Source organism: Clostridium sp. UBA3061 (genome assembly GCF_002367465.1).
In the GTDB taxonomy this organism is placed as follows: Bacteria; Bacillota; Clostridia; order Clostridiales; family Clostridiaceae; genus Clostridium_J; species Clostridium_J sulfidigenes.
Map to the genome: position 1 here is coordinate 1 of NZ_DFCF01000006.1, position 57,671 is coordinate 57,671.

57 protein-coding genes (1 of these 57 running past the window's edge) are annotated in these 57,671 nt (G+C 29.6%); 9 read left to right on the top strand and 48 right to left on the bottom strand.

The features are described 5' to 3' along the window. Positions 1-74 precede the first annotated feature (74 nt). The 15 genes from B2P65_RS04530 to B2P65_RS04600 form a co-directional block, all read right to left on the bottom strand. Positions 75-230 carry a zinc-ribbon domain-containing protein gene (locus B2P65_RS04530; protein ID WP_035132598.1) on the bottom strand — a complete coding sequence of 52 codons (156 nt, stop codon included), beginning with the start codon at positions 228-230 and terminating at the stop codon, positions 75-77. Positions 231-534: 304 nt separating this feature from the next. Next, positions 535-690 carry a zinc-ribbon domain-containing protein gene (locus tag B2P65_RS04535; protein ID WP_035132599.1) on the bottom strand — a complete coding sequence of 52 codons (156 nt, stop codon included), beginning with the start codon at positions 688-690 and terminating at the stop codon, positions 535-537. A gap of 158 nt (positions 691-848) precedes the next feature. Beyond that, the gene (locus tag B2P65_RS04540; RefSeq protein WP_346879683.1) at positions 849-2,291 is read right to left on the bottom strand and encodes a DEAD/DEAH box helicase; all 1,443 of its coding nucleotides are present in this window, start codon (positions 2,289-2,291) and stop codon (positions 849-851) included. A gap of 197 nt (positions 2,292-2,488) precedes the next feature. Next, positions 2,489-2,644, bottom strand: a complete 156-nt coding sequence (locus tag B2P65_RS04545) for a zinc-ribbon domain-containing protein (protein ID WP_035132601.1) — start codon at positions 2,642-2,644, stop codon at positions 2,489-2,491. A 177-nt stretch (positions 2,645-2,821) separates the two neighbouring features. Further along, positions 2,822-5,437, bottom strand: coding sequence for an ATP-dependent chaperone ClpB (clpB, locus tag B2P65_RS04550; RefSeq protein WP_346878370.1), 2,616 nt, complete (start codon positions 5,435-5,437; stop codon positions 2,822-2,824). Between the two features lie 60 nt (positions 5,438-5,497). Beyond that, on the bottom strand, positions 5,498-5,935 hold the full coding sequence (locus tag B2P65_RS04555; protein WP_346848916.1) for a MarR family winged helix-turn-helix transcriptional regulator: 438 nt from the start codon (positions 5,933-5,935) through the stop codon (positions 5,498-5,500). Between the two features lie 306 nt (positions 5,936-6,241). Further along, entirely contained in the window at positions 6,242-8,218 is a 1,977-nt protein-coding gene (locus tag B2P65_RS04560; RefSeq protein ID WP_346848915.1) for a YgiQ family radical SAM protein, read from the bottom strand. 181 nt (positions 8,219-8,399) lie between these two features. Further along, on the bottom strand, positions 8,400-9,434 hold the full coding sequence (gene gap, locus B2P65_RS04565) for a type I glyceraldehyde-3-phosphate dehydrogenase (protein WP_150843439.1): 1,035 nt from the start codon (positions 9,432-9,434) through the stop codon (positions 8,400-8,402). Between the two features lie 304 nt (positions 9,435-9,738). Beyond that, entirely contained in the window at positions 9,739-10,047 is a 309-nt protein-coding gene (gene trxA / locus B2P65_RS04570; RefSeq protein ID WP_346879684.1) for a thioredoxin, read from the bottom strand. Between the two features lie 174 nt (positions 10,048-10,221). Beyond that, entirely contained in the window at positions 10,222-10,674 is a 453-nt protein-coding gene (locus tag B2P65_RS04575) for a DUF4870 domain-containing protein (protein WP_346848913.1), read from the bottom strand. Positions 10,675-10,866: 192 nt separating this feature from the next. Then, positions 10,867-11,250 (bottom strand): aspartate 1-decarboxylase, encoded by a 384-nt coding sequence (panD, locus tag B2P65_RS04580; protein ID WP_346848912.1) that lies wholly within the window; start codon positions 11,248-11,250, stop codon positions 10,867-10,869. A gap of 15 nt (positions 11,251-11,265) precedes the next feature. Further along, positions 11,266-12,111 (bottom strand): pantoate--beta-alanine ligase, encoded by an 846-nt coding sequence (gene panC / locus B2P65_RS04585; RefSeq protein ID WP_346877863.1) that lies wholly within the window; start codon positions 12,109-12,111, stop codon positions 11,266-11,268. 56 nt (positions 12,112-12,167) lie between these two features. Further along, positions 12,168-12,995, bottom strand: a complete 828-nt coding sequence (panB, locus tag B2P65_RS04590; RefSeq protein WP_346879685.1) for a 3-methyl-2-oxobutanoate hydroxymethyltransferase — start codon at positions 12,993-12,995, stop codon at positions 12,168-12,170. Between the two features lies 1 nt (position 12,996). Then, the gene (locus tag B2P65_RS04595; protein WP_346848996.1) at positions 12,997-13,845 is read right to left on the bottom strand and encodes a Rossmann-like and DUF2520 domain-containing protein; all 849 of its coding nucleotides are present in this window, start codon (positions 13,843-13,845) and stop codon (positions 12,997-12,999) included. A 301-nt stretch (positions 13,846-14,146) separates the two neighbouring features. After that, positions 14,147-15,388, bottom strand: coding sequence for a glycoside hydrolase family 3 protein (locus B2P65_RS04600; protein ID WP_346878368.1), 1,242 nt, complete (start codon positions 15,386-15,388; stop codon positions 14,147-14,149). Positions 15,389-15,481: 93 nt separating this feature from the next. Here B2P65_RS04600 and B2P65_RS04605 point away from each other — a divergent pair, with 93 nt between their 5' ends. From B2P65_RS04605 to B2P65_RS04625, 5 genes are all read left to right on the top strand, one after another. Next, a complete protein-coding gene (locus B2P65_RS04605; RefSeq protein WP_167402876.1) occupies positions 15,482-15,637 on the top strand; it encodes a hypothetical protein in 156 nt (51 codons plus the stop codon). A 136-nt stretch (positions 15,638-15,773) separates the two neighbouring features. Further along, positions 15,774-16,478, top strand: a complete 705-nt coding sequence (locus B2P65_RS04610) for a glycerophosphodiester phosphodiesterase (RefSeq protein ID WP_346848908.1) — start codon at positions 15,774-15,776, stop codon at positions 16,476-16,478. Between the two features lie 183 nt (positions 16,479-16,661). Beyond that, positions 16,662-17,195: an ECF transporter S component gene (locus B2P65_RS04615; protein WP_346877867.1), complete on the top strand. Its 534-nt coding sequence runs from the start codon at positions 16,662-16,664 to the stop codon at positions 17,193-17,195. Between the two features lie 18 nt (positions 17,196-17,213). Then, positions 17,214-17,648, top strand: a complete 435-nt coding sequence (locus tag B2P65_RS04620) for a DUF1893 domain-containing protein (RefSeq protein WP_051824025.1) — start codon at positions 17,214-17,216, stop codon at positions 17,646-17,648. Continuing rightward, entirely contained in the window at positions 17,645-18,757 is a 1,113-nt protein-coding gene (locus B2P65_RS04625; protein WP_346848906.1) for an aldo/keto reductase, read from the top strand. The genes B2P65_RS04620 and B2P65_RS04625 overlap by 4 nt, the downstream gene beginning before the upstream one ends. Before the next feature lie 137 nt (positions 18,758-18,894). Here the strand turns inward: B2P65_RS04625 and B2P65_RS04630 are convergent, their stop codons facing one another. From B2P65_RS04630 to B2P65_RS04675, 10 genes are all read right to left on the bottom strand, one after another. Next, complete coding sequence (locus B2P65_RS04630) at positions 18,895-19,797, bottom strand: GGDEF domain-containing protein (RefSeq protein WP_346848905.1); 903 nt, start codon at positions 19,795-19,797, stop codon at positions 18,895-18,897. A 148-nt stretch (positions 19,798-19,945) separates the two neighbouring features. Further along, positions 19,946-21,331: a DNA recombination protein RmuC gene (locus B2P65_RS04635; protein ID WP_346878367.1), complete on the bottom strand. Its 1,386-nt coding sequence runs from the start codon at positions 21,329-21,331 to the stop codon at positions 19,946-19,948. Between the two features lie 217 nt (positions 21,332-21,548). Continuing rightward, positions 21,549-22,832: a HAMP domain-containing sensor histidine kinase gene (locus B2P65_RS04640; protein WP_346848904.1), complete on the bottom strand. Its 1,284-nt coding sequence runs from the start codon at positions 22,830-22,832 to the stop codon at positions 21,549-21,551. 9 nt (positions 22,833-22,841) lie between these two features. Next, the gene (locus B2P65_RS04645; protein ID WP_150842884.1) at positions 22,842-23,540 is read right to left on the bottom strand and encodes a response regulator; all 699 of its coding nucleotides are present in this window, start codon (positions 23,538-23,540) and stop codon (positions 22,842-22,844) included. Between the two features lie 236 nt (positions 23,541-23,776). Then, positions 23,777-26,302, bottom strand: a complete 2,526-nt coding sequence (locus tag B2P65_RS04650) for an ABC transporter permease (RefSeq protein ID WP_346878366.1) — start codon at positions 26,300-26,302, stop codon at positions 23,777-23,779. A gap of 12 nt (positions 26,303-26,314) precedes the next feature. After that, complete coding sequence (locus tag B2P65_RS04655; RefSeq protein WP_346877870.1) at positions 26,315-26,995, bottom strand: ABC transporter ATP-binding protein; 681 nt, start codon at positions 26,993-26,995, stop codon at positions 26,315-26,317. Between the two features lie 254 nt (positions 26,996-27,249). Then, positions 27,250-28,344: a hypothetical protein gene (locus B2P65_RS04660; protein ID WP_346879686.1), complete on the bottom strand. Its 1,095-nt coding sequence runs from the start codon at positions 28,342-28,344 to the stop codon at positions 27,250-27,252. Then, positions 28,337-29,203 (bottom strand): DUF1700 domain-containing protein, encoded by an 867-nt coding sequence (locus B2P65_RS04665; RefSeq protein ID WP_346848900.1) that lies wholly within the window; start codon positions 29,201-29,203, stop codon positions 28,337-28,339. Before B2P65_RS04665 ends, B2P65_RS04660 begins: the two co-directional genes overlap by 8 nt. Then, a complete protein-coding gene (locus B2P65_RS04670; protein ID WP_035132636.1) occupies positions 29,196-29,531 on the bottom strand; it encodes a PadR family transcriptional regulator in 336 nt (111 codons plus the stop codon). Before B2P65_RS04670 ends, B2P65_RS04665 begins: the two co-directional genes overlap by 8 nt. A 361-nt stretch (positions 29,532-29,892) precedes the next feature. Continuing rightward, entirely contained in the window at positions 29,893-30,507 is a 615-nt protein-coding gene (locus B2P65_RS04675; protein ID WP_035132638.1) for a superoxide dismutase, read from the bottom strand. 192 nt (positions 30,508-30,699) lie between these two features. Here B2P65_RS04675 and B2P65_RS04680 point away from each other — a divergent pair, with 192 nt between their 5' ends. Continuing rightward, positions 30,700-31,233 (top strand): DUF6512 family protein, encoded by a 534-nt coding sequence (locus B2P65_RS04680; protein ID WP_346877871.1) that lies wholly within the window; start codon positions 30,700-30,702, stop codon positions 31,231-31,233. 83 nt (positions 31,234-31,316) lie between these two features. Here B2P65_RS04680 and B2P65_RS04685 read toward each other — a convergent pair whose 3' ends face one another. Beyond that, positions 31,317-32,696: a sensor histidine kinase gene (locus B2P65_RS04685; RefSeq protein ID WP_346848995.1), complete on the bottom strand. Its 1,380-nt coding sequence runs from the start codon at positions 32,694-32,696 to the stop codon at positions 31,317-31,319. Between the two features lie 4 nt (positions 32,697-32,700). Next, complete coding sequence (locus B2P65_RS04690) at positions 32,701-33,387, bottom strand: response regulator (RefSeq protein ID WP_035131911.1); 687 nt, start codon at positions 33,385-33,387, stop codon at positions 32,701-32,703. Positions 33,388-33,541: 154 nt separating this feature from the next. Here B2P65_RS04690 and B2P65_RS04695 point away from each other — a divergent pair, with 154 nt between their 5' ends. Beyond that, positions 33,542-34,972, top strand: coding sequence for a sulfite exporter TauE/SafE family protein (locus B2P65_RS04695; protein ID WP_346848898.1), 1,431 nt, complete (start codon positions 33,542-33,544; stop codon positions 34,970-34,972). A gap of 136 nt (positions 34,973-35,108) precedes the next feature. Here B2P65_RS04695 and B2P65_RS04700 read toward each other — a convergent pair whose 3' ends face one another. From B2P65_RS04700 to B2P65_RS04740, 9 genes are all read right to left on the bottom strand, one after another. Further along, on the bottom strand, positions 35,109-35,426 hold the full coding sequence (locus B2P65_RS04700) for a cupin domain-containing protein (RefSeq protein ID WP_051823985.1): 318 nt from the start codon (positions 35,424-35,426) through the stop codon (positions 35,109-35,111). A gap of 95 nt (positions 35,427-35,521) precedes the next feature. Beyond that, complete coding sequence (locus tag B2P65_RS04705; RefSeq protein WP_035131910.1) at positions 35,522-35,701, bottom strand: DUF1858 domain-containing protein; 180 nt, start codon at positions 35,699-35,701, stop codon at positions 35,522-35,524. A 193-nt stretch (positions 35,702-35,894) separates the two neighbouring features. Next, positions 35,895-37,598 carry a hydroxylamine reductase gene (hcp, locus tag B2P65_RS04710; RefSeq protein ID WP_346879687.1) on the bottom strand — a complete coding sequence of 568 codons (1,704 nt, stop codon included), beginning with the start codon at positions 37,596-37,598 and terminating at the stop codon, positions 35,895-35,897. Between the two features lie 208 nt (positions 37,599-37,806). After that, entirely contained in the window at positions 37,807-38,355 is a 549-nt protein-coding gene (locus tag B2P65_RS04715) for a hemerythrin domain-containing protein (RefSeq protein WP_346848896.1), read from the bottom strand. A gap of 11 nt (positions 38,356-38,366) precedes the next feature. Then, positions 38,367-39,005 carry a hypothetical protein gene (locus B2P65_RS04720; RefSeq protein ID WP_346848895.1) on the bottom strand — a complete coding sequence of 213 codons (639 nt, stop codon included), beginning with the start codon at positions 39,003-39,005 and terminating at the stop codon, positions 38,367-38,369. 299 nt (positions 39,006-39,304) lie between these two features. Then, entirely contained in the window at positions 39,305-42,196 is a 2,892-nt protein-coding gene (locus tag B2P65_RS04725; RefSeq protein ID WP_346879688.1) for an EAL domain-containing protein, read from the bottom strand. 239 nt (positions 42,197-42,435) lie between these two features. Further along, the gene (locus B2P65_RS04730) at positions 42,436-42,627 is read right to left on the bottom strand and encodes a YwbE family protein (protein WP_346848893.1); all 192 of its coding nucleotides are present in this window, start codon (positions 42,625-42,627) and stop codon (positions 42,436-42,438) included. Between the two features lie 12 nt (positions 42,628-42,639). Further along, complete coding sequence (locus B2P65_RS04735) at positions 42,640-44,835, bottom strand: DNA topoisomerase III (RefSeq protein WP_346879689.1); 2,196 nt, start codon at positions 44,833-44,835, stop codon at positions 42,640-42,642. Positions 44,836-45,129: 294 nt separating this feature from the next. Continuing rightward, on the bottom strand, positions 45,130-46,611 hold the full coding sequence (locus tag B2P65_RS04740) for an aldehyde dehydrogenase family protein (RefSeq protein ID WP_346879690.1): 1,482 nt from the start codon (positions 46,609-46,611) through the stop codon (positions 45,130-45,132). Positions 46,612-47,016: 405 nt separating this feature from the next. Here B2P65_RS04740 and B2P65_RS04745 point away from each other — a divergent pair, with 405 nt between their 5' ends. Further along, on the top strand, positions 47,017-47,352 hold the full coding sequence (locus B2P65_RS04745) for a winged helix-turn-helix transcriptional regulator (RefSeq protein ID WP_150842901.1): 336 nt from the start codon (positions 47,017-47,019) through the stop codon (positions 47,350-47,352). A gap of 249 nt (positions 47,353-47,601) precedes the next feature. On the opposite strand, the gene B2P65_RS04750 is transcribed toward B2P65_RS04745, so the two are convergent. From B2P65_RS04750 to B2P65_RS04790, 9 genes are all read right to left on the bottom strand, one after another. Further along, the gene (locus B2P65_RS04750) at positions 47,602-48,144 is read right to left on the bottom strand and encodes a GNAT family protein (protein WP_346848890.1); all 543 of its coding nucleotides are present in this window, start codon (positions 48,142-48,144) and stop codon (positions 47,602-47,604) included. A 32-nt stretch (positions 48,145-48,176) separates the two neighbouring features. Next, positions 48,177-48,704, bottom strand: coding sequence for a GrpB family protein (locus tag B2P65_RS04755; RefSeq protein ID WP_346877877.1), 528 nt, complete (start codon positions 48,702-48,704; stop codon positions 48,177-48,179). A gap of 48 nt (positions 48,705-48,752) precedes the next feature. Next, a complete protein-coding gene (locus B2P65_RS04760; protein ID WP_346879691.1) occupies positions 48,753-49,514 on the bottom strand; it encodes a Nif3-like dinuclear metal center hexameric protein in 762 nt (253 codons plus the stop codon). A 179-nt stretch (positions 49,515-49,693) separates the two neighbouring features. Then, positions 49,694-50,341, bottom strand: a complete 648-nt coding sequence (locus B2P65_RS04765) for a hypothetical protein (protein ID WP_346848888.1) — start codon at positions 50,339-50,341, stop codon at positions 49,694-49,696. Between the two features lie 62 nt (positions 50,342-50,403). Next, positions 50,404-51,093, bottom strand: coding sequence for an HAD-IA family hydrolase (locus B2P65_RS04770; RefSeq protein WP_346879692.1), 690 nt, complete (start codon positions 51,091-51,093; stop codon positions 50,404-50,406). A gap of 52 nt (positions 51,094-51,145) precedes the next feature. Beyond that, positions 51,146-51,562, bottom strand: coding sequence for a hypothetical protein (locus B2P65_RS04775; RefSeq protein WP_346879693.1), 417 nt, complete (start codon positions 51,560-51,562; stop codon positions 51,146-51,148). After that, complete coding sequence (locus B2P65_RS04780; protein ID WP_346879694.1) at positions 51,529-51,972, bottom strand: hypothetical protein; 444 nt, start codon at positions 51,970-51,972, stop codon at positions 51,529-51,531. The genes B2P65_RS04775 and B2P65_RS04780 overlap by 34 nt, the downstream gene beginning before the upstream one ends. Positions 51,973-52,043: 71 nt before the next feature. Next, positions 52,044-52,217: a hypothetical protein gene (locus B2P65_RS04785; RefSeq protein ID WP_346877883.1), complete on the bottom strand. Its 174-nt coding sequence runs from the start codon at positions 52,215-52,217 to the stop codon at positions 52,044-52,046. 22 nt (positions 52,218-52,239) lie between these two features. After that, the gene (locus tag B2P65_RS04790; protein WP_346877884.1) at positions 52,240-53,139 is read right to left on the bottom strand and encodes an alpha/beta hydrolase; all 900 of its coding nucleotides are present in this window, start codon (positions 53,137-53,139) and stop codon (positions 52,240-52,242) included. Positions 53,140-53,366: 227 nt separating this feature from the next. Between B2P65_RS04790 and B2P65_RS04795 the strand changes: the two genes are divergently transcribed. After that, a complete protein-coding gene (locus tag B2P65_RS04795; RefSeq protein ID WP_346877885.1) occupies positions 53,367-53,993 on the top strand; it encodes a flavodoxin family protein in 627 nt (208 codons plus the stop codon). A 91-nt stretch (positions 53,994-54,084) separates the two neighbouring features. On the opposite strand, the gene galE is transcribed toward B2P65_RS04795, so the two are convergent. The 3 genes from galE to B2P65_RS04810 form a co-directional block, all read right to left on the bottom strand. After that, positions 54,085-55,098 carry a UDP-glucose 4-epimerase GalE gene (gene galE / locus B2P65_RS04800; RefSeq protein ID WP_346848881.1) on the bottom strand — a complete coding sequence of 338 codons (1,014 nt, stop codon included), beginning with the start codon at positions 55,096-55,098 and terminating at the stop codon, positions 54,085-54,087. 140 nt (positions 55,099-55,238) lie between these two features. After that, complete coding sequence (locus B2P65_RS04805) at positions 55,239-56,366, bottom strand: ArsR/SmtB family transcription factor (protein ID WP_346879695.1); 1,128 nt, start codon at positions 56,364-56,366, stop codon at positions 55,239-55,241. A 69-nt stretch (positions 56,367-56,435) separates the two neighbouring features. Next, positions 56,436-57,671, bottom strand: the 3' portion of a protein-coding gene (locus tag B2P65_RS04810; RefSeq protein WP_346848879.1) for an MFS transporter. It continues 21 nt past the right edge of the window; the window shows 1,236 of its 1,257 coding nt (coding positions 22-1,257); the start codon falls outside the window, past its right edge; its stop codon occupies positions 56,436-56,438.

Consider the following 57,671-nt stretch of genomic DNA (forward strand, 5'->3'; position numbering starts at 1 on the left):
TTGCCTTAGAATAGTCCTTTAACTAAAAAAAGAACTACAAGACCTTAGTCTGTAGTTCTATAGAAAATAGATTATTATCTTCTATTTCTTTCTGCTTTTCTTGCTCTTCTGCAATCTGGGCATCTTACTGGCTCATTTTCGAATCCTTTTTCAGCGTAGAAAGCTTGCTCTCCCTCTGTAAATATAAATTCTTTACCACAGTCTTTGCATAATATTGTTTTATCTGCCATTTTAATTCCTCCATTTTTAAAGATTTACATTCAATTAACCAATTCCCTAAAAACGGAGAAAGTTATAATAGATGTGAATCTTTTTATTTTATGGTTTCAGTTTATCACTTTGCTAGTTAAATTTCAAGTATTTTTTGAATACTTATATCCATTTTTATACCAATTATAGGATTATTTTATTTTTAAATAACTCATATACTATATATAAAATCAATCCTTATATTTTAATAAATTATTATAATTTTATATAAAAATAAAGCTATAAGATTAATTCTTATAGCTTCTATTGAAATATTAAATATTACTATCTTCTATTTCTTTCTGATTTTCTTGCTCTTCTGCAATCAGCACATCTTACTGGGTCATTTTCGAATCCTTTTTCAGCGTAGAAAGCTTGCTCTCCTTCTGTGAATATGAATTCATTTCCGCAATCTTTACATGTTAATGTTCTATCTGCCATTTTTCATTCCTCCATTTTTAAAGATTTACTTTTAACTAACTGATTCTCTAAAACTGGAGAAAAGTGTTATTAATCTTAAATCTTTATAATATATTTTTGTATTTACTACTCTTTTAGTATATCATGGCGATAATAATAATTCAATATATATTTTAATTTTATTTCCTAGATTTTTGCACTTTAACTTTTTTACCTTTAATAATTATCTCTCCATATTTTTTTAAGAAGTTCTCACCTTTATTATTCAGTATATCTACATAAGAAATATTATCTTGTATATCTATTATACCAATATCGTCTCCATTCAAATCTGGAAGATTACTAAGAGCTCCCACTATATCTATATTCCTTATTTTCTTTTTTTTACCAGCTCCAATGTATACTTTTAAGATATCTTTATGAATTACTTTCTTTTTATTTCTCTGTCCTACTTTAAGTTCTTTCTGACTCTCCTTAAATACACTCTTACCTTCTTTAATCTCTAAATCACTTGGGAAATTCCCCTTTTTAATACTATACCCTAAGTATTCTTCTATAGAAGTCAAATACTTCTTTTCATATTCAGAAACTAAAGTTATAGCTGTTCCTTCCCGTCCTGCTCTTCCCGTTCTACCTATTCTATGAACATAACTTTCCCTTTCCATTGGAACTTCATAATTAAATACATGAGTTATATTATCTACATGAATCCCTCTTGCTGCAATATCCGTAGCAACCAGTACTTTAAATTCCTCATTCTTGAACCTTTCCATAGTTTCAATCCTTATTTTTTGTTCCATATCTCCATGTAGTTGTTCTACTGAAATTCCCTCTGACTTTAATTCTTCATACACTTTTTTAACTTTATCTTTGGTATTACAAAATATTATAGCTGCATCCGGTGTGCATGCATATAAGTTCTTCCATAAGGCTTTAAACTTATCTTTATGTTCAACATTTAAATATGATTCTTTTATTTTATCGCGATTAAATATCTTGGATTCTATTTCTAAAAATCTAGGGTTTATCATATAATTAGTGCATAGCTCCTCGATACTTTCTGGTATTGTTGCAGAAAATAGAGCTGTTGTCCTTTTTTTCGGTAGTCTATCTAGTATATCACTTATCTGATCTATAAAACCCATATTTAGCATTTTATCTGCTTCATCAATGATTACATATGTTAAATCCTTAAAGTTTAAGTTTCCTCTATTCATATGGTCACTTATCCTCCCAGGTGTTCCTATTACTATATGTACCCTCTGCTTAAGTTCTCTAACCTGCTCATTAAAAGGCTGCTTTCCAAAAACAGCAGCACATCTAACTTTTTTTATTCTCCCTATATTGGATATATCATCTTTAACCTGTAATGCAAGTTCTCTTGTGGGAACTAGAACTAATGCTGTTATTTTTCCCTCTTCTACCCTAACTTCATTACAAATAGGAACTCCAAAGCTCGCTGTTTTCCCACTTCCAGTTTGTGATTTTACTATAATATCTTCTCCATCCAAAAGACTTGGAATTGTTTTATCTTGAACTTCAGAAGGATTTTCAAACCCTAGATTGTTTAGAGCCTGTAATATGTTTTCACTTAAATTATATTTTTTAAATCCACTTTCCATAACTATCTCCTTGTATCTAATTAATATCTAATCATTATTCCTATTTTACATCATATTAGATTTATATATATATTTCTACTTATTTTTAAAATTTTATACATTAATACTTTTTATATAAATAGTTAATTCTATATAGCTCAAAAATAAAAGCTATAAGAATCACTTCTTATAGCTTTCATTGAAATATTAAATATTAATTATCTTCTATTTCTTTCTGCTTTTCTTGCTCTTCTGCAATCAGCACATCTAGTTGGCTCATTTTCGAATCCTTTTTCAGCGTAGAAAGCTTGCTCTCCCTCTGTGAATACGAATTCGTTTCCGCAATCTCTGCATGTTAATGTTCTATCTGCCATTTACAATTCCTCCATTTTAAAGATCCACCTATTATTAACAAATCCTCGAATTGAAGAAAATTATTATATATGTTAAATCTTTATTTCAATTTTATTTGTGTTTAACCACTTACTCAGTATAACATACACTTTACGTATAATGCAAGTAATTATATAAATATTTTATTTTATCTTTATTTATACAGTAGTAATCCCTTTATTACTTATTTCAAATACTATTTGTTCACCCTTACCATCTACTAAAATATTACATCCATCGTAAACTTCCCCAGCTATAATTTTTTTTGCAATCATGGTTTCTAAAACATTTCCAATATATCTTTTTAGTGGTCTTGCCCCATAAACTGGATCATAGCCTTCTGTTGCTAAAATCTCCTTAGCTACGTCAGTAATTTCTAAACCTATATTTTTATCATATAATCTTCTTCTAACATGGTCAATAAATATATCTATAATTTTCTTTATACCTTCAATATTTAGTGGTTTAAACATTATAATGTCATCTACACGGTTTAAAAATTCTGGCTTGAACCTACTCTTCATTTCACTCATTACTAAAGCTTTAGTTTTTTCAGTAATCACACCACTATCCTCTAGTAGATGACTACTACCTATATTAGAAGTCATAATTATTATAGTATTTTTAAAGTCTATAGTTTTGCCCTTATTATCAGTGAGTCTTCCATCATCTAATATTTGTAGAAATACGTTAAATACATCTTCATGAGCCTTTTCTATCTCATCAAATAAAACTACTGAATATGGATTTCTTCTTACCGCTTCAGTTAATTGTCCCCCTTCTTCATAACCTACATATCCTGGAGGCGCTCCTATAAGTCTTGATACTGAATATTTTTCCATGTACTCTGACATATCAATTCTTATAATATTTTCTTCACTATCAAATAAATTTCTCGCTAAAGTTTTAGCCAGTTCTGTTTTACCTACCCCTGTAGGCCCTAGGAAAATGAATGAACCAATAGGCTTATTTTCATCTTTCATCCCTGCTCTAGCCCTAATTACGGCATTAGCAACAGCTGTTACTGCTTCATCTTGACCTATTACCCTATTGCTAAGTTCCTCCTCTAATCTTAATAGTTTTTCTCTTTCCCCTTCTACTAATCGTGTTACTGGAATTCCAGTCCACTTAGATACAATTTGAGAAATTTCTTCTTCTGTAACCTCTTCTTTGAGAAGGGCTGTTTCATAATTATTGTGCATGCTTTCTTCTTTTTCCTTTATTTCTTCTTCAAGACGTGGTATAACCCCATATTTTAGTTCTGCAGCACTATTTAAATCATATTCTCTCTCATACCTTTCAACCTTACCTCTAGCTTCATCCAATTGCTCTTTCAAAGTTCTAACTTCAAGAATCTTGCTTTTTTCTTGTTCATATTTAGCAGTCATTTCATCATTTTTTTCTTTTAATTCTGCTAACTCCTTTTGAAGTTGTTCAAGTCTCTTTTGAGATGCTTCATCACTTTCTTTAATCAGAGCTTCTCTTTCAGTTTCTAATGTAAATAGCTTTCTTCTAACCATATCAAGTTCTGTAGGAAGAGAATCTATTTCACTTCTTATCATAGCCCCAGCTTCATCAATTAAATCTATGGCTTTGTCTGGTAAAAACCTATCTTGAATATACCTATTAGATAATTTGGCTGCTGTTACTATAGCTGAATCATGAATTCTAACTCCATGGTGTATTTCAAATCTTTCCTTAAGTCCTCTTAATATTGAAATTGTATCTTGTACTGTAGGCTCTTCTGCAATAACTGGTTGAAATCTTCTCTCTAATGCTTTATCTTTTTCTATATATTGTCTATATTCATCAAAAGTAGTAGCTCCAATACAATGTAATTCTCCTCTTGCTAGCATAGGCTTTATAAGATTTCCTGCATCCATAGCTCCATCAGCTTTTCCAGCACCTACAATAGTATGAATTTCATCTATAAATAATATTATCTTCCCATCAGAACTCTTAACTTCCTTTAGTACAGCTTTAAGTCTTTCTTCAAATTCACCTCTATACTTAGCTCCTGCAATTAAAGCTCCCATATCTAAAGAAAAAATCATCCTGTCTTTTAATCCTTCTGGTACATCTCCACGTACAATTCTTTCTGCCAAACCTTCAACTATGGCAGTCTTACCTACTCCAGGCTCACCAATAAGCACTGGATTGTTTTTAGTTCTTCTTGATAAAATTCTAATTACACGTCTTATCTCTTCATCTCTTCCTATTACAGGATCTAATTTATGTTCCTTAGCAAGGTCAATTAAATTCGTTCCATACTTAGCAAGAGCATCATAAGTTCCCTCTGGATCATTAGTATCTACCCTTTGATTTCCCCTAACCTGAGATAACACTTCCATAAATTTTTCTTTATCTATGCCATATTCCTTAAGTATTTTCCCTGATATACCTTTTGCATCAACCTCCATGATAGCCATCATTATGTGTTCTACACTTATATAGGAATCATGAAATTTCTCTGATATATCTTGAGCCTTAACTAAAACTTCATTGATTCTTCTAGTGGCAGTAACTCCAGATGAACGAGCTCCTTCTCCTAATACTTTAGGCATTTTCTCTAGCTCTAAATTTACTTTTCTTTTAATTCCTTCAACATCCACACCCATTTTTTCAAGGACATTAGGTATTAATCCATCTCTTTGATTTAGAAGTGCAGAGAATAAATGAATAATATCTACTTGTTGATGATTATTTCTTACTGCTTCCTCATAGGCATCATTTAAACTTTGTTGAACTCTTATTGTTAATTTTTCTGTCTCCATAACATCACCTGCTACTCCAATTTTATATCTAATTAAGTAGCATTTCTCCCTTCATAAAACTTAAATATTATTAACTATCTTTCTAAATAGCTTTAAAAATTCTTCTCTTTCACCATTTGTGTCTAAGGCATTTAAAACATATCCATACAATTTTCTTTCAAAAGCTATATGTTCATTCTTCACTTCCTTGCCTTCATCTGTAAGTTGTAATCCATAGGATCTTCTGTCTCTCTTACTAATAGTTCTATTCACATAATTAAGTCTTTCTAGCCTATCTATAGCACTGGTTAAAGTACTTTTAGGTATGTCTAACATATTACAAATTTCCTTTAAAATTATATCATCCCTATCATAGACAATTCTTATAATACTAATTTCCATAGTATTAAGTCTTTCTATCCTAGGAAATTCCTCCATAGTCCTATGTTGATTTGAAAAAGACAAAAACATTTTCCATAAATTCGAAAATTCTTCAATTAACTTGTCATTATCCTCCATTACACCTACTCCTTTAAAATCTTCTTATATCCTACAATCATCATAATTCAATTATTAAATCAATAGATTACAACCTATATTATTGTTTGCTAAACGTAAAATTTAATTAGTACGAATTTCGTACTATATCTTTAAATAAATAGTACTACCATCGTACTATTTTGTCAATAATGAAATTTTTTTAATCAAAAATAAAAGTAATAATGAAAATCTACTATCATTATTACTTTTATTTTATATTTACAATAAATTTTGATTTAATTATTTCTTATTTCTTATTTCTTATTTCTTATTTCTTTTCCCTAACTACTGACGAGTTTTCTTCATAGATTTTCTCTTATTAGTAGAAGTGTTTTTACCCTTTTTTCTTTCTAAAGAAGTTCTTCCATGACTACCTCTAGGTAAAACTGTTTTACTATTACTATGTTCTTTACCAACCTTTTTATGCCTACTGTAATTTCCACCATGGTTAAGATTTTTTCCTTGTGTTTTAGGCCTTATTAAACACTTCGGTCCATTTCCTATTAAATCTTCTCTTCCAGCTTCCACTAAAGCTTCATATACTATATCATACTTTTTAGGGTTTCTATATTGAAGAAGAGCTCTTTGCATTGCTTTTTCCCTCTTGCTCTTAGGTACATATATCTCTTTCATAGTTAATGGATCTACCCCTGTATAAAACATAGCTGTAGATAAAGTTCCAGGTGTTGGATAAAAATCCTGAACTTGCTCTGGCTGATAATTAATATCTCTTAGATATTCTGCTAACTCTATAGCTGATGCTAATGTACTCCCTGGATGACTAGACATTAAGTAAGGTATAATATATTGTTTCTTTCCAACTTGCTCAGTAAGATTATAAAACTTATCTACAAATCTATCATAGGTCTTCCCAGATGGTTTTCCCATATACTTTAAAACATCAGCACAAACATGCTCTGGAGCTACCTTTAATTGTCCACTTACATGATGTTCTACAAGTTCTTTAAAGAAGGTATCATTTTTATCTGCCATTATATAATCATAACGTAACCCTGAGCGTACAAATGCCTTCTTCACCTTAGGAGTAGCTCTTACCTTTCTTAGTAGTTCTAAATACTCAGTATGATCTGCATCTATATTTTTACATGGTTTTGGATATAAACATTGCTTATGCTTACATGCACCATGCTTAAGCTGAGTTTTGCATGCAGGGCGTCTAAAGTTTGCAGTAGGACCTCCCACATCATGAATATATCCTTTAAAATCAGGTAAATTTGTTATTTCTACAACTTCTTGTAAAATAGAATCTTCGCTTCTACTCTGAACTATTCTTCCTTGATGGAAAGTTATAGCACAAAAAGAACAATTTCCAAAGCAACCTCTAGAACTAACTATACTAAATTTAACCTCTTCTATAGCAGCTATTCCACCTGCTTCTTCATAACAAGGATGATAATTTTTTGTGTAAGATAATCCATAAACATGGTCTAACTCTTCCCTAGTTAGTGGCATCTCTGGTCTATTTTGTACCACATATCTATTGGCATGCTTTTGTACTAGAGCCTTTCCTCTTACTGGATCTTGTTCTTCATATTGAACCTTAAATGCTTTGGCATACTCCATCTTATCTATAGATACAGCTTTATAGGACGGTATCTCAATATACCCGCTTACATATTCTAAGTCATCTATCATATAGCATGTTCCAGGCACATGTCTTATATACTGAACTTCTAATCCATCATTTAAACAATTTGCCACTTCTACTATTTGCTTTTCACTCATTCCATATATAAGTAAATCAGCTCCACTATCTACTAACATTGATTTTCTTACCTTATCACTCCAGTAATCATAATGGGCAAATCTCCTAAGACTAGCCTCTACTCCACCAATTATAACCGGAATATTCTTATATGCTTCTCTAATTTTATTACAGTATACAATAGTAGCTCGATCTGGTCTTAAACCTATTTTCCCACCTGGAGAATAAAGATCCTTTTCTCTAACTCTTTTAGCTACAGTGTAATGATTTACCATGGAATCCATGTTACCACCATTAACTAAAAATCCTAATCTAGGTCTTCCTAATTTCATAAAATCTTCAGTGTTATGCCAATCAGGTTGAGGAATTATTCCTACTTTAAATCCTGCATCTTCAAGAACTCTAGAAATTATAGCAGTACCAAAGCTATGATGGTCTATGTATGCATCTCCTGTTACTATTATAAAATCTAACTGTTCCCATTGTCTTTCTAACATATCATCTTTACAAATTGGTAAAAATCTATTTTCTAACATTTAATCACCTACTCAAATATAGTTCAAATTTATAATTCAACTCAAGGTCTAATTATACTATAAAAAGAATCAAGAGACTATTTCTTTTACAAAATAATCTCTTGACTCTAAATTAAATATATTGGTATTTTATAATAGTTGGCTAAATTAATTTATATTGTTACTTAAAACCCTTAACACCTTAAGCTATTTTAGTAACTTTTTCTTCCTTTAACATCTGTGCAACGTAGTTAGCTAAATCAACAACTCTTGCTGAATATCCCCACTCATTATCATACCAAGATGCTACTTTAATCATGTTTCCATTTACCATAGTTGATAATCCATCTACTATAGAAGATCTACTATCTCCTTTAAAGTCTACAGATACTAATGGTAATTCACATAAACCTAATATTCCCTTAAGTTCATTTTCAGATGCTTCTTTAATTACTCTATTTATTTCTTCTACGGTAGTTTCTTTTTCAACTTCGCATACTAAATCTGTTATAGATACAGCAGCTGTTGGAACTCTTAATGCAAATCCATCTAATCTACCCTTTAATTGAGGTAATACCTTTGCAACCGCTTTTGCAGCTCCAGTTGTAGTTGGCACTATAGATTCCCCTGCCGCTCTTGCTCTTCTTAAATCTTTATGACTCTTATCAAGGATTTGTTGGTCATTTGTATAAGAGTGAACTGTAGTTATAAATCCTTTTTTAATCCCAAATTTATCATCTATTACTTTAGCTACAGGTGCTAGACAATTAGTAGTACATGATGCATTTGATATGATTGTATGTTGTGATAAATCTAAATCAGAATCATTTACACCCATTACTACTGTTATATCTTCATCTTTACCTGGTGCTGTTAATATAACTTTTTTAGCTCCTGCTTTTACATGATCCATAAGTTCTTCTTTTGTTTTAAATTTTCCAGTAGACTCTATAACTAAATCAACCTCTAAGTCCTTCCAAGGAATTTCTTTTGGTGATCCACATCTTGTTATCTTTATTTCTTTATTATTAATTATTATTGAATCCTCTGTTGTCTTAACGTCTCCTTTGAAGGTACCAAAGCATGAATCATAAACAAATAAATGTGCAAGTGTTTTTATATCTGCTCTAGCATTTATAGCTACAATATTAAAATCCGTCTCAGGACTTTCACATGCTATCCTTAAAAAAGTTCTTCCGATTCTTCCGAATCCATTTATTCCAACGTTTATCATAATTGAACCCCCGCAATTCATTGTTATACTCTTTATATCAATATAGTATATCACATTAGAATATGTGTCAAATATAGTATATCATATTTTTTCTTAATTTCCCGTTGAAATATAGTATTTACTTTCATTTTCTTTTATTTACTACCATTTTCATATTTATATTTATGTAAAAAATATTTAATTTACTAGGTTGATTATTAAATTTCATTAAAAACTAATCATTTAAATCTGATATATATGCTACACTTTTACTTTTATAATATAAATAAAAATCCCACCAAGTTGGTGAGATTTTTATTTGTTATTTTTAAATATGAGTTTGAAGTTTAGCTTTAATGTCTTCTGGAGACATATAGCCTACCATTCTATCTACAGGAATTCCATCTTTAAGTACTACCATAGTGGGTACACTCATAACAGAGAATTTTTTAGCAAGAGATCTACTTTCATCAATATCTGACTTTAAAAATTTAACTTTACCATCAAAATCTCCTTGAATATCTTCTAACACTGGAGTTAATCTTTGGCATGGTCCACACCAAGTAGCAAAGAAATCCACTAAAACTAAACCTTTGCCTGCTTCATTTTCAAAATTATTTTCATCTATAACTTTCATAATAATCATCCTCCTATTCTTTTAAAGGTTAATACCTTTATTTTACTATAAATACATAAATTAAAAAAGCCTTCTTTTCATCATTATCCCATTTTATTTCGTACATCTAAGTATAATCCTTAAAAATCCTTTTAATATCATCATCAATCTACGAATTTCAAAGATTATACCATATCAATATTTTTTATATGCTATTTTTCTAGCCATTAACCCTATAATAGGAATTTCATATTCTTTATATTCATAACACTTCACCATTGAAATAATTTCAAATATAGTTATAACTATAGCAACTATACCTGTTATTATTGCTGATAGTAATATAGTACCTAGGGCCCCATATGCTAGAGGTCTAAAAAACATTAATCCTATACTACCACCTATAATCATAAATATAATAGAACTAAATATAATACCTACAATATTTATTAAAAAAGCTTGCATAGCATGAAACTTCACAAAACTGCTATCCTTTTCTAAAATATAAATTACAATAGGAGCAAGCCATGCTATAATCTTTATTCCTGGAATAAAAATTACTACTATTGCTGCACCGTAAGCAATCAGAGCCATAACATTAGCATCTATATTTCCTATAGAAGACTTATGTGGTTCATAAATATTCATATAATACCATCTCCTTTTATATCCATATAATTATATTATTCCTTAATATAGTTATAATTACAATATATTTAATTACTTATTTTTAATTTTTAAAATTTATAAAAAAAGGAATGGAAAAAGCTCATAAATAGTTAATTTCGATTTATGAACTTTCTACATTCCTAATAAATATGAAATTATATATGTTTATACTTACTTAAGCTCACCATGTTTTTCATAATGTGCAATTTCTTTTATTTTATTGCTATGATCTACAAAAACCACTGTTGGTTTATGTTCTTTGGCTTCTTCTCCATTCATTTCACAATAACTCATAATTATAACCTTATCTCCTACTTGAACACATCTAGCTGCTGCTCCATTAAGGCATATAAGACCACTACCTCTTTTTCCTGCTATAGTATAAGTTTCAAATCTACTTCCATTGTTAATATCTACAATTTGAACCTTTTCATATTCTAGAATTCCTGCTGCATCAAGTAAATCTTCATCTACTGTAATACTCCCTACATAATCAAGCTCAGCTTGGACTACAGTAGCTCTGTGTATTTTTCCCTTTAACATCGTTATTGTCATTGTTTTTCCTCCTAATTATATGTGATAAGTAAAGTTATCAATTAATCTTGCTTTTTTAAAGTACACTGCCAATGCTACTAGGACATCCTCCTTAATCTCTTTTACCATCTCTAAACTTTCACTGCTTACCACTTCTATATAATCTATTTTGGCTAAATCTTCTTTCTCTATATTTTCCCTAATTAGCTTTTTAATATTATCTGGATTTCTTTCTCCATCCTCTAATAGTTTTTTAGCCATAGAAAGAGATTTATTAAGCACTAATGCAGCCTTTCTTTCTTCTGGAGATAAATATATATTTCTTGAACTCTTCGCAAGTCCATCAGTTTCTCTAATAATTGGACATCCTACTACTTCAATATCAAAATTCAGATCTCTTACCATTCTTTTTATAACCGCTAATTGCTGAGCATCCTTTTCTCCAAAATATGCTCTATGGGCAGGTATAATATTAAATAACTTAGAAACTACAGTGCAAACTCCTCTAAAGTGCGTTGGTCTGCTACTTCCACAAAGTCCAGTGGTCAAACCACCTACCTCTACAAAAGTTGAAGCATCTTTATAATACATATCTTCACTTTCTGGATGAAATATTAAACTTGCTCCAGCATTTTCACAAAGTTTTGAATCCCTTTCTAAATCTCTAGGATATTTATCTAAATCTTCATTAGGCCCAAATTGAGTTGGGTTTACAAAAACACTAACTACTACTCTATCATTTTCTGATACAGCCTTTTTAATCAAACTTTCATGACCTTCATGTAAATAACCCATAGTTGGAACTAATCCTACTTTTAAACCTTGAGCCTTCCACCCTTTAACTACTTCTCTTACTTTTATTACATCATTTAATATTTCCATAATTTTACCTTCTTTTTAGTTTAATTTTATTAATTTACTCAGCACTGAGTTTACTTTTAATATAGTTTAGATATAACTTCTTCACTTATTTTAAATCCATGCTCTAGTGCTGGAAAAATTCCCTTACTTACATCTTCAATATAGGCTTTAAAAGCTTCTGTCATTGTAGCTCCTAAATCCGCATATTTCTTAACAAACTTAGGTGTAAAATCATTAAACATTCCTAACATATCTTGATATACAAGAATTTGCCCATCGCAACTAGCTCCTGCTCCAATACCTATTGTTGGAATTGATATTTCTTTGCTAATTATCTCTGATAACTTAGCTGGAACACACTCTAAGACCACTGAAAATGCGCCAGCTTTTTCTACCGCTTTTGCTGCTTCAATAAGTTCTTTAGCCGCTTCTTCACTTTTTCCCTGCACCTTAAATCCCCCTAAGGAATTTACTGATTGAGGGGTTAATCCTATATGTGCCATTACAGGAATAGACGCTTTAGTTATAGCTTCAATTCTATCGCACATATCTACTCCACCTTCTATTTTTACGCATTGAGCACGTCCCTCTTTCATAAGGCGTCCCGCATTAAAAACAGCGTCATAAACAGAAGTTTGATAAGACATAAATGGCATATCTGCAACTACTAAAGCATTTTCTGTTCCTCTTGCTACGGCCCTTGTATGATGAATCATATCCTCCATAGTTACTGAAATTGTATCCTCATAACCAAGACACACCATCCCTACTGAATCTCCAACTAAAATACCATTAATCCCTGAACTATCAATAATCTTAGCCATGGAATAGTCATAGGCAGTAAGCATAGTTATTTTTTCACCCTTTGCCTTTGCTTCTCTAAATGTTATAGTCGTATTTTTCATTTTATTTTTCCTCTCCTAGAAATTGTTCAATCTCACTATAATCTCTATTTTTATTTTTTTTCTTTGCCACCTTTAACAAATTATTATTTAACATCCTATATAAAACTTTATCTTCCTCACTTAAACAAGCTATATGAGCCTTCATAGTAGATAAATCACCTCTTTCCAATGGTCCTGTAAGGCTTTTTACCATTCCTGAAGATTTTATATTCTCTATATTATTGTTTATAAGAGGATATAAGGCTTCAATGGCTAAATCTTCACTAAAACCACACTGTTTAAGATAATTTACACCATTATTAATAAGCCCTAGAACCAAGTTACTGCTAATAACCGATGCTAAGTGATATAAACTCTTACTTTCTTTTTCAATAATTTTTACCGAATTACCCAGAGAACGAAAAATTTCAGCTAATTTATCAATATATTTTTCATGTCCTTCAATAGTTATAAAGGCTTTTTTAAAATTTTTATAGGAATTATATTTGTCTGATATGGCAAACATAGGATGTATAGAATATGGGTAAGCACCAAACCTGCTTATATCTGAAAAGATTTCCGAAGATAACAAACCACTACAGTGGCATATTAATTTATTTTTTATAGACAACTCTTTAAGCTCATTCCAAACCCCATGAATTTCTCCATCTGGGGTAGTAATAAAAATCACATCACTTTCTTTCATTAACTCCTTTAAGTTTATGAAAGATTTTGTGCCAGTAAATTCTGCGGCTTCCTTAGCTGAGCTATGATTCCTACTATAATATCCAATAAGTAAGATACCATTCTCTTTAAAGTATTTCCCTAGCGAAAAACCAACCTTCCCGGCTCCAATGAATCCAAATTTTATAACAATCACTCCTCACTTTATCTGTTTTCTAAGTTAATATTAAAACAATACATAAATATTAACTGAAATTTAAAACTAAAAATCATGTGAAGTAATTTGTTATCTAAGTCTCATTCTAAAAGATATGAGCTGTCCGTAAAACTTTTCCTTTATAGCTGCTTTCCCTAGAGAATAATAGCTATATACAAATTAGAATATTATTTTTCAATCTATATATTCTAATTTAAAGATATAATCAAATTATAGGTGCAGTTATTCCTATACTGCCCATAATTACTTATATCACAATTATATAAGTAATTCAATGTCTAGAAATTGTATTTTTTAGTTTTAAAATTCTATAAACACTCTCATTAATTCTTTTTTCAGTAATGATACCATTTCTAACAGCTTCTACTACTCCATCTATGGCACTATTTTGATCATGTATACCTGATGATACTATTATTATGTCATTCCCTGCTTCTATAGCTTTAACCGCTGATTCATTAGTTGGATACTTGCCTTTAACTCCCTCCATAATCATATCATCTGTGACAACTACTCCATTAAATCCTAACTCTTCCCTTAAAAGCTTTGTGACAATATTTTCAGATATACTTGCTACGTAATCCTTATCTAATTGAGGTAAGTATAAATGACCTACCATTATCATTTCAACACCATTATCTATTGCATATTTAAATGGAATTAACTCTAATTTTTTTAATTCATCAAGGGATTTATTTATAACTGGCACCCCCACATGAGAGTCAACATCTGTATCCCCATGTCCTGGGAAATGCTTTCCTACTCCTAAAACACCTGCACTCTTCAAACCTTTATATACTTCCGTTCCCATTTTCTTAACAATTTCAGGATCATCTGAAAATGCTCTATTACCTATAACTGGATTATTAGGATTAGAATTCACATCTAGCACAGGTGCGAAGTCAAGATTAAAACCTAAAGACTTTATAGTTTCACCTATAGCTTTTCCATGTTCAAAAGCATAATTTAAATCTCCAGTAGCTCCTACATCCCATGCAGATTCAAAACGTCCCATTTCCTTAGGAATTCTACTTACAACTCCACCTTCTTCATCCACTGACATAAAAAGTTTAACCTTGTTTTCATTATTTAACCCATTCAAACTTTCTATTAACTTTTTTGTTCCACTTACAGTGTTAATATTTTTACTAAATAATATTATACCTCCTACTTTTTTATTTTTTATTAAACTAATAATATTATCATCCACTTCATAACCATCAAATCCAACAATAAACAGCTGACCTACTTTTTCCTCTAATGACATAGCATCTATTTCATCTTGTATTGGGTCAACTTGAGGCTCCTCTTCACCGAATTCTTCCACCATATTATTATTTTTCAAATCCTTATTAGACTTATCTTCTATATCTATTTTATTATTATACTTTGATTCTTTACTTATAAAGCTACATCCATAGAATAAAATATTTGATGTGCAAATAACTACGACGATCATTATAACCTTTGTTAATTTACTAATTGTCTTGAAAATATTTCTATTACTTTTCATTTATTTTACACTCCTTTAATTTCCTATAATAAAATACACAAAATAAACCACACTAAAATTATATTCAAATTTATTTTTTTAGGAGGAATTCTTATGACAAAGGATAGTCAACCAGATAACAAACAAGCTAGAATGGAAAAATGTAATTATCAAACACCAATTACTAGTGAGACAGGAAAAAATCATAATAGAACTGCTAAAAAGCATTCTATTAAGAGAGAAGGATTTCAAAGCCCTCATATAAATTAAAATTATAACCGATCCTTAAGTAATGGGGAAATTCCCCATTACTTTTTTAATATATTTTAATATATTATTCTTTTATCACATATTAACACCTTTGTTCAACTGTAGTAATATATTTATATACGGAGGTGTATAAATTATGATTTATTTTGCTCATAGAGGTGCTAGCAAAAATTATCCTGAGAATACTTTGCTTGCCTTTCATAAGGCTATTATTGCAGGTGCAAAAGCAATTGAACTAGATGTTCATAAAACAAAGGATAATAAGCTAGTAGTTATTCATGATGAAGATGTTGCAAGAACCTTTCAGGGTAAAGGACTTATAAAAGACTTAACCCTCGAAGAAATTAGTTCCTTAAAATCTAAAAATATTGATTATGAAAATAGCAAGTTATGTAAGATTCCAACTTTATACCAGGTCTTAGAGTTACTTAAACCTAGTAAAGTCCTTATAAATATAGAACTTAAAACTGATGTTATTCACTATAATAATATAGAAAAAGATGTGATTGATTTAATAAAAAACTATGGTATTGAAAACCATGTATTACTTTCTAGTTTTAATCACACTTCCCTTGAAATATGTAAGTCTATAGATAAAAATATAAAATTAGGTGTGCTAATTGATAGAAAAATTGATAATATAATTGCCTATGCTAAAAATCTAGGTGCTTATTCTTTAAATCCTAATGTTTATTTAGTAAATGAGCCTTTAATCAAATTGGCTCATAATAATAACTTAAAAGTATTCACCTACACCGTAAATAAACCATTTATAGCCAATCACCTTGATAAAATTGGATGTGATGGTATCTTTACCGATAACATAGAGAAATTTATTTAAGTATGATTTTAAGTTCAGTAGATAAAAGGAGTTAAGTTACTTGCTTTAACACCTTTTATTATACTTTATATCAAATTACTAATTTAATATTCATAATTTTAAAAATAATTATAGAAGTACATTTACTTATAATGGTATAATTACTTAGAGTCCAAAAATAATTATTGAAAAGGTGTGATAAAATTGAAAACAAAACAAATAGTTTACAGTGGACTTTTAATTGCTTGCAGCATTTTACTTCCCCAATTGTTTCATTTAGTGGGAGGTCCCGGTATTGGAACAACACTTCTTCCTATGCATATTCCAGTTTTAATTGCTGGATTTATCCTTGGTCCTATTACCGGATTAATAATTGGAATTTTAAGTCCTATTTGTAGCTTTTTATATACTGGAGGAATAATGCCTGCAATACCTATGTTATATCTTATGATAGTTGAACTAGGTACTTATGGATTATTTACAGGTCTTATATTTAAGAAATTTAAATTCAACATATATGTATCACTTATTGTATCTATGATTGCAGGTAGAATAACTAGAGGTTTAGTTTTTGTCGTTGCTACAAAGTTTTTGGGAATTTTTCTTCCTCCTGCTATGGGTATATCTATAGCAATAACTCAAGGTATTCCCGGAATAATACTTCAAATGCTAATTATCCCACCAATTCTCTATTGGTTATGTAAGCTACCATATACTAAAAACTTAATGACTCAATAAATTTGGAGGCGTATTAAAATGAAAACCCGTATAAAAGCTTTACTTGAAGAATATAAATATAGCTGTATCCTTATGAGCAAAGAAAAAACTGTGATGACTTCCTTTGATAAAGGTGTAAGCCCTATATATAAATATATCAAAGAAAATGGAGTGTCTCCTATACCATTAATAATGGGTGATAAAATTGTTGGAAAGGCAGTTGCTCTGATGGCTATTTATGGTGGTGTGGAATATATCTACACACAAATAATTAGTCAAGGCGCTATAGATATTTTAAATTCCCATAATATTAAATTTGACTACGAAGAAATAGTTCCTTATATAAATAATCGTAAAAAAGATGGGCAATGTCCTATGGAAGCATCTTTGTCTGGCACAATAAATCCTGAAGAAGGATTTAATATAATTGATACATTTATTAAAAATAGAGAATTAAAGGAGTGTCCAAAATGATTTATAAACCCTATGGTAAAACTGGTAAAATGGTTTCTGCCCTCGGCTTTGGTGGAATGAGATTTAAAGATGATTGTTCCATTGAAGAAGGAGCTGAAATAGTTAGGTATGCAAATAGCCTTGGTATAAATTACTTTGATACTGCACCTAACTATTGCAATGATAGAAGTGAAGATATCTTTGGAGAAGCTTTTAAAAATATGTCTGGTGAATTCTATGTATCTACTAAAAGCAGTCTTGGTAGTGAACCAGATGCAGATTCAGTAAGACGTAGAATAGAAAACTCACTCAAAAGACTTGGTATAGACAAAATTAACTTTCATCACATGTGGTGTATTATGGACCTTAATCACTATAAAAAAGTTATGGCCAAAGGTGGTCCTTATTGGGGAGCTCTTAAAGCTAAGGAGGAAGGCTTAATAGACCACCTAGTATTTTCTACCCATGCTTCTGGTGAAGAAATTAGAATTATGGTAGAAGAAGGTTATTTTGAAGGAGTAACCTTAGGGTACAACATTTTAAACTTTCCGTATCGACAAGAAGGTATTTTAGCTGCTCATCAGCATGGTCTAGGAGTAGCAACCATGAACCCTTTAGGTGGTGGATTAATTCCTGAAAATCAAGAATATTTTTCATTTGTAAAACAAAATCAAAATGAAAGTGTTGTACAAGCAGCGCTGCGTTTTAATGCTTCTCATGAATGTATTTCAGTAACTCTATCTGGTATGGGTAGTAAGGAAGAAGTTAAGCATAATGTAGATGCTGTTAAAAACCTTACTATTCTCAAAAACTCTCAAATAGAAACTTTAAAATCTTCTCTTAGGCAAGATATGAATCAACTATGTACAACTTGTCAATATTGCAAACATTGTCCTAAAGGTATTAATATTCCTAAATATATGGATTTATATAATTATTACGTATTAAAAGGTATTAATGGTATAAAAGAAATGTATGAATTACTCTCTAAATATGGCGATATTGACTTTGATAAAGATATGGCTCCCAGCGATTGCATTGGGTGTAAAAAATGTGAAACTCTGTGTACACAAAAGTTAAATATAGTAGACAGACTAGATTGGATTAATCGCAATGTGATTAGAAACTAGTTATTTATAATATGTTAGTTGAGTAGTTTAGCTTTAAATTAAAAATATATGGATTTATTAAAATTTCATTTAATAAATCCATATATTTTCTTTGTTATGTACTTTAAAATAATAATCATAAACTTTTTATAATTTTATTAATCTCTTAACCTATTTTTATTAACAACGGTAGTATTCCTCCCCTTTTCCTTAGCCTCATAAAGGTTTATATCTGCTCTATATATTATATCTTCGGTATTCATATCTAAATCTCTAAAGCCATATACTCCGAAACTACAGGTTATACTAAACTTATTTCCTTTATGTTCAAGGGTCGTTTCCTCTAAATTCTTCCTAATTCTTTCTGCAATAATTTCTGCTTTATCTTCATCTGTATCATTTAAAACAATTAAAAATTCTTCTCCACCATAACGTCCAATCCAATCACTTCCATTGCTTCTAATATATTTTGAAGCAATTCTCGTAAAATCTTTTAATACATTATCTCCAACTATATGACCATAGGTATCATTAATTTCCTTAAAATAATCTATATCTGCCATTATAACAGACATAGATTTTTGTTCCCTTATAGATTTCTCAACATCAACTTCTAATCGCTCTCTTATGTACCTTCTATTATATACACCTGTAAGATCATCTATTAGGGTAGTTTCTTGTATATTTTTCAAAAACTTCTCAATAGATTCTGCATATTCCCTCTCTCTATCTATAATAGCTCCTCCTTTTGATATATCCTTCACTAACTCAACTATATAGGTTTCCTTGCCAATATTTATAGGAGAAGCCATAACTAGAAAAATCCTGTTTTTGTTATACTCTATTTTTACTACTGTTTCATTGCTTTCATATGCTTGTTTAGAAATACAATTTTCACATATACCATTCCTATTCCATAACTCATAGCAATGTGTATCAGTATTTATAGTATTGTTATCTGTTGATAAAATTTTATTATTATTGGGATTAATTATTCTTATCATATCATATATATTTTTAAAGATTGAAAGTCGCTCTTTCACATCATCCATTATATCCATACTTCAAAAACCTCCTTGTTTAAAATATGGCTTCATTTGTTATGTATTTTTTATTTTTCAGCTGTAATAAAGTACATCTCTACATGTAATTCTAAAATATCTTTTATATATATTTTGAAAAAATGATCTAGAATATACTTCTATTTAACTATTCATCTATAGAAAGTACATCTATATATTTCTCTGATACATCATTTGTCAAACTTTCTACACTCATAAGTTTTTTATTAATCTGCTTAGTCCTTGTACCTACAAGCTTATCTAAATCTGTACTTGCTTGATTTAACTTTTTCTGTGTAGCTTTAAGCACCTCTTCAAATTTTCCAAACTCTGTTTTAACTGCTCCAAGTACATTCCAAACTTCACTAGATCTTTTTTCAATTGCAAGAGTTCTAAATCCCATCTGTAAACTATTTAAAAGTGCTGCTAAAGTTGTTGGGCCTGTTATATTTATCTTATATTCTCTTTGAAGAATTTCAACTAAATTAGTTCTTTTAACTACCTCTGCATAAAGACCTTCTATTGGTAAAAACATAATTGCGAAATCAGTGGTGTAAGGTGGGTCTATATATTTATCTCTAATATCCTTAGCTGATTTCTTTATAGCTGTTTCTAACTTTTTATAACCTTCTTCTATTAAACTTTGGTCTCCAGTATCATAGGAATCCACCAAATTGTGGTATACATCCAAAGGAAACTTTGAATCTACAGGAAGGTATACTACATCAGAGGTTTTATCCTTACCTGGAAGTCTTATTGCAAATTCCACATTATCTCTAGATCCCTTCTTAGTTACTACATTTATATCGTACTGTTCTTTAGTAAGAATTTGATCTAAAATTCTTCCCAATTGAATTTCTCCTAAGATTCCTCTAGTCTTAACATTGGAAAGAACTTTTTTTAAATCTCCTACTCCCATAGCTAAGGTTTGCATCTCACCTAGTCCTTTATGCACAACTTCCAATCTTTCACTTACCAACTTAAAGGATTCTCCTAATCTCTTCTCCAATGTACTTTGTAACTTTTCATCCACAGTTTCCCTCATTTTTTCTAACTTATCCTCAGTAGACTTAAGCAACTCACCTTGTTTTTGGGATAAATCATTAAATTTTTCTTTTTGAAGATTATTAAACTCATTAACACTTTTAGAAAATTGATTTTCAAAAGATTTAAGTGATTTTTCTATAGTATTAGAATATGTATCTAGTTGATTCTTTTGAAAATTTGCTATTTCACTCATTCTACCTAAAATAGCATCACTTAACCTTTGTATTTGAAGGTTCAACTCAATTCTAGCTTCTTTTTCACCTTTACGAGATTCTTCCCTATTTCTAGAGATTTCATCTCTAAAGGCTTTTTCTAATTTATCAACACTTTTATCTATATCTCCTACCCTTTGTTCTATATGTAAGATTGAATTCTCAATATCGGCTGCACTGCCCTTTTGCATTCTGCTTCTAGAATCCTTTAATTTTAGAGTAAAATATATATTTATAATTAACAATATAATTACAATAACCAATAAAACTTCCATTATCTCATCCCCAATCTTAAAATTTATATAAGAATATTACTCTCAAATACCGTTTAAAGGCTAAATAGAAAATTTTATCTATTTAGCCTTATATTTAAGGTAAAATAAGAAACATGAAAATATGTTCCCTTGGTCATTATATCATTTTTCAGTATAAAATTACAAATAGATTAAATTATTAAACTCTTCAATGTTTTTACTATCTATTTAATTTATATTAGATACTTTTCATAAGTACAATTTTAAACTCAGTACCTATGTCCACTTTACTTTTAACTTCTATATATCCTCCTTGGGCTTCAATAATTGATTTACTAAGAGATAATCCAATTCCAACAGACTCAGATTTTCCCCCTTTATAAAATCTCTTAAAAATATTAGGAAGATCCTTTTCACTAATTCCCACTCCATTATCCCTTATTACAATTTTTGTATTTATGGGATTTTCTTCAAGTTCTATATGGATTTCACCATTATAACTATGTTCTACACCATTCTTAACTATATTAATCAACGCTTCTCCTAACCATTTCTCATCATAATTAAACATAAACTTATTTTTATTTTTTTTATTAATCTCTTCTATATTACTTATTACCGTTTCTTCATACATATTACTTTCAAATACTATATTAACTTTATTTTCTGCTGCCATCATTGCAACATTGTCTATAACTTCATAAATAGTATTAACTAAGCTATTTTCCTTCATGTTAAATTCAATTGCTCTTGCATCTACCTTGGCTAGCTTCAATATACTTTTTATAAGCCAATCCATACGATTTAATTGTGTCTTGCTATTATGTAAGAATTTTTCCCTATTATCTTCACTAATTTTCTTATTACTTAAAATATCATTATAAATAATAAGGGCAGATAGTGGTGTTTTTAATTGATGAGATATGTCTGATAATATATTTACTAGAAACTCCTTTTCTTTTTTTAAATCTACCATCTGACTTTGTAAAACTTGTCTCATATTTTTAAATCCATAGGAAAGTTTTGCAAAATCTCCTTCCTTCTCTTCATAAAGATTTACATCATAGTTTTCCTCTAATATTTCCTTTGAGGCTCTTGTCAAATTTCTTACTCGACTATATATACCTCTATACTGAATATAATTTAATAATATTAATAAACCTCCAAATGTACTACCTATAATTATAAATATAAATTTACTATTTTTAAAAGCTTCATTTATTCCATCTATATACATTATATTTATATTGTCTTTATAACCATAATTATCTATAATTTTTTCTCCTAATTTTATCCCTTCCTTTGTTGGCACTTTAAAGGTTGCCTCTACTAAATCCGCTTCAAGATTAGGAAATTTTTCTACCATTGTAGATAACATTGCGGCCTTGCCATCTATATATTGACTCTTTATGTTATTAAAATAAAAAGTAATCCACATATTAACGATAAATATAAATATTATAACTATAAATAATAACACTACGGAACTCTTTTTTAATTCTGGATTTATAAGCTCTTTCATTAATTTCTCCTACTTTCCATTAACAACTTCTTTTATCCACATATAGCCTAGTCCTCTTTTCGTTATAACATATTCTGGCTTACTAGGATTATCTTCTATTTTTTCTCTAAGTCTTTTTATATAAACTGAAAGAGTATTTTCCTCTACATATGCGCCTTCTTCACCAAATAATTCCTTTAATATATGATCCTTGCTAAGTAATATTTCTGGACTCTGTAGAAATGCTAAAAGAAGCCTATATTCCTTTGCCGTTAATGATATCTTTTCATTACCCTTGGATACTTCTGCACTAGATGTGTTAATAATTATATCTCCGGATCTTAAAGTTGTTATATTATTATCACCTTTGCCAACTCTTCTTAAAACTACACGAATTCTTGATAATAACTCCTTTACTCTAAAAGGTTTTGTTATATAGTCATCACCACCTATATCTAATCCCAAAATTATATTTACCTCTTCATCTAAAGCAGTTAAAAATATTATAGGTGTGTCCTTCTTTTCCTTCACGTATTTACAAAAGTCATATCCACTTCCATCAGGTAAATTTATATCTAGAAGTATTAAATCAAACTCCTCATTATTAAATTTTTCTTTTCCATTCTCTATAGAACCCACTCTAAAAACCTGATACCCTTCTTCTTGAAGGGTATATTCTACTCCTAAAGCCAATGCCTCATCATCTTCAACTAATAAAATTCTATTCATTACATAACCTCCTCCATAAAAAAATTTTCAAATTATTTATTAACACTACTTTAAAACTTGCATTTATAACTTAATTTTATCATTAAAATCATATAACATTATAGGGATTTTAAAAAGCTTAGGTTATAATTATATTAAAACAAAAATCCAAAGAATATTTCCTTGGATTTTTGTTTTATCTATTTCTTATTCTTATTTTGGAATAACTGTTTTATTTAATAATATGTCTATATTATTTACTCACCTCTTATACTATCAATAATATTTTGTTTACTTAATCTTCTAAGAGGTATTAATGCCGAAACATATCCCATAATAATTACAGCTACAATAGAAATAACAATACTATTCCATGGTAATGTAAATTTGAAATCCCTAATATTTGACATAGGATTATATAGTATATATGCTAGTATAGTACCTGCTACTGAACCAATAATTCCTCCATATAGTCCAAATAATACACCTTCAAAAGTTATCATTTTTCTCACTTGTTTCCTTGTCATCCCTATAGCTTTTAAAGCTGCTATTTCCTTATTTCTAAGAAGAATATTTGTAGTTACCGTATTTACAATGTTTACTGCACTTATTAAGGTTATTACTATTATAAATCCCATAAGCAATATACTCATTTGCAATTTATACGCCTTTTCACTTTTAGCAGATTCTATTTTATTATAATAGCCAATTCCTGCATTAGTATTTTCTATCTTTTTTAGCGACTTATCTATTTTATCTAAATAGCTCTCATCATTAATTTTTATTCCCATATCTGTAACTCTAAAATTTTTCATCTGCTGCTGATTGCCTTCTATTATATTCTTAACAGTATTCTTACTTCCTATAACATTTAATACTCCTTGATAATCTAAATCACTAAAAGGCTGAACATCCATAATTGCTGCTACCTTAACCTTCTTAAGCTCCTTACTATTAAAGTTCTCTTGTCCATCTGAATATTCCACATCACTAATTAGTATCTCATCTCCTACTTTAAGTTTAGCCATGGGTGCAATAAGACTTCTCTTATCTCCAAAGAATGTTGTTTCTCTAACTATAATTACTTCTCCATCTTTAAGATTATCAATGCTACCTTCCTTAATATATTTCTTAGCCACATTTAACTTATTTTCTTCATAGGCTTGAAATACAACACTAATTTTCGATTTGTCTTTTCCATCAACTTTACTCTTGAATAAATCTTCATCCCTATTTTCTGCTGCCCACTGTCTTACTTCCTTAGGTATAGCAGAATTCTCAACAAATCCTTGAGTTAATATGAAATTATAATGTTTATAGATTTCACTTACCCCTGAAATATTTCTTACTTCTTCAATTAATTTATTATTTATAGCATCTAGTTTTTCAGTATTACCATTATCATGAATGGTAAATGCAATGTCATTATCTTCAGTAACCTTCTCAGAAAAATTATCTGAGAACTTAGCAAAGCTCATAAACGTTACAAATAGAGTTACACTTATAGCCATAGATAATACAGTGATATAAAATCTTCTTTTATTTCTCTTAACATTTTTTAGAGCCATGGCTGTATCTATTTTAAAGAATTTCCCTAAAAATTTACCACTCCTATTTCTCTTTTCTTTCTTAATTAAAGATTGACTACTTATAGCTATTAATGGTGAAATCTTACCTGCACTTCTAGCTGGTAGATAAGCTGAAACATATATAGTTGCTGCTCCTATACCACTACTTAATAATAGTACAAATGGTGATGTTACTACTTTAAGGTTTGAAAATTCACCCAATCCTGACATCTTATTAAAGGTAAATGCAATACAATATACAGCCACTATTCCAAAGAATACTCCAAGAGGAATACCTATAAATATCATAATAGATGCTTCTCTAATTACTAAATTCATAATTTGTTTTTTAGTAGTTCCAATAGCTCTTAACAATCCAAACTGCTTCATTCTTTCTGCTATGCTAATATGGAAAGCATTATAAATAACCACTACTGTAGCCAAAACAACAATTCCTATAACAATGAAAACTATCATAAATAGAGATTTATTCATATCCGCATTACTAGACTCCCCTATAAGTCTTAGTAAATCTTTATTTTGTACTACTTTACTTTTACTACTAACAAGATTAGATACTTCCTTAATCACTTCTTGTTTATCAGCTTCATCCTTAATTTCAACTAATACTGTGGAATCTTCTTTCACATTACTATCATTCTTTATTAAATAAGCCTTTGATATTCCTTCACTTTGATTTTGCCAATCATCTTTAGCTATTCCAGATAAGGTATAATCTTTTTCATCTCCATCTTCATCTTGTATTTTAATTATATCGCCTACTTTAACTTCTTCATCAAAATATCTAAGAATCCACCTTTCAATAACAACTTCATTATTACTCCTAGGTAATTGGCCTTCTTCTAAATTTATATTCATAAGTTTAAATGCAGCTTCATTTAAATAGTTAAGTTCAATGTTTTTATCCTTTATAAATGGAACAGCATTTTTACTAATCATAACCCCTAAACTATTAACATTTATATTAGTTTGAATCTTATTTATTTCATCTTCAGATACATTAGTTATAGCAAGATGAAATGCCCCCATACTTTTCTTTGAATTTTCAATCATAGAATTCTGCACTGTTAATATAAAAGTACATATTGATGTTATAAGTGCTACTGACAATATTATTCCTATTATAGTTAATATTGTCCTTTTTTTATTATCCTTTAAGTATTTTCCACTTAAAGCTTTATAACTATTAATCAATGTTTCTTCCCCCTATGCCATAGTTTTATCACTTTCAATTTTTCCATCACTTAAAGTTATAACTCTATCTGCTTGTTCAGCCACATTCCTATCGTGAGTTATAAGTATTAGAGTTTGATTATACTTTCTAGCGGTAACCTTTAAAAGCTCTATAACTTCCTTAGAATTCTTACTATCTAAATTACCCGTTGGCTCATCTGCAAGAATTATAGATGGCTTATTTATAAGTGCTCTTGCTATTGATACTCTTTGTTGCTGCCCTCCTGAAAGCTCTGATGGAATATGTTTTCTTCTATCTTCAAGACCGATCATAGATATAATTTCATCTAAATATTTTTTATCTACCTTCTCACTATCAAGAAGGGCAGGTAAAGATATATTTTCTTCTACATCGAGAATAGGCATTAAATTAAAGAATTGAAATATAAATCCTATATTTCTTCTTCTAAAGATACTAAGACCAGTTTCATTTTGCTTGTATATGTCTATATCATTTATAAATACTTTTCCACTAGTAGGTATATCTAATCCTCCAATTAAATGAAGTAATGTAGACTTTCCAGAACCTGAAGCTCCTACTATAGCTACAAATTGTCCTTTATCAATGCTAAAGCTAATATCATCTAAAGCACGAACCTGACTATTTCCTTCTCCATAATACTTCTTTAAGTTTTCAACTCTTAAAATCTCCATACATAATTCTCCTTCAATCTATATTAAAATTTTGTAGTTACAATAATTTAACTCTTAGCCTCAATAGTATTTAGATTAAGGTTGTATTAATCACTACACTTCTCTTTACAAATATCATTATATATATTTAACTATTTTTTCACCATAAACCTTACCTTACATAATTAATAGTTTTCTTACATTTTAGTCATATAAGAAAGAGTGTAGCAAATTGTCATTAAACAAATTTAACTACACTCTTCCAATTCTAAAAGTTAATTATATAACTCCATTTCTAAATCAGTAGTAGATGAATGTTCAAATTCACATATATCATATCCAGATACACTTAATTTAAAATCCTTCTTTTTTCCTCTCCCTATATACCCTTCATAACTACTATTAGAAGTTACTGAATTAAAGTTTTCTTCATTACCTAAATCAGCTCCATCAAAGTATACTCTTCCTCCAAGATTATCTTTTAAATTAACCTTCATAGCATAATTGTCAAAATCAGTGGTATACTCTACATCCCTTCCAACTAATATAACATTTTTTCCTATTGGCATGTAGGATTCTATATTTATATAATTAGCATTGATGGTAACATTATTAGGTAGCACTTTTCCTTCTCCATAATCCTTATAAGTACCTCCTGAATATACCCTAGCATTATTACAATCTATTTTAACATTTTCAGCATTTATAAATTCCCTTAAGTCTATTTCTAAATAATTGCTAGTTTTAATATTAATATTTTTAAGAGTATTATTATGTGGTAAATTTACATATCCCCCTCTAGGACTTGTAAAAATCAATGTATCTTTCAAAACTTTACTATCCTTTATTGTTAGGTTTGTATAATAATTACTATTAAAATTAATGTCTACTCCCACTGGAACTTCTATAACAATTTGAGCATTATTATTTTTTTCTTCCATAAGTGTGTAAATAATTGCATCATAAGATTTTTCAAAAAATCCCCTTATATTTTTTGCTTCAAAAAAATTATACATAGTTCTGTCTCCTACAACTTTAAGACCCTTTGTATTAGCATCATAGGAAGTTTGTACCTTCATATCATTTTCTATATATTCTAGTACCTTAACCCTTGTATTTTTATCTGATGAAGATTTAATTTCTACATTATACCCTTTATTTTCTAAGGATGAAATATCAACAACATCAACTTGTTTATCTGTTACGAATACTTCTCTTTCCGAAGGAGTTGCATTTATTATTTCTCTTTGAACTCTATAAACTTCATTTGCAATTTTAGGCATCATATATGCTCCACTTATAATGGACCCTGTAATTCCTACTGCAAGAAACACTCCAGCCACAATAAGAGATTTTTTCCATCTATTCATTAAATTTTTCCTCCTTATCATCTATATTTTCTGCTTTATAATCTACATCTATATCTTCTGTAAAAATAGGCTTTTCTTCGTAAGCCTTATCTTCTACAGAAATTTCTTCTATCTCTTCATTTTTCTCAGTAGCACTTTCAGTATTCTTCTCATTACCTTCAGTGTTTTCTTGTTGATTTTTAACTCTTACATACATATTTCTAGTTTTAACCCAAGATATATAGCTCACTACTAAGTATTTTAATCCTTTATATACTAAACAGTATAAGATCCAACACAAAATAATAAATCCAGTCCATGCTATACAAGCAAAGAATCCAAACACTCCCATAGATATATCAATTCCACACAGGAAGGCAGCTCCTAGATAACCTATAAAGTTTGCAATTGACATTCCAACAAGTCCTAAACCACTGGCTATCATAGACATAACTATTGTTAAAGCTGGGAAAAATAATAAAATACTTATAACAACTATTATTAATTTTACTCCAGCAGAAGATATCTTTCCGTTAATTACTGAATTGGAATCTAAAAATTCCTTAGTCTTATTACCTGCCTTTTTTCCTTGTCTCTTTACATTTTTCCAAAGATTTTTAGCGTCCTTAGAAACTTTATCTTTAAGTTCACTATTGCTACTACTTGTAGATTTGCCTTGTCCCTTCATCTCCTCAGTTAATTCTTTTGCAATGCTCTTAGGAGAACCTAATGTTTTTATAATCTCCTCATCACTCTTTCCCTGTAATTCTCCATTTAAGAAAAATTCTTCATAGTCTCTTAATATATCATTTATCTCAAGTTCACTAAAAGCTCCCTTTAAGTAATCCCTAAGTATATCTAAAAAATCATTTTTAGTCATTATTCTTATTCTCCTTCCTATAACATCCTAATATTAAATTTACATCCCTTACAAACTCATCCCATTCTTTAACTAAAGTACTTAAATTACCTTTTCCATAGTCTGTAATCCTATAGTATTTTCTATCTGGGCCACCTTCTGACTTCACCATATAGGTTTCAAAATTTCCTTCTGTAGTAAGTCTTCGTAATAATGGATATATAGTGCTTTCCTTTACTGACATAACTCTTGAAATATTTTCTACAATTTCATACCCATACATATCTCTGTCATTTATAAGTGTGAGAACACAGATTTCAATTACACCCTTTCTGAGTTGTGTACTCATATCTAAACCTCCTTTATTAAGTTTTAACAACATACTTTTCTTTATATATATTTTAACTATCCTTATACTATGTAAAACACAATAGTGTCTTAAAAAATATAGAAGTTACTGTGTATTACACAATCCTTCTAAACCTTTAGCAACTTCACTATGTAAAACATAGTAGTCCCTTTTAAATTTGGTACTACGTTTTACATAGTACCCTTACATACTTATGTTATCATAGTATCGTGTTATACACAATAGATACATATTAAAAATTTTATAAATATATTTAACTCCTATATTCTAATTAGTGTACAAGTTCTTTATATTAAAATAACCAAGGCTTTAAGCCTTGGTTATCCAATGTTAAACTAAATTATTTATAGCTTTCATATACTTCTTGAATCTTATCCCAGTTAAATAAGTTCCAAATACTATTAACATAATCTGGTCTTACATTCTTATATTTTAAATAATAAGCATGTTCCCAAACGTCGATTGTTACAAGTGGTTTTTTACCTTTACTTAAAGGAGATTCTTGATTTAAAGTAGCCATAACTTCTAGCTCACCATCACTATTTAAAACTAGCCATCCATAGCCTGAACCAAATTGTCCAATAGCAGCTTTAGAAACAGCTTCTTTCATATTTGCAACACTTCCAAAAGCTTTATTGATTTTTTCAAGTAATTCTCCCTTTGGTTCACCTTTTCCTCCTGGTGTTAAAATACTAAAGTAAAAATTGTGGTTTGCCACGCCTCCACCTTGATTAATAACTCCTTGACGAATTTCATTTGGAATACTATCTAAATTCTCTAACAATTGTTCTAAAGTTTTACCTTCAGTAAGAGCTTCATGTCCTTCAAGTAATTTGTTAAGATTATTTACGTATGTTTGTAAATGTTTGCCGTAGTGAGTTTCTACTGTTAAAGCATCAATGTGTGGCTCTAATCCATTGTATTCATAAGGTAATTTAATTTTATCATATGTCATTTTAATCCACCTACCCTTTCCATTTATAACATATGCTTATATTTTACCACTTTTCATCCATATAAGCACTAATAAAAATTTTTACTTACAATTTATTATTATAAATTATTTAATATATTATTCATTAATATTTCATATACATTAATATGTTCAAATTTATTTTAAAAATCAATAATTAAGGAGCGATATTTTATGAAATCCACACTATTAATGTGGGAATGCATTGGTGCAATCATGATTTTCCTAATAGGTGCATTAATACATTTTGGCTATGAAGCAACAAACAAATTATCTTTTACTTCTGGTATCTTTGCCGTTAATGAAAGTATATGGGAACACTGTAAGCTTACCTTTTGGTCTCCTCTAATCTTTGCTATTATAGAATATTTTTTCGTGGGTAAATATGTAAATAATTTTCTCTTTGCAAAGACTCTAAGCGCTTATATTACAACAATTTCAATGTTAGTTCTTTATTATGAAATGCTTAAAAAGAATGGCCATCACTCACTGCTTAAAGATTTAATTATCTTTGAAGTTAGTATTCTAATAGGACTATTAGTAAGTTATAACTTAATGTTACTACCTGAATTTCCACCAATAATGAATAAGATAGCCATTATTATGTTAGTTGGAGCTACATTCATATTTTACCTATTTACTTATTGTCCACCGAAGTTACCTATATTTTATTGTCCCGTATCCAATTCCTATGGTATCAAGAATTAAATTCTCACAACAAATATTATTAAAAATGACTGTATCAAAATTAACTAAATGTTAATATTTAATATAGTCATTTTTAAAATTTATTATACCTTAGGTATTTCTATTATAAATTCCGTTCCTTCATTAACTTCACTTTTAACTTTTATATTTCCTCCATGAGCTTCTATTATTGCCTTTGATATGGTAAGACCTATACCAGCTCCTCCTGTAGCTCTAGTTCTTGATTCATCAGCCCTGTAAAATCGCTGAAAAATATAAGGTAAGTGCTCTTTAGAAATTCCTATGCCACTATCCCTTATGTGTATTATTGCTATATTTTTTCCTTCATTACAGGTAATTTCAATTATTCCCCCTTGCTCAGTATATTTTATTCCATTTGAAATGATGTTTATTAACCCTTGAGTAATTTTATCTCTATCTACATTTATAATAAAAGTTTCTAATTTATTGTTCACACTGATATTTTTATCATGAAGTTCCTTTTCAAAATTAATTAGAATCATTTCTACTAATTCCTTTATATCAACTTCATTTTTATTTAAAATCAAATCTTCACTTTCATATCTAGAAAGATGCTCTAAGGAACCAACTAACCTACTTAATCTCCGTACTTCCTCATGAATACTTTGCAGCCTTTCTTCTGTAGGCTCCCAAATTCCATCTATTAATGCCTCCAGTTGTCCTTGCATGGTAGTTAATGGAGTCCTAAGTTCATGAGAGATATCCTTAGTCATGATTTTTCTTATCTTTTCTTCTTCATCTAAACTAAAAGCCAAAGTATTTACCGAACTAATCATTTCATTAATTTCTTTTATATTGCTTTCCTCTTTTATTTTATTTTTATATTTGCCTGTAGCTATGGAATTTGTGGCTTTAACTACGCTTCCTATAGGTTTACTTATTGAAGTAGAAATTAAAATTCCTATAAATATGGAGATACCTAAAGAAAAAATCCCCACAAAAATTAATATATTATCTAAGGTTTTAAAAAAAATCACATCAGAATCATTATAATAAAGGGGACCATAATAGCCTATTTCAAGAATCCCCGCATATTTTTCATCTATTTTCAAATTATATACTTCCTCAGTATAATCACCTTTATATCCTGGATTTACAATGCTCATATTGTAACCCATTCTACTCATCATTGCCTCACACATACTACTATTATGAGTTTTAGCACTCCATATTACATTATCTGAAATATCTTTTATGCTTATAATAAATCCATTATTTATAGCTTCAATCCCTATGTCTTCTATATTTTTATTATCCCATTGTCCATTTTTATAAGTATTACTTATATCTTTAATCAGTGATTTTTTTCTTCCTTCTATAATATCCTCTAGATATCTATTAAAGTTTTTTTTCATAAATATATGAGATGAAAAACTAATTAAAAGAATAATTGTCATAGAAAATAATAAAAAAGTCAAAGTAAGCCTATGTTTCAATTTCATCAAATTATTCACCACCAAACTTATATCCAATGCCGTGAACTGTTAATATATATTTAGGATTTTTACTATTTTCCTCTATCTTACTTCTTAAATTCTTAATATGAGAATCTATTATTCTATCATAAACATCACTATCATCCCCTAGAGCTCGATCAAGAAGTTCTCCTCTAGAGAATACTTTCTTTGGACTTTCACATAAAGCTAAAAGTATCTTGAACTCCGAAGGAGTTAATTCTACTAAATTATTACCTTGTCTTACCTCATAAGTATCTAAATTTATAACTAGGTCTCCCTTATTAAAGGATAAAACATTATCCTGTTTATAATTCAATGCTCTTTTTAACACTGCATTTACTCTAGCCACTACCTGCTTAGGGCTAAATGGCTTTGTTATATAATCATCAGTCCCTAGAGAAAAACACTTCAAGATACTTTCTTCCTCTACCTTGGCTGTTAACATTATTATAGGAACCTCTGATTCCTTTCTTATGATTTCACAAATTTTTTCTCCTGATATATCTGGTAACATTAGATCTAGTATTATTAATCTAGGATTGTATTGTTTATATTTATATATAGCTTCACTTCCATTTATTGCTGTTATAACACCATAACCAGCTTTCTTTAGATATGCTTCCAAAACTTCTAAAATTTTAACTTCATCTTCTACAATAAGTATATCCACTTGCATCTATACTCCTCCATTAATTTAAAACTTATTATAATATACTTTCTAATTATAATAAATCATTATGAAGATTCTATGTAGAATTCCTCCATAAAATCTACACAACTTAAATATATACTTTAGCTACTATCTTAAAATTAAGTATGAGGTGATAATTTTGTCTAATAAATCTATAACCCTAAATATTGATAATATGGTATGTACGTCTTGCGAGAATACTATAATAAGACATTTAAAAAAGATTTCAGGAGTTACAATTGTAAAAGCAAACTATACTAAGGGAACCGTCCATGTTGAATATGATGCTGAGAAAGTATCCTATTCTACCATAGTTGCTACTATTGAAAAATCCGGCTACAAAGTTACTAGTGATAAAAAAAAGAGTAACTCAGAACTTTTACCCATTATGGGAATAGTCCTTATAGCCTTACTTATGATACGCCTTGGCAAAGGTACTGGCGTATTTGATATGTCTTCTGCTTTAAGTAGTAAAGTTAGTTACATTGCTCTATTTACTATTGGTGTTTTCACATCTCTACACTGTGTGGGTATGTGTGGTGGAATAATGATGTCCCAAAGTATTACATCTTCTATTGTACCTGAAAAAAACAAATTTAAACCTGGACTTATGTATAATTTAGGCCGTTTAATTTCTTATACGGTTTTAGGTGGTATCGTAGGTGGTATTGGTAAAGCTTTTTCTCTTTCCTTTGGAGTTCAAGGCTTCATAGCAATAGTTGCAGGTGTATTTATGGTAATTATGGGTTTAAACTTATATGGTTTTAAAGCCCTTAGAAAATTTTCTATAAAGCTTCCTTGGAGTAACTGTAACTCCCAGAAAAAATTTAGAAACCCTCTTATAGTAGGATTTTTAAATGGGTTTATGCCTTGTGGTCCCCTACAGACAATGCAGCTTTATGCTCTAGCTTCTGGAAGTGTCATAGCTGGTGCAACTTCAATGTTTTTCTTTGCCCTAGGTACAATTCCTTTAATGTTAGGCTTTGGAGCTATTGCTAATGTACTTAGTCAGAAAAATTCCAAAAGATTAATTAAATACAGTGGTGGTATTATCATAATTTTAGGTATTATTATGGCTAATCGTGGCTTGTCTTTAATAGGAGTTAATTTAATGCCTAATTCCTTATCTTTAGGTGGAAATAATAATACAACTATATCCGATAAATCTTCAGCTAGTAAAGCAACAATTTCTAACGGAAAGCAAGTTATAAAGATTGCAGCTAATAATCAAGGATATACTCCAAATGTAGTTTATATTCAAAAGGGAATTCCTACAGAGTTTATAATTGATGGTGAAAGTATTAACTTCTGTAATAATAAAATTGTTATTCCATCTATGAATATTGAAAAGACTCTATCCTCTGGAGAAAATGTAATAGAATTTACTCCAGACGCTGGAGACATAAACTACAGCTGTTGGATGGGCATGCTTAGAGGAACAATAAAGGTAGTAGATGATTTAAATTCTATAAATGATTCTACTATACAAAATGATATAGATAGTGAATTTTATTATCCTTCTAATGATTCTAATAACCAATTTTTTAATGGTGGTTTTTCTTGCCATTAATAAAAAAAGAAGTATTAAGGAAATTTCCCTTTAATACTTCTTTTTTATATGCATTTTATATAATATCTACTTTTAAATAACTCTTTAATATTAATTCACTTACTAAATTCATCTATTAATATTATACTTTTATTTTTTAATCTAGAACTTCAGAAATAGTTACTAGTACCTTACTATCTACTTCAGCAATTATACTATGGTCTATTCTTGCATCGAAAGGAAGGAAATCACCTTTTTTTAATCTAAACTTTTCTCCTGTTTTAAATTCCATAGTTATATCACCTTCATATATTTGAATTGATGCATAACCATTATGAGTATGATAAGGCTTACCACTCCCTGCTACAAAGTTGAAGAATATAGTCTTAAACTTTTCATTTGATGCTATAACTTTAGTCCTAATATCTATATCATTCATACTTATAGGTACTAATATATTTTTATCTAAACTCATTTTTATTTCCTCTTTTCAAACTTATTTTGCTTCTTATAATACTTGTATACTAAGGTTCTATTATATATACATAAGTAAAATCTATGTGAAAGATATTAATTTAATGCAGCTAATAATTTCTCTATGTCTAATCCATGAACTATAGCAGCTTCTGCAAGAGTTTCTGCTTGAGCTGATGGGCAACCTACGCAACCCATACCAAAACTCATTAAAATTTCAGGAGCTCCTTCTTTCATTCTTATAACTTCACCTATTGTCATATCTTTATTTATCATATTCTTTTCCTCCTATAATTTGAATTTTTATATATAACTAATAATTTAAAATTATTAGTATCTCTTACAAGTTAAAGTATACTAAAACACTCTGCTATATTCGGTAACATAGGTTACAGAATAGAAAATTTTTATAAAAAAAGTATTCAAAGGTAAACTCCATTTACCTTTGAATACTTCATTACTTGTAATTCTAGCTTTCCATGAACATTTTCATATCATCTTCTACATTAGTTATTCCACCAATACCAAAGTTATCTACAAGAACTTTAGCAACATTTGGTGATAAGAATGCTGGTAATGTTGGTCCTAGATGAATATTTTTAACTCCTAAGTATAATAGTGATAATAATACTATTACTGCTTTTTGCTCATACCATGCAATATTATATGATATTGGTAGGGCGTTTACATCATCAAGCCCAAAGACTTCTTTAAGTTTTAGAGCTATAACAACTAATGAATAAGAATCATTACATTGTCCTGCATCTAGAACTCTTGGGATTCCTCCAATATCTCCTAGGTTTAATTTATTATACTTATACTTTGCACAACCTGCTGTTAAGATAACTGTATCCTTTGGTAGTTTTTCAGCAAATTCAGTATAGTAATTTCTTGATTTGGCTCTTCCATCACAACCAGCCATAACAAAGAATCTTTTTATAGCTCCAGTTTTAACAGCCTCCACAACCTTATCAGCCAAAGCTAATACTTGATTGTGAGCAAATCCTCCAACTATTTGTCCTTTTTCTATCTCTGTAGGTGCTTTACACTTTTTAGCCATTTCTATAATCTTAGAAAAATCTTTTATGCCATCTCTATTAGCTTCTATATGTGCACATCCTGGCATTCCAGTTGCACCAGTTGTAAATAATCTATTCTTATAAGACTTATCTGGAATTACTATACAGTTTGTAGTCATAAGAATTGGACCATTGAACTTTTCAAACTCTTCCTTTTGCTTCCACCATGCATTTCCATAGTTTCCTGCAAAATGTTTATATTTTTTAAACTTAGGATAGTATTGTCCAGCAAGCATTTCACCATGAGTATAAACATCTACCCCTGTTCCTTCTGTCTGCTCTAACAACATCTCTAAATCCTTTAAGTCATGTCCTGAAATTAATATTCCTGGATTTTTTCTAACTCCAATATCTACAGTTGTTATTTCTGGATGCCCATAGGTTTCAGTATTGGCTTTATCTAATAATGCCATACCATCTACTCCATATTTTCCTGCTTCTAATGCAAGTGCTACTAAATCATCAACAGTTAAACTATCATCTAAAGTTGCAGCTAATGCCTTAGCCATAAATCCATGAATTTCTTTCTCATTATATTTTAGGTTCATAGCATGCTTCATATATGCTGATAATCCTTTTAATCCATAAGTTATAAGTTCTCTTAGACTTCTAATATCTTCATTTTCTGTAGCAAGCACTCCAACTTTTTCAGCTTTAGCATCAAATTCTATAGTATTATCTGCTGTCCAAGCTACTGCATCTGCCATTACTATTTCTTTCTTTTGTAGACCAAAAATATTTTTAAAGAAGCCTCCAGTTATTTTTACTTCTCCAACTTGTCCACCAGCACTAACAACTTTTCTTTTTAAAGTTTCTCTTAATTTTAAAGTTTCTTTTACTCTATTTAAAATAGCATCTCTATGGAAGTTAGCATTAGTAATAGTAATAAATAAATTTTCTGTAATATATTTATCTACTACACTATCAGTAACATTTACTTTTCTTCCTTCATTACTTACAATAGCTAATCCTTTAGTTACATATACTAATAAATCTTGAGCCTTTGCAACTTGCTCATCTTTACCACAAACACCCTTTATAGTACAGCCTTTACATCCTGCTGTCTCTTGACATTGATAACAAAACATTGACATAAATTTCTCATCTCCTATTAAATTGTTATTATTGCTTTTCACAAGTTAAAGTATACTAAAGTACAAAACAATATTCGGTAACATTCGTTACCAAAATTCAAAAGAATATATATTTTAATATGCAAATAAAATTTAGATATTAATAAAAATAAATAAAATGAACTTTAAGCACAAACTCTCATGTACTCAAAGTTCATTATTCCGATTATTAAAGATATTTTTTCTCTAACTCCTCTAATATTGAAGTATATTTTTTCATAACTTCAGTATTTGCATCTTCAAATTCAACACACTCTGCATTTACCTTTTCAATGATTTCTTGCTTTAATTCTCTAGTAGCAAATTTATATATTACATTATCTTCTTTGTCTATATGCCTTTCTAAAAGATGAGTATAAGAAATGGCATTAGCAATAATATCTAATATAGCTTCTTTATTACCTGATTTTAAATTTTCAAGTGCTTCACTTAGTCCTGTAATATAAAGTCTTCCTAAATCATGTTCTACAAGCATACCATATTTCACAGTCTTCTCTGCAATAAGTCCAAGCTCCTCCACCATCTTATTAAAAAGAATTACTTCTTCTTTTTTATGGTGATGTGCATCTGCATAATTTCTAATGAAATCTATCATCTTATAGAAATCTTCATAATTTACATTCTTTTCTTCTAGAGATTTGTAAGTAGCTTTTCTAACTACAGTAAGCATACGTTTAATATACTTATGCTCTTCCATCATTAAATCTATAGCATTCATCTTTTCTCCTCCTACTTTCTTTTAATGATTTGAGTTCCATCTCCTAATTCCTCATATTCATAGTTACCATTAACTTCATTAACAAAGGCCTTAATCCATAGTCCTCTTAAGCTATAGAAATAAGAAACATCTCCAGATTCTCTATTCCATATGTCCTTATGAACACAAATTCTTCTACTCCACTGTACCATATATTCTGTAGACACTAGAACCTCATTCACTCTATCACATGGCATTCCATCTAATATATAGTCATTTATTCTATCATATATATCCATAGCATTACTTGCTGGGTCTAATTTTTCTTTAACTTCCTTAGCAGCTTTCATTCCTTGATGAATATAAATATTTTCTAATTTAGCCTTAACTTTTTCATTACTATTTAGTAATTTAGTTGTCCAAGCTGCCATTCTTCCCTCTGCTGAATGTATTTTCCCTTGTAGCCACCCATGGATATTACTTGTATCTATCATATCTTCTAAAGGAAGATTTGGCAGTTTTTCTCCATGATTTTCATTAATCTCCTTAGCTAATGAAGATACATCTAGTCCCTCTTCCTTAGCTAGATTAATTATTTCTTCCTCTAATCCTTCAAACCATAATATTTTGTTAAATAACCAATAATGTACTTTTCCAAGATATAAACTCATATTTTCTCCTCCTACATTTAAATAATTTTAAAACTCAAATCATGTTTATCTTCTATATTGAAATTACTTTATAACGCTAGTTTCAATATAATTGTAAATCATAATCCTTTAGTTAAATATATTTTAACCTGCTTAATTTATATTAACCTTTATAAGCAGATTATATTTTATTAATCTCTACATCTATGAGTTTATATTAATATCTTTATAATTTCGGTAACATTGGTTACCAAAGCAAATTAAAAGCCAATATATCAAAACTCTTTATGATATATCAACTTATAAATTATATATTCATCCTATATATAATTTACATTTAATAGTTCTTCAAAATCTTCCCTAGGCATAGGTTTTGCAAATAAATATCCTTGGGCCATTTCACATCCTATCTCTTTTAAGAAATCAGCCTGTTCTCGCGTTTCTACCCCTTCACAAATTACTTCCATATTAATATTTTTCGCCATATCAACTATACTTTTAACAATATCTTTACTCCTCTGTGAATTAGTTGTTTCATCTAAAAATGCTTTATCTATCTTTAAGGTATTAGCTGGAAACTCTTTTAAAAGATTTAATGATGAGAATCCAGATCCAAAATCATCAACAGAGATTTTAAATCCTACCTTTTTTAAACCTATCATTTTTTCTATAAGCCTATCAGCATTTTTCATAAAAGCACTTTCCGTTAATTCAAACTCTACCAATTTAGGATCTATGTTATAGCTTTTAACTAACTCATTAATATCCTTGACTATATTGGGATTATTAACATGAAATCTAGAAACATTTAATGATATTGGAACTACACTTTCTCCATTATCTAATCTTTCTCTTAAACACTGCAATACACTTTTATAAACATACATATCTAAATTTACTATAAACCCATTTTTCTCAAACAAAGGTATAAATTTCACTGGAGGAATTAACCCTTTCTCAGGATCCTGCCACCTAACTAAGGCCTCAGCACCTACAATTTTCTCTGTATTTAAATCATATTTAGGTTGATAATAAACCTTATATTCTCTATTTATAAGAGCCTTATACATTTTATTTTCTATTTCTAATTCCTCAATAATTTTATTTTCAAAACACTTATCATAAAAGGCAATTTTATTTGTATGAGAACCTTTAACTGATTTACGTGCTATATTAGCTTTATTGATAATATCTTCAACCTCTATATCATTAGAATTAAATATATAGATCCCACTTACAACTATTAACCTATAATTTTTTGCAAAAACTTTTTCTAATTGTCTAAAAATATTTTCAAATTTTGTTAACCTATCAATTAATTCTTTTTTATTTGTGTATTCTACAAGTATTAAAAAATTATCTGCAGATACTCTTGCAAAAATTTCATTTTCCCCCATTGAGTTGTATAATTTATTGGATATTGCACAAATAATTTTATCTCCTTCTTCATATCCTAAATTATCATTTATAAACTTAAATTTATCTATGTCACTGTATATAAGCGCATAGGATTTTCCTTTATTAGTCTCAAGTATCTTTTTAGCTCTAACTTTAAACTTATTAGCATTCCATAGACCTGTAAGTGGATCTGTAAATGCCATTTTTTCATAATACTTTGTTCTTCGTTGTTTTACATAAAAAAATATCAAAAGAGATATTATTACTAATAAAGATATAAAAATAATAATTTCTAATCTATATTTAACTAGTACTACCTTTAAATTTATTGGAATAGATTCTTGTACTACATTTTTCATAATAATATCTACTCTAGTTTTTTCATCTATAACATTAATAGCCTTATTAAGTATAGGTATTACTAATGAATCTATATTAGGATTTACTCCAATTGATATATTATAACTTAAATTCCCAATATTCATTGATTTTAAATTATTATCTTTTATACTGCTAATAGCAATATTGGCTGTGTAGCTGTCTAATACTGTTATATCTACTTTTCCCGATTTAACTGCATTAATACAACTAATATAATCATTGTAATACTCAATGTTGTATTGTCCAAATTTATTTTTAAAAGCTTCTTTGTTGATTTTCATATCATTAGGTATAGCTATATCCACATTCTCTGTTTTTATATATTCTTCTCCTTTTCCAACTATAACTAAAGGTAAGGATATATATGGGTTAGTTAATATAATGTCTCTAGAATGTGTATTTTTTTCAATACTAGATTCACTAGCTATTAAATCTACTTTTCCATTTGCCATTAATTTTATAGCTTCTTCCGTATTTTTTACCTGTACATATTCAAATTCTATACCTATTTTTCTAGAGATTTCTTCTAACATATCTCTTACTATTCCAGAGAAGTCACCCTTACTATTCCTATATTCTATAGGACTTAAATAATCTTTATAAGCCACTTTTAACACCGGTTTTCTTTTTATAAAGTCAACCTCTCTTGGAGTAAGTAATGGTTGTTGATTTAAAATACTATTACCATAATATTTTTCTCGTAATTTCATATCAAAATTTAAATCATCTAGTTTTATCTTCCTTAATGCTTCATTAAGTTCATTAGTGATATCATTATTACCCTTTTGCGTTATATAATAAAAAGGGTGAATATCGCATTTGGCAACTAATCTACCACTATTCTGATTTGAAATGCTTCCTAAAACTATAGCATCCACATTACCTAATTCCATATCCGCTATCATTTCTTCTTCAAAATCATAATATACTTTTTCATAAGAGAAATTATTTTGTTTTGCATAACCTTCAAAGACTGTATTTTGAAAACTTTCCTTTAAAAATCCTATTTTCAAGCCATTGAATGCTTCAAAATCTTCATAAAATACACTGTTATTTTTACTTGAAACATACATAGTTGTAAGTTCTATTCCATTTGAATATTCTACATAGTCATATATCTTGCTTCTATCCTCGGTGTACTGAGCCCCACATAACAAATCTATCTCTCCTTTAGATAGCTTGTCTAATAGTTCTGGCCATGTATAATATACATATTCATAATTCCAATTAGTATATTTTGATATTTCCTCAAGATACTCTACTCCGTACCCTGAAAAAAGTCCATCTTTATCTTTTTCAATGAAAGAAGGATAATCATAATAACCTACTTTAATTATCTTGCTATCAGTATCTGAAAACGCTATCATCGTCATAGCTATGTTTGTAATTATCAAAAATATTAGTGTTACGCACAGTAATTTAAATTTTCTCATCATATCCTCTTTTCCTATTGCAAATAATAATATATTTACATACCACTATAATTATCGTACTTTAAAATTATATCTTAAAGCAACATTTATTATAATGATGAAATAAAATTTTATTTCACTTTCTCCTATAAAAAACAGGTTTTAGATTCGTAAATACAAATCTAAAACCTGTTTTAATTTCTTTTAAAAATATAATTATATTCAAAAATTAAAAATTTGATGACTATCCTAATGCATTTCTATCTAATTTTTTGAACTCTACCAACTACTCCCCCCTCAAGCATTACCTTAATACCTCTTGGATGTACTGAAGAATTAGTTAATAACCTTGTAACTATTCCCTCTGTCAATTTTCCAGTGCGTTGATCTTCCTTCTTTACTACTAAGACCTTTGAGCCTATTTTTATATCTGATCTTTTAGTTCCATTCATAGTTATTTCTCCTTACTTCTTGAATAGATCTCCAAGAGCTGCAAATGGATTATCATTAGCTGCTTCTTGTTCTGCTTCTTTTTTCATTTTCTTCATATAGTTATTAACATCCCTCTTATCAACTTTTCCACCTTTTTCGAATCTCTTATTAAATTGGGATGCCTTTTCTCTAAAGTTACAGTTTGCCCCTGGGCATACATAGATTTGACCTTCTCCGTGTCCTTTAATGGTAAGTTTTTTCTTACATTCTGGACAACGAGCATTGGTAGTTCTACTAACACCTTCTCTGTGACCACATTCTCTATCTTGGCACACATTCATAACTCCAGTTTTAGTCTTAACCTCTAACATGTATTTTCCGCACTTAGGGCATTTTGCACCTGTGACATTTTCATGAACAAACTTATTACCATTGACTTTAACATCTTCAACTAGAGCTCTTGAATATCTTCTCATCTCTACAATGAAGTCCATGGCATCTTCCTTGCCTTTACTAATATCCTCTAGCTGACTTTCCCACTTAGCTGTTAAAAGTGGTGACTTAAGATCACTTGGAACTAATTCTATAAGTTGTTTCCCCTTAGATGTTGGAACTATTTCCTTACCTCTTTTTTCTATAGAAAATGAGTTAAATAATTTTTCTATAATATCTGCTCTTGTAGCTACAGTGCCTAATCCACCAGTTGCATTTAAGGTCTTTGCTGCATCCTTTGAAACATTAATATATTTATGTGGATTTTCCATAGCAGAAAGTAATGTTCCCTCGTTAAATCTTGCCGGTGGCTTAGTTTTACCTTTATTTATATCTACAGAGTTTATCTTTAATTTATCTCCAATATTCAGCTTTGGAAGTACTTGATCCTTTAACCCATCTTCTTCGCTAGAATCCTCCATATCTTCTCTATCATATAGTGCTTTCCATCCTTTAGATTTTATAACTTTTCCTTTAGCTACAAACTTCTCTCCAGCTATTTCTGTCGCTATATTAGTTTGTAAATATTCAAAAGGTGGCATCATAACACTTAAAAATCTCTTAACTACTAAATCATAAATATTTCTTTCCTCTGAACTTAAGTTAGACATATTAGGACTTTGCTCTGTAGGAATTATGGCATGGTGATCTGATACCTTACTATTATCTACAAAGCTCTTGCTTGGAGTAATCTTACCCTTTAGTATATTTGTAGCTGCTGCTCTATATACTCCTATAGATATAGCTCTTAATCTCTCTAGAAGTGTAGCTACTATATCTGTAGTTATATATCTTGAATCCGTTCTTGGATAAGTTAATATCTTATGATTTTCATAAAGTCTTTGCATTATAGAAAGGGTCTGCTTTGCAGAATATCCCCAAATTTTGTTGGCATCTCTTTGGAGTTCTGTTAAGTCATAAAGAGCAGGTGATGGCTTTTTCTTTAGGCTTTCAGTTATATCTATAATACTTGCTTCTTGACCTCTAACCTTAACTAGGGTTTTATTAGCTACTTCCTCATTAAAAGTGCTTTGATAATTATTCTTATCAACCCATTGTAGTGAAAATTCTTTAGCCTTGGCAGTAATTGTATAGTAATCCTTAGGAATAAAGTTTTTAATATCTTCTTCCCTTTGAACTATCATGGCTAAGGTTGGAGATTGAACTCTTCCTGCTGAAAGCTGAGCATTGTATTTACAAGTAAGGGCACGAGTTACATTAAGTCCTACAAGCCAATCTGCCTCTGCTCTACACACCGCTGCCTTATATAAATTATTATAATCTTTACCTGGTTTTAAATTTTTAAATCCATCTAAAATTGCCTTATCTGTCTGAGAAGAAATCCATAATCTCTTTAGTGGTTTTTTTACTCCAGCCTTTTCTATTGTCCAACGTGCCACTAACTCTCCTTCTCTTCCTGCATCTGTTGCAATAACTATCTCATCTATATCATTTCTTAGCATTTGCTTTTTTACTTCATAAAACTGCTTTTGTGTCTTTTTTAAAACTGTAAGTTTCATATGCTTTGGAATCATGGGCAAAGTTTCCATGCTCCATTTTTTATATTTGGCATCATAGTCCTCAGGATCTTGTAGTCCCACTAAGTGACCTAGTGCCCAAGTTACCACATACTTACTTCCCTCTATGTATGCACCCTTACTCTGATTGCATTTTAAAACCTTAGCTAAGTCTCTACCTACTGAAGGTTTCTCTGCTAGTACTAATATTTTTCCCATCTTTTACTTCCTCTCTTATCTACAGTATCTATATAAAGTATTATTAACTTATTAAGCTAAATCTTATCTTTTGTATTATATCATACTTTACCTTAGTTTAAAGAGAGTTCTTTGCTTCAGGGTGAGTTATTACTCCCACTGAAGCTTAGAAATCCTTATCCAGGGACGTAGCAGCTCTTTACTCCCATTTTTAAGAAGATAGGAGTATTAGAGCTGGTAGTCATCGGATAAAGAGAAATGGTAAAAGAAGGCTATGAATCAAAGTCCATAGCCTTCTTAATATATTTATTAAACCTATTTTACATACATTCCACTTGGTTTTTCAGATAAATTAACCATAATATTCTTCATTTGAGTATAAGCATCTAGGACAGATTTATGAGTTTCTCTACCTATTCCTGAGTTCTTATATCCTCCAAATGGTGCTCCAGCTGGGAAACTATTATAAGTATTTACCCAAACACGTCCTGTTCTAATACCTCTAGCAACTTGTATAGCTTTATTAATGTCTCGAGTAAATACTCCTCCACCTAAACCGTATTCGCTATCATTTGCCATGGCAATTACTTCATCTATTGTCTTGAATTTAATAACAACTCCTACAGGTCCAAAGATTTCTTCTCTAGCAACTCTCATGTCATTAGTAACATCAACAAGTAGAGTTGGTTTCATGAAGTAACCTTTAGCAGCATCGCCTCCAGTGTATCTTTCTCCACCTGTAGCTACTTTAGCTCCCTCTTTCTTACCGATTTCTACATAGCTAAGAATTTTATTAAGTTGAGCCTCACTTACTTGTGCTCCCATTTGAGTATTATTATCTAATGGGTTACCCACCTTAACCTTTTCAAAAGCTTTAACTGCTTTTTCTATAAATTCATCATAAAAATCTTCTTGTACAAAAATTCTAGATCCCGCTGAGCAAACTTGTCCTTGATTAAACAGAATTCCTAGTTGAAGTCCTTCTAAAGCTATATCTAAATCTGCATCTTTAAAGAATATATTAGCAGATTTACCTCCAAGTTCTAGAGTTGCAGGAATGATATTTTCAGCTGCTGAAAGTCCAATTTTCCTACCTACTTCTGTTGATCCAGTGAAGGCTAATTTATTAAGGCCTTTATGATGTTGTAGGTATTCTCCACTTTTAGATCCTCTGCCTGTAACTATATTAATTACACCCTTTGGAACTATATTCTCTATTAATCTCATAAGCTCAAGTACACTTAATGAAGTTGTGCTTGATGGTTTAAATACTGAAACATCCCCTGCTGCTAATACTGGAGCAAGCTTCCATGCAGCCATTAAGAATGGGAAGTTCCAAGGTACTATTTGTCCTACAATCCCAATTGGTTCTCTTAATATTATGTTTAAAGTATTTTCATCAAGCATTGTTGAACTACCCTCATCTGAACGAATAACTCCAGCAAAATATCTAAAGTGATCTGCTGCAAGAGGTATATCAGCTCCTGTAGTTTCTCTAATTGGTTTTCCGTTATCCATAGTTTCAATAGTAGCTAAATACTCTGCATTGTCATCAATGGTATCTGCAATTTTGTTTAACACATCTGCTCTTTCAGCAACTGTTGTTTTTCCCCAAGTTATGAAAGCTCTTTCAGCTGCTTTAACTGCATCATCTACATCTTTTTCTGTAGCATCTGCTATTTCAGCTAAGAATTCTCCAGTAGCAGGATTGTAAGTTTTCAATACGCCTCCATCAGAAGCCTCTCTCCATTGACCATCAATATATAGTTGATATTTTTCTTGCAATTTTATATTCATATTAAATCCTCCTTGTTCATTCTTATAATGATTTAGATTTTTTCTATCTCTTAATTTAATTTTATTATAATCACAAAATATCTTTCTAGGAAGTAGGCACTTTATTCTCATTAACTATACTTTTTGTGACATAGTATCATAAATGATACTATTATATTAATAAATAATATTAGAAAATCTTATAATAATGTAAATAGTGGATTTAAAATTTAACATATATAAAATTCATGGTATAATGCAGAGTATGTTATAGACTTTTTTATATGTAGTTACTTTTTTATACTATAATATTATAAATATACTATTAGGACGGTGAATATAATGGATAAGAATTTGCTATGCATATTTCCTAGACATGAAGAATGTCATATGAGGAATCAATGAACTAAGTACTCTACGTGCCCCATGGTGGTGGTACAAAATCTTCTATCTGGTAAATGGAAATTATTAATTTTATGGTATTTAAGTTATGGTACCTTGAGATTTAGTGATATTAAAAAGAGGTTACCTAAGGTAACTCAAAAAATGCTAACTTCACAATTGAGAAGTTTAGAAGAAGATAAGCTTATATCTAGAAAAGTATACCCTGTAGTCCCACCTAAAGTTGAATATAGTTTAACTGAAGTTGGTAAAGAAATCATACCTATTCTAGAAATGATGCATTCCTTTGGAAGTGAATATTTAGATGCTGGTTTATTAAATACTGAAGAAAAGGATGAAGATAACACTGATTTAAATTAGTTAGATCTTTCTATTTAAATCTATGTAATAATTGAAGAAATACATATAAACAGATTTCTTAATATCAGTATTTTTGATACTTAGAAATCGTTATCCAGGGACGTAGCAGCTCTTTACTCCAACTTTAAAGAGATGGGAGTATTAGAGCTGGTAGTCATCGGATAAAAAGTGCCCAATGCTAATTAGCATTGGGCACTTTTTATAACATTTGTGTAATCTCAATATATTGGTAGCAGAGTGGTACAACATTTAATTATTTTCTTTTGTCCATTTAGATTTTAAAATTGACATTTCATATAGGCTCCAATAACCGTCCTTAGCCTTTCTTACATCCTTTAATAATTTTTCTATTACAAAACCAACCTTTTCATAGCATCTAACTGCACCCTTATTAAAATCAAAAACTCCAAGAGTTATTTTCTCAAATTCCCTATCTTCAAATCCACTTCTTAAGATTTCCTTTAATGCCAAAGCACCTATACCTCTACCTCTTTCCTTTTCTTTTCCAATTAAAAATCTACATACCCTAGCAATCTTATTTTCTCTATCTATTTCACGCAGCTCCACTGTTCCTATAATTTCTTCTGTACTAATGGAAATTATCTTATATATATAGGTATCTACCACTTCCTTATTTTTCTCATCTAAGAAATACTTTTCTACTTGAGAAAGGGTTAATGGATACTCATATAAAGGTCCAGCCCATTGCAATAGATCATTAGCAGATTTATTCCTATTCCATTCCACAATTTTATATAAATCTTCTTTTTTAATTAGTTCTAATCTTATCATTTCATATCCTCTATTTCTTATAATTAGTAACTCTAAGACTTATTAGAGTATAGTGTCTTATTTAAGATTTTCTGAATAAATTTTGTCTTTCTCTCGCAGTAAGTATCAGCATCGTATCTATATTCTTTAGCTAGCTTTGTTTTCAGTGCTGCATAATCCTCTCGTGCATCTCTATTTGTTCTAAGATGATTTCTTAATGCAATATGCTCTAAATATCCTTTACCATCTTTAGGACATACATATAAGTGATATGGCATAAATCTATTTTTCACATAACTAAAAGCCTCTCTATCTTCAATGCCTAAATTCCCTTCATGATGATATCCAGATTCTTCTAACCTCTTCTTTATTTCAGGGAAATTATCATAACTATCCATAACCACATCTATATCGATGATAGGTTTTGCAGAGAGCCCTTCCACTGAAGTACTTCCAACATGTTCAATTGATAAAACCAAATCTCCAATATAAGAATTTAGCATGTCCCTAATTCTTTCAAATTCTAACTTCCATTTTTCATTATAAGGCTCAATGACAATAACTTTTGTTCTAATTGACATAGATTTATACCTCCTTTACATATCTAATGTAGTACACCCTACCCCTACTTATTTTATATTTGTTTCATAATGCTCTTCATTAAGTCTCACTATTTCAATTTCTTTTATATTCTCATTCAATTTCAATGCTAAACTTTGAATTCCAAAGAACTCGGTGAAAGTATGACTACCGATAATAAGATTTATCCCTTTAAACTGAGCATATTGAATGGTATACAAATTACATTCACCTGTAATGTATACATCACACTTATTTTCGACTGCTTCCTTAAGGCAATCTGTTGGCCCTCCATTACCACAGACTAAACCTACCCGCTTCACTTTTTCGTCATTAAACTTCCAAGATTTAACTGGTTCTTCAAGTAGATTTTCAATTTTTTTTACTAATTCATTAAACTCAATTTCTTCATCATATTCTGCCACTCTACCAAAATATAATCCTTCCCATTGGTGGGTTCTTTTAACATTTTCTAAATTCAATTTTTTTAACAGACTATCATTTGTTCCAAAGTTACAGTCATCAAGTGGCAAGTGATTATAGTAATGACTTATACCATACTCTTCTAGTTTTTCTCTGCATGCCTCTTTTAATCCATATATTTCATCCCATGCATCGTGGTGTGTCACCATCATATCAACCCCATGAATTCTTGCTTCCTCTATAGTTTCAAGGGTTAGGTTAACACAGTATCCTAATTTTTTAACTTTTTTACCTGCATGATATGTAATCCCAGATTCATTAGAAAAGATTTCCTTACTTGTTACATTTAAAAGTTCATTAATTCTTTCAACAATATGTGAAACGTCCATATACTTCCCTCCAATTTCTTCCTTGCATTCAGTTATATTTTCAACTGTAGTACAGAAACTTGTACAAGTTAAACAATGACTAATAATTGCAAAAACAATTATCCTAGTCTTAAAAATTTCATTTCCTATAAAATTAAATGTTAAACCACTGTCTATAAAAGGTACTAAAAATGTCCATATTAAAAAGTCTTAACTTTTTTTCTATCTATATCAACAATTCGAGTTCTAGTATCAGCTTTAGATATAAATATTTCTTCTCCATTACTATCTATGCAATAGGAAATAGGAATAGATATATCACAATTTCTATATGAACCATCTGCATGACTTGTTCCAATTACAATGGTTTTATAGATTCTAGCAATATTTTTCGCCTCTGTTATCCACTGTTGAAATTGTTCATCACTAAACATTCCTACACCAATTGGATGAGCAATAAAGTTTATAGTTTCATTAACTCTTTGTAAATCTCTAACACCTTTCAAAATTTCCATACATAGTAAATAACCAATATTCATTTTATTATAATTAACCACTAAAGGATTATATAATTTCTCATTATCATATGGTGGTGTTTTAGCTCTCTCTAATATTTTCTCTCCAAGATTATTGATTATTACTGCTCTATCTTTGTTATTCATTCTATAAGACGTAATAATCATCACTCTATATTCTTTTGCAATGTTACAAACATCCTTTAATAATTCTTCATTAGCCAAATACCCTTCAGGATATAGTACAATATCAACTTCCCTATTATTTATTATTTCATTACTAATCTGCTTAAGCCCATTTTCATGTAGTGGTTGTCCTATTAATATCTTCATCTTCGCTCCCCATTCCATAGTTAAATATTATCTTGCCATTAGTTTAATCATAGAACCCTCTACTAATTTAAATCATTTAAAGATTTAATTATAGGGTACTTACTTTCAATATCATTCCTATCATATCTATCAATTAGAATTGGAATCATACCAAAATCTTCTGCCGCAACAAGATTTGATTCACTATCATCTATAAAAATTACTTCCTCTGGTTTTACTCCGATTTCTTCAATAGCTATTTTTAAAAGTACCTTTTCAGCTTTATAGGATCCATAAATTGATGACATAACAAATGTAGAAAAATATTTTCTTAGACTCTTATTAATAAATACTCTTTCTAAGGATGGCCATGTATCTGAGACAACCCCTAAAATATATTTATCTTTTAATCTTTGTAGCCCAGGTTCCACATCATCAAAAAAATAAAATTTATGATCATTATATACATTATCACTTGCCAAAGAATTAATTATTTCCTCATTTATACTCGCATACTTTATTTCTTTTAGTACTATTTCATAAAACTCCTTGAACATCGCAAATTCATCTTCTTCTGTTTTTACTAATAACATTTTATTAATATGATCACAGGCTTTATTCATTGCTTCACTTAATTGATCTTCTGTATATTGAAAGCTTGTGTCATTAATAATATTAAAAAAGTTAGGTGTAATAAACCAATGTCCTGTTCTAGGTACATTTAAGGTTCTTCCCGAATCAAATAAAATAGCTTTAATGTTGTTCATATTCATTATAAATTTCCTCCAAGCCCACAGTAAACATTTTCATTGTTTCTGTGTATACTTATTTATTTTCCCTCATATTGAATTCTTCTACATTTAGCATAATTATGGAATTTTCTATTTTTCCATCAACTGTTGAATATTGAAGGTTAAAATAAAGATTATTCTTAATAAGACCCAACTGTTCTTTATTGAATAATTGTTGTGAACTAATTTCTCCTATACTTTTATTCAACAAAAGTTCACCAGATAAAGACGTTCCTTTATTATCCCATCCATTTGAAACTGCTTTTGATAAAACTATATCTTTATCTCCTTCTTTATCTAAATAGATACTTTCAGAATATGATTCAATTTGTTCTTCTTTGCTTCCTATATACTGTATATTGCCGCCACTAACTATATGCTTGTTAGGAAATAGAATAATTAACCCTTCTGTTAATCTTATATCTGTGTTTTCTCCCTGAAATGAATACACTTTAATCTAACTTCTTGTGGTACATCAAGATAAATTATAAAATCTAAATACCTTCTTATCTCTTTTCTTTGTAGAAATATCCCTTCTAAAAGCAAAACAGTACCACGTTCTATTAAAACTTGTTGTTTAATATATCCATCATTTTCTTTATCATATAACTCTATTAATTTATATATTTTATCTCCTCTTTTTACAGGTGATAAAATTTCTTTCACTAAATAATCATATCTCCACTGTATATTGTAATAACAATCCCATTCTTCTTTAGACTCATCATATCTAATATGTTTTGGATGTATAAAGTCATCAATATGCAACACATAAGTATGATACTTTTCCTTTTGTAATTGCACTTTTAATGAATTAACTATTGTGCTTTTACCCGCTCCTCCTAATCCATCAAATTCCAATAACATAAATTCTATTAGAAATTTTTTGGTTTCTTAATTCCCTTAATAAGCACTCCATTTAAGACTCCTCACTAAATAATATTATTATTTTGCTTTTTTATCATTTCTTCAAGCTTATTCATCCGTAAATTAATCTCCTGAAAATGTTGTAACATTCTTTCTTCATGCTTTTTTATCTTTTCGGGAATGTAAACTGTAATATTATAAATTACCCATAATATTAATATAATTAAAATGTATTCCAATGCTTTGCCTCCTACATAATATCTAACTTGTAAATAGCAATTCTTTTATTGCATCTATAATTGCATCTGGTTGAGTTTCATTTATACAGTGATTACTATTTTTAACTACTCTTACATCACTCTTACTTGATAACTCTTTTAACCCACTAGAGAGTTCTTGTGATAATCTTTCAATTCTTTCTGCTTCTATTTTAGGTATTCCTTCTTCAATCATTTCATTTATAGAATAAACTGGGTCTTCAATTAGTACTATTAATGGACAATCTGGAAAATTACCATATTTACTCATATACTTTACATTACTTCTCAAGTCTTTTATTTCAGAGAGTTGATTTATATATATTTCTGGTCTTACATGAAACTCCATAAGTTCCCTTTTCATATTAATTGGTAATTTAAAATCTACTTCTGATAATTTAGGTTTCACCTCTTCTATTAATTGTTCTTTACTATACTTAGAATATGTTGTCCATAACTTTATGTAAACTTCATCTGAGGTACTTTCATCCGATATTGGAGTTTCTAACTTATCATATCCATCCTCTCTATTCATTGAAGCAGATTCAACAAGTACTACACTATCAACTTTCTCAGGATACATTCTTGCAAAGTGTTGAACACACAATCCGCCATAAGAGTGTCCTACCAATATAACTTTTTCTTTAATATTTAAGTTATCTAATAATATATTTAAATCCTTTGCAGTTGTCACTGTATTACTACCTTCACTATTAAGCCCACTATTTCCAACACCAGCTCTATGAATTGCAATGACTTTTGTATATAAAGATATATTATCTATAATATTTATCCATTCATAAAAACTTCCACCCATTCCTGGCATAATTACTACTGTTTTCTTACTATTTCCTTTAATTAAATATTCTAACTTTCTTCCCTCGATATCCATTAACTTAATCATAATCTAAACTCCTTAGACTAATTATTTTTGTATATTTTTACAATATATAATTATTATACCTTATTATTAACTATATCCCTATAACTTTTACACATTTTTACTCTTTTAAATCTTAAAAAGATTAATTATAATAAATCTAATTTACTTTTTATAAATCATACACTTTAAAATGAATAATGCTATAATTTATTTATTAATGATAATATTGTATTGGAGGGAATTTTAAAATGAAAGTCTTATTAATAAACGGTAGTCCTAATGAAAAAGGATGTACTTATACTGCTTTATGTGAAATAGCAATGGAACTAGAAAAAGAAAATATACAATCAGAAATATTCCATGTGGGCAAGGCTCCTATTAGAGGCTGTATGGGATGCGGTCACTGCTATAAAAGTGGTAGTGAAAGATGCGTTTTCAATGATGATACTGTTAATATTGCTTTAGAAAAAGCTAAGGATGTTGATGGATTTATCTTTGGTTCTCCAGTTCACTATGCTGGTGCTTCTGGTATGATTACATCATTTTTGGATAGATTTTTCTATGCAGGTAGTGGATTTGAATATAAACCTGGGGCTGCTATTGTAAGTTGTCGTAGAGGTGGTTCCTCTGCTACCTTTGACCAATTAAATAAATACTTTACTATATCAAACATGCCAATAGTTTCTTCACAATATTGGAATATGGTTCATGGCAATACTCCAGAAGAGGTAAAACAAGACCTTGAAGGTATGCAAACAATGAGAACTCTTGGTAAAAATATGGCTTGGCTATTAAAATCTATAGAGACTGGTAAAAAAGCCGGAATATCCTTACCTAAAAAGGAAGAAAAATTAAGAACCAACTTTATAAGATAAAATGAAAACAAAAGTGCTTTTCAAAATATCTTACTAATTTCATGTAAGATGTCTTGCCAAGCACTTTCAATTTATTTATATAAAGTTCACTTTACTCTTCATATCCTTTTGGATTTTGGCTTTGCCATCTCCAAGAGTCTTCACACATTTCTTTTATGCCCTTTTCAGCTGTCCAGCCTAACTCTTCATTAGCCTTTCTTGGTTCTGAATAACAGGTCGCAATATCACCAGGTCTTCTTGCAGTAATTTTATAAGGAATTTCTCTTCCACTAGCCTCTGAAAATGCCTTAACTATATCAAGAACACTATATCCATTTCCTGTTCCTAAATTATAAGTTACAAGACCTGAATTAGTTTTTAATTTTTCTAATGCTTTTAAGTGACCTTTAGCTAAATCTACTACGTGAATGTAATCTCTAACTCCTGTACCATCTGGTGTGTCATAATCATCCCCAAATACACTAAGCTCCTTAAGCTCACCTATAGCAACCTTTGTAATAAAAGGCATTAAATTATTTGGAATACCACATGGATCTTCTCCAATAGTTCCACTTTCATGGGCCCCTACTGGATTAAAGTAACGAAGTAATGCTATATTCCATGAATTATCAGAGCTATATAAATCTCTTAAAATTTCTTCTAACATTAGCTTTGTTCTTCCATATGGATTTGTAGCAGATAGTGGTGCTTCCTCTGTAATTGGAATAATTTTTGCATCTCCATAAACAGTAGCTGATGAGCTAAATACAAAATTTTTAACTCCATATTTTCTCATTAATTCTAAAAGTACAAAAGTGCTAGTTAAGTTATTGTGGTAGTACTCTAGGGGCTTAGCCACAGATTCTCCCACAGCCTTAAAGCCTGCAAAATGAATTACTGAATCTATAGTATTTTCACTAAAAACCTTGTCCATATCTTCCTTGTTTAAAACATCATATTTATAGAATTTAGGCTCTTTTCCTGTAATCGCCTTAATTCTACCCTTTACTAACTCTTTACTATTACTTAAGTTATCTACAATAACAACTTCATACCCCTCTTTTAATAGCTCAACAGTAGTATGACTACCGATATAGCCCATTCCTCCAGTTACTAAAACTGCCATGTAATACACTCCATTCTCACTTTATTTATGTCAAATTTTAATTTATATCATAGCACTCACCTATATTGACAATACTCAGATAAATATCTTCTTATACAATTATATCTCAAATTGTAAAATTATTAAAGAAAAAAGAGCTATTAGTTCAGCTCTTTATTTAAAACCCTTAAGAATTCCTTAATAGTATCTTTATCTACACTATAAAAAATTTTATTATCTACCTTTTCCATATATACTAATTTAGCTATAATTAAAGCATTCATGTGATAAGAAACAGTAGCTGTAGTAAGAGAAAGAGCCGCTGCAATTTCTTGCCCAAACATAGATTTTTTCTTAAGCATCTTTATAATATTAAATTTACTTTTATCGCTTAGACACTTTAATCTATCAATTAGGATTTTTTCCTCATTATCATTTCCTACAGAAGCACTCAAAAGTTCATAAAACTTCCATCCAAAGTACATATATTCTCTTCTTTTATTATTAAAAACAGGGCTTATGGTTGATAAAAATGATACTGAATTAAATCTAATTATACTTGGAAAGATATAAATATCATCTTCCCACTGATCAAAGATTTTAATACCTGTGGAATCAGAGATAAATTTAGGGTTTTCTTTAATTAACTCTCTAAGATCATATATAAATTTTTCTACTTCTTTTTCCATAACCTTAAAAGCTTCCTTAAATACATCTATAGAATTTATAATCATATCAATAAGTTCGCTTAAATACTCCTTTGGATTTTGAGAAATAACCGTAAGCCACCACTTAGATTCACTGTCTAAAGTACATCTTTCTATAAGATAAGGCATAAATTCTTTTTCTGCATCTAAGCTAGATAAATCATCCTTATCCGGAAAATCATCTCTAAGATAATCATCTTGACATAGAATTTCCTTCATAGCAAGTTCCTTTAGTTCCATGGAATCTAAATTGCGAATTCTACTACGTCCCTCAATTAGTTCCTTCTCGGTTATGTTGTTAACAAAAATACTAGCTATACAATGTGTTTTTTCATGAACTTCACTAATATCATTAAAGAATATCTTAAGTCTATCCATAGGTATCTTATTTCTAGTCTTAAATTTTTCGATAAATTTAAAAAAGCTTTTTAAATCCTTATTCATATATTTATCTATATCTTCGCCATACTTTTTAAAACTGTCCTTCAGCTTGTTAACTATTATTTCTTCATTAACTATAAAATAAAGAGTATTTTTCACTTCCTCAATTAAATTAATGTTATTCTCTACTATATATTTCATATGAAACTCCTTCTCTCGTCCTTCAGATGAGTAAGTTCCAATAACTAAATCAAATATTTAGATTGTCACTTAAATTTCCTGCATGCTTTTATTATAACGTTGACATAGGAATAATACCACCATACCTATTCCGAATATTAAGAATAGTTGAGCTGTGCTTAAGAATACACAAAGACTCCCTACTACTAACGATCCTACTGGTGTAGCTGCCATGCATAATGAATTAAGTATTCCTGCTGCTCTTCCCAAATATTGTTGTTCTGTTTTTTGCATAAAAGTTATATTTACTATCATCATAAATATACTAGCAGATGCACCAAATAAAAAGCCTACTAAAATGATAGTTCCATAAAGGACTAAATCAACACCTATCATAGGTACAAATGCTAGAGATAAATATGCAGTTCCTAGGATTACCCCCGATATTATAAATAAATTAATTCCTTTAAATTTTTCTGCTATTTTAGGATATATAGCACCACCAATAAGCATCCCTGCAGTTAAGCTAAAGCTAATCATAGCAACTACTTCAGGCCCCTTTAACAACTCTTCATTTACATATGCAACTCCTAAAGTGTTAAAAGGTATCATAAATAAATTAATTAATGCGGCAAATATGGTTATTGACATCAAAATTTTACTAGTCTTTAAATAGATAAATCCATCCTTTAAATCTCCCAAGTACCCCTTCATATTTAGCTGTTGTTTCTTTAAAATCTCTTCTTTATATCTGACCATAGCCATAAATATCCCGCAGAGAAAAAAACTAACTGCATTAACAATCATTCCGCCACCAATACCAATAACTGCAATGATTCCAGCTGCCACAGCAAGTCCTACTAGCTCTACAATTCTAGATAAAGTAGATTGTACAGCTCTTGCATATGCAAACTTTTCTTTTTCAATAATTAATGGATAAGCTGCTATTGCGGCTGGTCCTTCAAAGGACTCAAAGGTAGAATTTATAAAAGTAAATATAAATAAATGATATGGCTTAAGTATGCCAAATATAAACATTAATGCTGTGATAGTTACTACAGTGGCTCTTCCTAAATTACAAAGGACAACCACATTTTTTTTCTTTTTATAGTCTACAAACACACCAGCAATAGGTTGAAATAATATTGTTGGAATAGCATTAACTCCAAAAATTAAAGCCATTAACGCAGTACTGCCTGTAATTTCATATACCATCCATCCATAGGCAATGGTGTCAATAGAATCCCCAAATCTTGAAATAAGATTACCAATGATAAATAAGCAAAAATTTTTATCCATAAGTATGTCTTTATATCCTATTTTTTT

What these genes read in the sequence shown, in the direction of transcription:
- B2P65_RS04530 (WP_035132598.1), bottom strand. Translation starts at nt 230, where the DNA reads ATGGCAGATAAAACAATATTATGCAAAGACTGTGGTAAAGAATTTATA.
- B2P65_RS04535 (WP_035132599.1), bottom strand. Translation starts at nt 690, where the DNA reads ATGGCAGATAGAACATTAACATGTAAAGATTGCGGAAATGAATTCATA.
- B2P65_RS04540 (WP_346879683.1), bottom strand. Translation starts at nt 2,291, where the DNA reads ATGGAAAGTGGATTTAAAAAATATAATTTAAGTGAAAACATATTACAG.
- B2P65_RS04545 (WP_035132601.1), bottom strand. Translation starts at nt 2,644, where the DNA reads ATGGCAGATAGAACATTAACATGCAGAGATTGCGGAAACGAATTCGTA.
- clpB (WP_346878370.1), bottom strand. Translation starts at nt 5,437, where the DNA reads ATGGAGACAGAAAAATTAACAATAAGAGTTCAACAAAGTTTAAATGAT.
- B2P65_RS04555 (WP_346848916.1), bottom strand. Translation starts at nt 5,935, where the DNA reads ATGGAGGATAATGACAAGTTAATTGAAGAATTTTCGAATTTATGGAAA.
- B2P65_RS04560 (WP_346848915.1), bottom strand. Translation starts at nt 8,218, where the DNA reads ATGTTAGAAAATAGATTTTTACCAATTTGTAAAGATGATATGTTAGAA.
- trxA (WP_346879684.1), bottom strand. Translation starts at nt 10,047, where the DNA reads ATGAAAGTTATAGATGAAAATAATTTTGAAAATGAAGCAGGCAAAGGT.
- B2P65_RS04575 (WP_346848913.1), bottom strand. Translation starts at nt 10,674, where the DNA reads ATGAATATTTATGAACCACATAAGTCTTCTATAGGAAATATAGATGCT.
- panD (WP_346848912.1), bottom strand. Translation starts at nt 11,250, where the DNA reads ATGACAATAACGATGTTAAAGGGAAAAATACACAGAGCTACTGTAGTC.
- panC (WP_346877863.1), bottom strand. Translation starts at nt 12,111, where the DNA reads ATGGAAATATTAAATGATGTAATAAAAGTAAGAGAAGTAGTTAAAGGG.
- panB (WP_346879685.1), bottom strand. Translation starts at nt 12,995, where the DNA reads ATGAAAAATACGACTATAACATTTAGAGAAGCAAAGGCAAAGGGTGAA.
- B2P65_RS04600 (WP_346878368.1), bottom strand. Translation starts at nt 15,388, where the DNA reads ATGAAAAGTAATAGAAATATTTTCAAGACAATTAGTAAATTAACAAAG.
- B2P65_RS04605 (WP_167402876.1), top strand. Translation starts at nt 15,482, where the DNA reads ATGACAAAGGATAGTCAACCAGATAACAAACAAGCTAGAATGGAAAAA.
- B2P65_RS04610 (WP_346848908.1), top strand. Translation starts at nt 15,774, where the DNA reads ATGATTTATTTTGCTCATAGAGGTGCTAGCAAAAATTATCCTGAGAAT.
- B2P65_RS04620 (WP_051824025.1), top strand. Translation starts at nt 17,214, where the DNA reads ATGAAAACCCGTATAAAAGCTTTACTTGAAGAATATAAATATAGCTGT.
- B2P65_RS04625 (WP_346848906.1), top strand. Translation starts at nt 17,645, where the DNA reads ATGATTTATAAACCCTATGGTAAAACTGGTAAAATGGTTTCTGCCCTC.
- B2P65_RS04630 (WP_346848905.1), bottom strand. Translation starts at nt 19,797, where the DNA reads ATGGATATAATGGATGATGTGAAAGAGCGACTTTCAATCTTTAAAAAT.
- B2P65_RS04635 (WP_346878367.1), bottom strand. Translation starts at nt 21,331, where the DNA reads ATGGAAGTTTTATTGGTTATTGTAATTATATTGTTAATTATAAATATA.
- B2P65_RS04640 (WP_346848904.1), bottom strand. Translation starts at nt 22,832, where the DNA reads ATGAAAGAGCTTATAAATCCAGAATTAAAAAAGAGTTCCGTAGTGTTA.
- B2P65_RS04645 (WP_150842884.1), bottom strand. Translation starts at nt 23,540, where the DNA reads ATGAATAGAATTTTATTAGTTGAAGATGATGAGGCATTGGCTTTAGGA.
- B2P65_RS04655 (WP_346877870.1), bottom strand. Translation starts at nt 26,995, where the DNA reads ATGGAGATTTTAAGAGTTGAAAACTTAAAGAAGTATTATGGAGAAGGA.
- B2P65_RS04660 (WP_346879686.1), bottom strand. Translation starts at nt 28,344, where the DNA reads ATGAATAGATGGAAAAAATCTCTTATTGTGGCTGGAGTGTTTCTTGCA.
- B2P65_RS04665 (WP_346848900.1), bottom strand. Translation starts at nt 29,203, where the DNA reads ATGACTAAAAATGATTTTTTAGATATACTTAGGGATTACTTAAAGGGA.
- B2P65_RS04670 (WP_035132636.1), bottom strand. Translation starts at nt 29,531, where the DNA reads ATGAGTACACAACTCAGAAAGGGTGTAATTGAAATCTGTGTTCTCACA.
- B2P65_RS04675 (WP_035132638.1), bottom strand. Translation starts at nt 30,507, where the DNA reads ATGACATATGATAAAATTAAATTACCTTATGAATACAATGGATTAGAG.
- B2P65_RS04680 (WP_346877871.1), top strand. Translation starts at nt 30,700, where the DNA reads ATGAAATCCACACTATTAATGTGGGAATGCATTGGTGCAATCATGATT.
- B2P65_RS04685 (WP_346848995.1), bottom strand. Translation starts at nt 32,696, where the DNA reads ATGAAATTGAAACATAGGCTTACTTTGACTTTTTTATTATTTTCTATG.
- B2P65_RS04690 (WP_035131911.1), bottom strand. Translation starts at nt 33,387, where the DNA reads ATGCAAGTGGATATACTTATTGTAGAAGATGAAGTTAAAATTTTAGAA.
- B2P65_RS04700 (WP_051823985.1), bottom strand. Translation starts at nt 35,426, where the DNA reads ATGAGTTTAGATAAAAATATATTAGTACCTATAAGTATGAATGATATA.
- B2P65_RS04705 (WP_035131910.1), bottom strand. Translation starts at nt 35,701, where the DNA reads ATGATAAATAAAGATATGACAATAGGTGAAGTTATAAGAATGAAAGAA.
- hcp (WP_346879687.1), bottom strand. Translation starts at nt 37,598, where the DNA reads ATGTCAATGTTTTGTTATCAATGTCAAGAGACAGCAGGATGTAAAGGC.
- B2P65_RS04715 (WP_346848896.1), bottom strand. Translation starts at nt 38,355, where the DNA reads ATGAATGCTATAGATTTAATGATGGAAGAGCATAAGTATATTAAACGT.
- B2P65_RS04720 (WP_346848895.1), bottom strand. Translation starts at nt 39,005, where the DNA reads ATGAGTTTATATCTTGGAAAAGTACATTATTGGTTATTTAACAAAATA.
- B2P65_RS04725 (WP_346879688.1), bottom strand. Translation starts at nt 42,196, where the DNA reads ATGAGAAAATTTAAATTACTGTGCGTAACACTAATATTTTTGATAATT.
- B2P65_RS04730 (WP_346848893.1), bottom strand. Translation starts at nt 42,627, where the DNA reads ATGAATGGAACTAAAAGATCAGATATAAAAATAGGCTCAAAGGTCTTA.
- B2P65_RS04735 (WP_346879689.1), bottom strand. Translation starts at nt 44,835, where the DNA reads ATGGGAAAAATATTAGTACTAGCAGAGAAACCTTCAGTAGGTAGAGAC.
- B2P65_RS04740 (WP_346879690.1), bottom strand. Translation starts at nt 46,611, where the DNA reads ATGAATATAAAATTGCAAGAAAAATATCAACTATATATTGATGGTCAA.
- B2P65_RS04745 (WP_150842901.1), top strand. Translation starts at nt 47,017, where the DNA reads ATGGTGGTGGTACAAAATCTTCTATCTGGTAAATGGAAATTATTAATT.
- B2P65_RS04750 (WP_346848890.1), bottom strand. Translation starts at nt 48,144, where the DNA reads ATGATAAGATTAGAACTAATTAAAAAAGAAGATTTATATAAAATTGTG.
- B2P65_RS04755 (WP_346877877.1), bottom strand. Translation starts at nt 48,704, where the DNA reads ATGTCAATTAGAACAAAAGTTATTGTCATTGAGCCTTATAATGAAAAA.
- B2P65_RS04760 (WP_346879691.1), bottom strand. Translation starts at nt 49,514, where the DNA reads ATGGACGTTTCACATATTGTTGAAAGAATTAATGAACTTTTAAATGTA.
- B2P65_RS04765 (WP_346848888.1), bottom strand. Translation starts at nt 50,341, where the DNA reads ATGAAGATATTAATAGGACAACCACTACATGAAAATGGGCTTAAGCAG.
- B2P65_RS04770 (WP_346879692.1), bottom strand. Translation starts at nt 51,093, where the DNA reads ATGAATATGAACAACATTAAAGCTATTTTATTTGATTCGGGAAGAACC.
- B2P65_RS04790 (WP_346877884.1), bottom strand. Translation starts at nt 53,139, where the DNA reads ATGATTAAGTTAATGGATATCGAGGGAAGAAAGTTAGAATATTTAATT.
- B2P65_RS04795 (WP_346877885.1), top strand. Translation starts at nt 53,367, where the DNA reads ATGAAAGTCTTATTAATAAACGGTAGTCCTAATGAAAAAGGATGTACT.
- galE (WP_346848881.1), bottom strand. Translation starts at nt 55,098, where the DNA reads ATGGCAGTTTTAGTAACTGGAGGAATGGGCTATATCGGTAGTCATACT.
- B2P65_RS04805 (WP_346879695.1), bottom strand. Translation starts at nt 56,366, where the DNA reads ATGAAATATATAGTAGAGAATAACATTAATTTAATTGAGGAAGTGAAA.